The organism is Candidatus Ozemobacteraceae bacterium, from assembly GCA_035373905.1.
Lineage (GTDB): Bacteria > Muiribacteriota > Ozemobacteria > Ozemobacterales > Ozemobacteraceae > MWAR01.
The window spans coordinates 114,763-171,512 of the sequence record DAOSOK010000001.1; the positions used below are offsets into that span (position 1 = coordinate 114,763).

The 56,750-nt window shown below is 63.2% G+C and carries 52 protein-coding genes, 1 tRNA gene and 1 pseudogene (2 of these 54 only partly in view); 30 read left to right on the forward strand and 24 right to left on the reverse strand.

Annotation, left to right across the window (positions count from 1 at the left end; all coding sequences use genetic code 11):
- The 6 genes in view from lpxB (PLU72_00495) to PLU72_00520 are tightly spaced (each overlapping or abutting the next) and all read left to right on the forward strand, a layout consistent with a single transcriptional unit that may run on beyond the window.
- Nucleotides 1–750, forward strand: the 3' portion of a protein-coding gene (lpxB, locus tag PLU72_00495; GenBank protein ID HOT26633.1) for a lipid-A-disaccharide synthase. 399 nt of this gene lie to the left of the window's left edge; the window shows 750 of its 1,149 coding nt (coding positions 400–1,149); the start codon falls outside the window, past its left edge; it ends in the stop codon at nucleotides 748–750.
- Nucleotides 747–2,507 (forward strand): ABC transporter ATP-binding protein, encoded by a 1,761-nt coding sequence (locus PLU72_00500; GenBank protein HOT26634.1) that lies wholly within the window; start codon nucleotides 747–749, stop codon nucleotides 2,505–2,507. Before lpxB (PLU72_00495) ends, PLU72_00500 begins: the two co-directional genes overlap by 4 nt.
- Nucleotides 2,504–3,214: a lysophospholipid acyltransferase family protein gene (locus PLU72_00505; protein HOT26635.1), complete on the forward strand. Its 711-nt coding sequence runs from the start codon at nucleotides 2,504–2,506 to the stop codon at nucleotides 3,212–3,214. Before PLU72_00500 ends, PLU72_00505 begins: the two co-directional genes overlap by 4 nt.
- On the forward strand, nucleotides 3,211–4,416 hold the full coding sequence (lpxB, locus tag PLU72_00510) for a lipid-A-disaccharide synthase (GenBank protein ID HOT26636.1): 1,206 nt from the start codon (nucleotides 3,211–3,213) through the stop codon (nucleotides 4,414–4,416). The genes PLU72_00505 and lpxB (PLU72_00510) overlap by 4 nt, the downstream gene beginning before the upstream one ends.
- Nucleotides 4,394–5,425 carry a lysophospholipid acyltransferase family protein gene (locus tag PLU72_00515; GenBank protein HOT26637.1) on the forward strand — a complete coding sequence of 344 codons (1,032 nt, stop codon included), beginning with the start codon at nucleotides 4,394–4,396 and terminating at the stop codon, nucleotides 5,423–5,425. The genes lpxB (PLU72_00510) and PLU72_00515 overlap by 23 nt, the downstream gene beginning before the upstream one ends.
- Nucleotides 5,425–6,744, forward strand: coding sequence for a glycosyltransferase N-terminal domain-containing protein (locus PLU72_00520; protein ID HOT26638.1), 1,320 nt, complete (start codon nucleotides 5,425–5,427; stop codon nucleotides 6,742–6,744). The genes PLU72_00515 and PLU72_00520 overlap by 1 nt, the downstream gene beginning before the upstream one ends.
- A 41-nt stretch (nucleotides 6,745–6,785) precedes the next feature.
- On the opposite strand, the gene PLU72_00525 is transcribed toward PLU72_00520, so the two are convergent.
- Together PLU72_00525 and PLU72_00530 are read right to left on the reverse strand one after the other, a co-directional pair.
- Nucleotides 6,786–7,316, reverse strand: a complete 531-nt coding sequence (locus PLU72_00525) for a chromate transporter (GenBank protein ID HOT26639.1) — start codon at nucleotides 7,314–7,316, stop codon at nucleotides 6,786–6,788.
- Nucleotides 7,317–7,328: 12 nt separating this feature from the next.
- Complete coding sequence (locus PLU72_00530) at nucleotides 7,329–7,916, reverse strand: chromate transporter (GenBank protein ID HOT26640.1); 588 nt, start codon at nucleotides 7,914–7,916, stop codon at nucleotides 7,329–7,331.
- Between the two features lie 197 nt (nucleotides 7,917–8,113).
- Here PLU72_00530 and PLU72_00535 point away from each other — a divergent pair, with 197 nt between their 5' ends.
- The 12 genes and pseudogenes from PLU72_00535 to PLU72_00590 all read left to right on the forward strand — a co-directional run bounded on the left by PLU72_00535 (nucleotide 8,114) and on the right by PLU72_00590 (nucleotide 17,810).
- Nucleotides 8,114–9,214, forward strand: a complete 1,101-nt coding sequence (locus PLU72_00535; GenBank protein ID HOT26641.1) for a branched-chain amino acid aminotransferase — start codon at nucleotides 8,114–8,116, stop codon at nucleotides 9,212–9,214.
- A 19-nt stretch (nucleotides 9,215–9,233) separates the two neighbouring features.
- The gene (locus PLU72_00540; protein HOT26642.1) at nucleotides 9,234–10,058 is read left to right on the forward strand and encodes a 3'(2'),5'-bisphosphate nucleotidase CysQ; all 825 of its coding nucleotides are present in this window, start codon (nucleotides 9,234–9,236) and stop codon (nucleotides 10,056–10,058) included.
- Nucleotides 10,059–10,287: 229 nt separating this feature from the next.
- On the forward strand, nucleotides 10,288–10,500 hold the full coding sequence (locus PLU72_00545) for a hypothetical protein (protein HOT26643.1): 213 nt from the start codon (nucleotides 10,288–10,290) through the stop codon (nucleotides 10,498–10,500).
- Between the two features lie 194 nt (nucleotides 10,501–10,694).
- A complete protein-coding gene (locus PLU72_00550) occupies nucleotides 10,695–11,006 on the forward strand; it encodes a hypothetical protein (GenBank protein ID HOT26644.1) in 312 nt (103 codons plus the stop codon).
- 164 nt (nucleotides 11,007–11,170) lie between these two features.
- Complete coding sequence (locus PLU72_00555) at nucleotides 11,171–12,940, forward strand: hypothetical protein (GenBank protein HOT26645.1); 1,770 nt, start codon at nucleotides 11,171–11,173, stop codon at nucleotides 12,938–12,940.
- 37 nt (nucleotides 12,941–12,977) lie between these two features.
- Nucleotides 12,978–13,580, forward strand: a pseudogene (locus PLU72_00560) (transglycosylase SLT domain-containing protein).
- A gap of 141 nt (nucleotides 13,581–13,721) precedes the next feature.
- Nucleotides 13,722–14,045 (forward strand): tetratricopeptide repeat protein, encoded by a 324-nt coding sequence (locus PLU72_00565; protein ID HOT26646.1) that lies wholly within the window; start codon nucleotides 13,722–13,724, stop codon nucleotides 14,043–14,045.
- A 14-nt stretch (nucleotides 14,046–14,059) separates the two neighbouring features.
- Nucleotides 14,060–14,431, forward strand: coding sequence for a hypothetical protein (locus tag PLU72_00570; protein HOT26647.1), 372 nt, complete (start codon nucleotides 14,060–14,062; stop codon nucleotides 14,429–14,431).
- A 21-nt stretch (nucleotides 14,432–14,452) separates the two neighbouring features.
- On the forward strand, nucleotides 14,453–14,968 hold the full coding sequence (locus PLU72_00575) for a hypothetical protein (protein ID HOT26648.1): 516 nt from the start codon (nucleotides 14,453–14,455) through the stop codon (nucleotides 14,966–14,968).
- A gap of 10 nt (nucleotides 14,969–14,978) precedes the next feature.
- Nucleotides 14,979–16,745, forward strand: a complete 1,767-nt coding sequence (locus PLU72_00580; protein ID HOT26649.1) for a hypothetical protein — start codon at nucleotides 14,979–14,981, stop codon at nucleotides 16,743–16,745.
- A 103-nt stretch (nucleotides 16,746–16,848) separates the two neighbouring features.
- Nucleotides 16,849–17,553: a YggS family pyridoxal phosphate-dependent enzyme gene (locus PLU72_00585; GenBank protein ID HOT26650.1), complete on the forward strand. Its 705-nt coding sequence runs from the start codon at nucleotides 16,849–16,851 to the stop codon at nucleotides 17,551–17,553.
- 5 nt (nucleotides 17,554–17,558) lie between these two features.
- On the forward strand, nucleotides 17,559–17,810 hold the full coding sequence (locus PLU72_00590; GenBank protein ID HOT26651.1) for a YggT family protein: 252 nt from the start codon (nucleotides 17,559–17,561) through the stop codon (nucleotides 17,808–17,810).
- 1 nt (nucleotide 17,811) lies between these two features.
- On the opposite strand, the gene PLU72_00595 is transcribed toward PLU72_00590, so the two are convergent.
- From PLU72_00595 to PLU72_00605, 3 genes are all read right to left on the reverse strand, one after another.
- Complete coding sequence (locus PLU72_00595; protein ID HOT26652.1) at nucleotides 17,812–19,167, reverse strand: tetratricopeptide repeat protein; 1,356 nt, start codon at nucleotides 19,165–19,167, stop codon at nucleotides 17,812–17,814.
- A complete protein-coding gene (locus PLU72_00600) occupies nucleotides 19,164–19,496 on the reverse strand; it encodes a hypothetical protein (protein HOT26653.1) in 333 nt (110 codons plus the stop codon). Before PLU72_00600 ends, PLU72_00595 begins: the two co-directional genes overlap by 4 nt.
- Nucleotides 19,497–19,596: 100 nt before the next feature.
- The gene (locus PLU72_00605; GenBank protein ID HOT26654.1) at nucleotides 19,597–21,012 is read right to left on the reverse strand and encodes a phosphoglucomutase/phosphomannomutase family protein; all 1,416 of its coding nucleotides are present in this window, start codon (nucleotides 21,010–21,012) and stop codon (nucleotides 19,597–19,599) included.
- A 191-nt stretch (nucleotides 21,013–21,203) separates the two neighbouring features.
- Between PLU72_00605 and PLU72_00610 the strand changes: the two genes are divergently transcribed.
- The 3 genes from PLU72_00610 to PLU72_00620 are packed head-to-tail and all read left to right on the forward strand — an operon-like array spanning nucleotide 21,204 to nucleotide 24,049.
- Nucleotides 21,204–22,058: an ankyrin repeat domain-containing protein gene (locus tag PLU72_00610; protein HOT26655.1), complete on the forward strand. Its 855-nt coding sequence runs from the start codon at nucleotides 21,204–21,206 to the stop codon at nucleotides 22,056–22,058.
- Between the two features lie 9 nt (nucleotides 22,059–22,067).
- A complete protein-coding gene (locus tag PLU72_00615; GenBank protein HOT26656.1) occupies nucleotides 22,068–23,111 on the forward strand; it encodes an amidohydrolase family protein in 1,044 nt (347 codons plus the stop codon).
- 20 nt (nucleotides 23,112–23,131) lie between these two features.
- The gene (locus PLU72_00620; protein ID HOT26657.1) at nucleotides 23,132–24,049 is read left to right on the forward strand and encodes a YitT family protein; all 918 of its coding nucleotides are present in this window, start codon (nucleotides 23,132–23,134) and stop codon (nucleotides 24,047–24,049) included.
- Here the strand turns inward: PLU72_00620 and kdsA are convergent.
- Genes kdsA through PLU72_00650 form a run of 6 tightly spaced genes read right to left on the reverse strand, consistent with a single transcriptional unit; the run spans nucleotide 24,036 to nucleotide 30,308 of the window.
- Nucleotides 24,036–24,887, reverse strand: coding sequence for a 3-deoxy-8-phosphooctulonate synthase (gene kdsA, locus PLU72_00625; GenBank protein ID HOT26658.1), 852 nt, complete (start codon nucleotides 24,885–24,887; stop codon nucleotides 24,036–24,038). The two genes, PLU72_00620 and kdsA, sit on opposite strands and share 14 nt — an antisense overlap.
- A 5-nt stretch (nucleotides 24,888–24,892) precedes the next feature.
- Nucleotides 24,893–26,521, reverse strand: a complete 1,629-nt coding sequence (locus PLU72_00630; protein ID HOT26659.1) for a CTP synthase — start codon at nucleotides 26,519–26,521, stop codon at nucleotides 24,893–24,895.
- Nucleotides 26,521–27,264, reverse strand: a complete 744-nt coding sequence (gene kdsB / locus PLU72_00635) for a 3-deoxy-manno-octulosonate cytidylyltransferase (protein ID HOT26660.1) — start codon at nucleotides 27,262–27,264, stop codon at nucleotides 26,521–26,523. Before kdsB ends, PLU72_00630 begins: the two co-directional genes overlap by 1 nt.
- Entirely contained in the window at nucleotides 27,254–28,327 is a 1,074-nt protein-coding gene (rfaE2, locus tag PLU72_00640; protein ID HOT26661.1) for a D-glycero-beta-D-manno-heptose 1-phosphate adenylyltransferase, read from the reverse strand. Before rfaE2 ends, kdsB begins: the two co-directional genes overlap by 11 nt.
- Nucleotides 28,328–28,344: 17 nt before the next feature.
- Nucleotides 28,345–29,361 carry a D-glycero-beta-D-manno-heptose-7-phosphate kinase gene (gene rfaE1, locus PLU72_00645; protein HOT26662.1) on the reverse strand — a complete coding sequence of 339 codons (1,017 nt, stop codon included), beginning with the start codon at nucleotides 29,359–29,361 and terminating at the stop codon, nucleotides 28,345–28,347.
- Entirely contained in the window at nucleotides 29,358–30,308 is a 951-nt protein-coding gene (locus PLU72_00650) for a hypothetical protein (protein HOT26663.1), read from the reverse strand. Before PLU72_00650 ends, rfaE1 begins: the two co-directional genes overlap by 4 nt.
- A 174-nt stretch (nucleotides 30,309–30,482) precedes the next feature.
- On the opposite strand from PLU72_00650, the gene PLU72_00655 reads away from it, so the two are divergent.
- Together PLU72_00655 and PLU72_00660 are read left to right on the forward strand one after the other, a co-directional pair.
- A complete protein-coding gene (locus tag PLU72_00655) occupies nucleotides 30,483–31,592 on the forward strand; it encodes a hypothetical protein (protein HOT26664.1) in 1,110 nt (369 codons plus the stop codon).
- On the forward strand, nucleotides 31,589–32,029 hold the full coding sequence (locus tag PLU72_00660) for an FUN14 domain-containing protein (GenBank protein ID HOT26665.1): 441 nt from the start codon (nucleotides 31,589–31,591) through the stop codon (nucleotides 32,027–32,029). Before PLU72_00655 ends, PLU72_00660 begins: the two co-directional genes overlap by 4 nt.
- 66 nt (nucleotides 32,030–32,095) lie before the next feature.
- On the opposite strand, the gene PLU72_00665 is transcribed toward PLU72_00660, so the two are convergent.
- Nucleotides 32,096–32,815, reverse strand: coding sequence for a hypothetical protein (locus PLU72_00665; protein HOT26666.1), 720 nt, complete (start codon nucleotides 32,813–32,815; stop codon nucleotides 32,096–32,098).
- Between the two features lie 123 nt (nucleotides 32,816–32,938).
- Nucleotides 32,939–33,011: transfer RNA gene (locus tag PLU72_00670), tRNA-Pro, on the reverse strand.
- A gap of 180 nt (nucleotides 33,012–33,191) precedes the next feature.
- Here PLU72_00670 and PLU72_00675 point away from each other — a divergent pair.
- From PLU72_00675 to PLU72_00690, 4 genes are read left to right on the forward strand one after another with little or no spacing between them, the layout of a single operon-like run.
- Nucleotides 33,192–34,481, forward strand: a complete 1,290-nt coding sequence (locus PLU72_00675) for a hypothetical protein (GenBank protein ID HOT26667.1) — start codon at nucleotides 33,192–33,194, stop codon at nucleotides 34,479–34,481.
- Nucleotides 34,478–36,808, forward strand: a complete 2,331-nt coding sequence (locus PLU72_00680; GenBank protein HOT26668.1) for a GAF domain-containing protein — start codon at nucleotides 34,478–34,480, stop codon at nucleotides 36,806–36,808. The genes PLU72_00675 and PLU72_00680 overlap by 4 nt, the downstream gene beginning before the upstream one ends.
- Nucleotides 36,805–38,961, forward strand: a complete 2,157-nt coding sequence (gene recJ / locus PLU72_00685) for a single-stranded-DNA-specific exonuclease RecJ (GenBank protein ID HOT26669.1) — start codon at nucleotides 36,805–36,807, stop codon at nucleotides 38,959–38,961. Before PLU72_00680 ends, recJ begins: the two co-directional genes overlap by 4 nt.
- Complete coding sequence (locus tag PLU72_00690) at nucleotides 38,958–39,266, forward strand: late competence development ComFB family protein (GenBank protein ID HOT26670.1); 309 nt, start codon at nucleotides 38,958–38,960, stop codon at nucleotides 39,264–39,266. The genes recJ and PLU72_00690 overlap by 4 nt, the downstream gene beginning before the upstream one ends.
- A gap of 21 nt (nucleotides 39,267–39,287) precedes the next feature.
- Here PLU72_00690 and PLU72_00695 read toward each other — a convergent pair whose 3' ends face one another.
- The 11 genes from PLU72_00695 to PLU72_00745 all read right to left on the reverse strand — a co-directional run bounded on the left by PLU72_00695 (nucleotide 39,288) and on the right by PLU72_00745 (nucleotide 53,055).
- Nucleotides 39,288–41,003, reverse strand: a complete 1,716-nt coding sequence (locus PLU72_00695; GenBank protein ID HOT26671.1) for a tetratricopeptide repeat protein — start codon at nucleotides 41,001–41,003, stop codon at nucleotides 39,288–39,290.
- A 152-nt stretch (nucleotides 41,004–41,155) separates the two neighbouring features.
- Nucleotides 41,156–45,442, reverse strand: a complete 4,287-nt coding sequence (locus tag PLU72_00700; GenBank protein HOT26672.1) for a HEAT repeat domain-containing protein — start codon at nucleotides 45,440–45,442, stop codon at nucleotides 41,156–41,158.
- A gap of 131 nt (nucleotides 45,443–45,573) precedes the next feature.
- Entirely contained in the window at nucleotides 45,574–47,313 is a 1,740-nt protein-coding gene (gene ptsP, locus PLU72_00705) for a phosphoenolpyruvate--protein phosphotransferase (protein ID HOT26673.1), read from the reverse strand.
- Between the two features lie 8 nt (nucleotides 47,314–47,321).
- Nucleotides 47,322–47,594, reverse strand: a complete 273-nt coding sequence (locus PLU72_00710) for an HPr family phosphocarrier protein (GenBank protein HOT26674.1) — start codon at nucleotides 47,592–47,594, stop codon at nucleotides 47,322–47,324.
- Nucleotides 47,595–47,604: 10 nt separating this feature from the next.
- Nucleotides 47,605–48,441: a PTS system mannose/fructose/sorbose family transporter subunit IID gene (locus tag PLU72_00715; GenBank protein HOT26675.1), complete on the reverse strand. Its 837-nt coding sequence runs from the start codon at nucleotides 48,439–48,441 to the stop codon at nucleotides 47,605–47,607.
- Nucleotides 48,428–49,231, reverse strand: a complete 804-nt coding sequence (locus tag PLU72_00720; GenBank protein ID HOT26676.1) for a PTS sugar transporter subunit IIC — start codon at nucleotides 49,229–49,231, stop codon at nucleotides 48,428–48,430. Before PLU72_00720 ends, PLU72_00715 begins: the two co-directional genes overlap by 14 nt.
- A 4-nt stretch (nucleotides 49,232–49,235) precedes the next feature.
- A complete protein-coding gene (locus PLU72_00725; protein HOT26677.1) occupies nucleotides 49,236–50,573 on the reverse strand; it encodes an extracellular solute-binding protein in 1,338 nt (445 codons plus the stop codon).
- On the reverse strand, nucleotides 50,570–51,691 hold the full coding sequence (gene ugpC / locus PLU72_00730) for a sn-glycerol-3-phosphate ABC transporter ATP-binding protein UgpC (protein ID HOT26678.1): 1,122 nt from the start codon (nucleotides 51,689–51,691) through the stop codon (nucleotides 50,570–50,572). The genes PLU72_00725 and ugpC overlap by 4 nt, the downstream gene beginning before the upstream one ends.
- A gap of 13 nt (nucleotides 51,692–51,704) precedes the next feature.
- Entirely contained in the window at nucleotides 51,705–52,172 is a 468-nt protein-coding gene (locus tag PLU72_00735; protein HOT26679.1) for a PTS sugar transporter subunit IIB, read from the reverse strand.
- Nucleotides 52,169–52,594: a PTS galactitol transporter subunit IIBC gene (locus tag PLU72_00740; GenBank protein HOT26680.1), complete on the reverse strand. Its 426-nt coding sequence runs from the start codon at nucleotides 52,592–52,594 to the stop codon at nucleotides 52,169–52,171. Before PLU72_00740 ends, PLU72_00735 begins: the two co-directional genes overlap by 4 nt.
- 2 nt (nucleotides 52,595–52,596) lie before the next feature.
- Nucleotides 52,597–53,055: a HutP family protein gene (locus PLU72_00745; GenBank protein HOT26681.1), complete on the reverse strand. Its 459-nt coding sequence runs from the start codon at nucleotides 53,053–53,055 to the stop codon at nucleotides 52,597–52,599.
- A gap of 245 nt (nucleotides 53,056–53,300) precedes the next feature.
- On the opposite strand from PLU72_00745, the gene PLU72_00750 reads away from it, so the two are divergent.
- The 3 genes from PLU72_00750 to PLU72_00760 form a co-directional block, all read left to right on the forward strand.
- Nucleotides 53,301–54,344 carry a hypothetical protein gene (locus PLU72_00750; protein HOT26682.1) on the forward strand — a complete coding sequence of 348 codons (1,044 nt, stop codon included), beginning with the start codon at nucleotides 53,301–53,303 and terminating at the stop codon, nucleotides 54,342–54,344.
- Nucleotides 54,345–54,458: 114 nt separating this feature from the next.
- On the forward strand, nucleotides 54,459–55,145 hold the full coding sequence (locus tag PLU72_00755; GenBank protein ID HOT26683.1) for a hypothetical protein: 687 nt from the start codon (nucleotides 54,459–54,461) through the stop codon (nucleotides 55,143–55,145).
- Nucleotides 55,146–55,460: 315 nt separating this feature from the next.
- Nucleotides 55,461–56,750 carry the 5' portion of a hypothetical protein gene (locus tag PLU72_00760; protein ID HOT26684.1) on the forward strand. It continues 39 nt past the right edge of the window, so 1,290 of the gene's 1,329 nt are visible here — the first part of the coding sequence; it begins with the start codon at nucleotides 55,461–55,463; the stop codon falls past the right edge of the window.

A 56,750-nucleotide genomic window follows, 5' to 3' on the forward strand; every position in this document is an offset into this window, starting at 1 on the left:
GCGAGCGTTATTAACGAAGCCGTCGTCGTCTTTCCCTTCGAGGTCGACATCTGGAGACAGGCGGGCATCCCGGTCGAGTGGTTCGGCCATCCCCTCATCGGGACGGCCGCGAGCCGGATGCTTCCCGGCGAGTTCCGGGCGCAGCACGGTCTTGGCGAGGGGCAGCTCGTTTCTCTGTTGCCCGGCAGCCGGAACCAGGAGATCTACTATATCCTGCCGCCCCTGCTGAAGGCCGCCAAAACGATCGCCGCGAAGCGGCCCGACACCCGCTTCCTGCTTCCGGTCGCCGGTTCGATCGGCGACGCCGTCCTCCGGCCGCACCTGAACGACTGCAATCTGCCCATCACGGTGCTTCGCGGCCAGACCTACGAAGCCGTGGCCGCATCGGACCTTGCGATGGTCGCCTCGGGGACCGCGACCCTGGAGACGGCCATTCTCGGCACGCCGATGCTGATCGTCTACCAGACGAACTGGTTTACGTCGCTATTGTCCAAATATCTGATCCAGGTGCCGCATATCGGGCTTCCGAACGTCGTCGCCGGCCGCGAGGTCGTTTCCGAGTTCATCCGCGGGGATTTCCACCCCGAAACCATCGCGCGGGAGGCGGTGTCGATCCTCGAGTCGCCCGAACGTCAGGCCCGCATCAGGAACGATCTGCGCGAGGTCCGGAAGCGGCTCGGGGAACCCGGAGCCGCGGCCAGGGTTGCGGAACACCTCCTCCGGCGGCTCGGCGAGGTGGCGAAGCGATGAATACCCTCAGCCGCCTGCTCGGATACTTCCGGGGCTATCTGCCGCATCTGTTCGCGGGGATTTTCTTCAGCTTCGTGATGGCCTTGTGCACGATCTACCCGGCCTGGATCATGAAGAGCGTGGTCAACGACGTGCTGGTCAACCGGAACGTCGCCTTGCTCAACATCATTGCGATCTCCCTGATCGTCGTGATGGGGATCAAGGGCATCGCGAACTTCATTCAGAGCTATATCATGACCTGGGTGTCGCAGCGTATCCTGACGACGATCCGCTCCCAGTGCATGGACCACCTGCTCCGCCTGTCGCTCAACTACTACGAGCGACAGCGCACGGGCCAGTTGATGAGCCGCATCACGAGCGATGTTCTCGTGCTGCAGGGACTGCTGTCGGGCTCGACGGGGCTGCTCGGCGACATCATCGCCTTCGTCGGGTTCTGCGGCTACATCTTTTGGCTCCACTGGAAGCTCGCCGTTATATCGATCATTATTATTCCGATCATCGGCGCGATCATCAACAAGTTCTCGCGCAAGATGAAGAAGATCGGAACCCGCATGCAGACGCGGATCGGCGACATCGCGACGGTGTTGCAGGAATACATCACCGGCGTCAAGGTTGTGAAGTCGTTCACCCTCGAGGAGTTCGTCCGGGGCCGCTTCGAGACGGCGAACGAGGAGAACTTCAAGGAGACGATGAAGGGCAACCGCATCAACTCCGCCACATCGCCGGTCATCGAGTTCATCAACACGGTCGGTCTCTCGATCATCTTCTGGTATGGCGGCTACGAGGTCATCAGCGGCAGGCTCGACGCCGGCCAGCTCATCAGCTTCCTGACGGCTCTCGTCGGGCTGTTCACCCCGATCAAGAACATATCGAAGTTCAGCAACGTGCTCTCGCAGTCGATTGGCGCCGGCGACCGGGTCTTCGAGATCCTCGACGCCCCTGTCGACATCGAGGACCGCCCCGGTGCCCGCGCCCTTCCGAAGTGTCGCGGCCGCGTCGAGTTCAAGGATGTCACGTTCTCGTACGGCGAAAACGAGCCTGTGATCGAACATCTGAACCTCACCGTCGATCCCGGCGAAGTGGTGGCGCTCGTCGGTCCGTCGGGGGCCGGAAAGACCACTTTGGTCAACCTGATTCCGCGATTTTTCGAGCTGTCATCCGGAAGCATCGAAATCGACGGGATCGACATCCGCGACCTGACGGTCTCTTCCCTGCGCGGTAACATCGGCCTGGTGCCACAGGAAACACTGCTTTTCTCGGGAACAATAGAGGATAATATACGATTCGGCCGGCTCGATGCGACGAACGATGAGATCGTCGCGGCGGCGAAACTCGCCAACGCCCACGATTTCGTGCTGAGCCAGCCCGAAGGATACCGGACCCACCTCGGCGAGCGCGGCGTGAACCTTTCGGGCGGCCAGGGACAACGGCTGGCGCTTGCCCGGGCGTTTCTGAAAGACCCGAGAATCCTGATCCTCGATGAGGCGACCTCGGCGCTCGACTCCGAGACCGAGAACCTGATCAGGGAGTCGCTTGCCCGGTTGATGCGAAACCGCACGACGTTCATCATCGCTCATCGCCTTTCCACGATCATCAACGCCGACAAGATCGTCGTGATGCAGCGCGGAAAGATCGTCGAGACGGGCACTCACGGGGAACTCCTCGAACGGAAGGGCCTCTACGCGCATCTGTATCATTCCCAGTTCTCGGCGCAGTTTGCCGGGCAAATGCCGGAAAAGGAGGCGGCGTGTTCGTGAAACGACGATTCCCGCCCGCTCTCGAACCGGACGTCTCCGTGAAGGACGATCCGCGGTGGAGCGAACCGGCGTATCTCCCGAAGGTCCGCTTCAAGGGGCGTCTGGCTGCCTTGTTCGTGCGGTTCTGGTCGAGCACCGTGCGCCTCGAACGGATCGGCAGAGAGCACGAGAAGGCCGCCATCGCGAGCGGCAGACCGGTCCTGTACGTCGCCTGGCACGGCTCGCAGGTCGTCCCGCTGTTCGAGTTCAGCAACCGCGGGATCCTTATCATGACGTCGCTGTCGCGTGACGGCGATATTCAGACGATGAGCATGTCGTGCCTCGGATATCGCACGGTGCGGGGCTCGAGTTCGCGCGGCGGCGCCCGCGCGCTTCTCGGCATGGTCCGCGAGATGAACCGCGGCATCAGCGCGTCGCTGATGGTCGACGGGCCGCGCGGGCCGTATCACGAGGCGAAGCCCGGCGCGGTGCTTCTGGCGCAGAAGACACGGGCCGTGGTGTTGCCGGTCGGCGTCGGATACGCAAACGTCATCCGGCTGAACAACTGGGACCGGTTCGAGATCCCGCTTCCGTTCTCGCGGGTGGTCGTCGCGACCGGGATGCCTTTCGACATTGGTTCGGATCTCGATCTCGAGGCCGGAGCGCGGCTGATCGAAGCCCGGATCGCCGAGACCGTGGCCGAGGCGGAAAGGAGGATCGCGGCGTGACCGACGGGAAGCGGCGCATGAAAATCCTCATCAGCGCCGGTGAGACGTCCGGTGACATCTACGCGGCGGCGCTCATCGACGAGCTGCTCAAATGCGGCGACTTCGAAATTCACGCGGTCGGCGGCACCCAGACGGCCCGTCGGAAGGTGAACATCCTGTACGACAGCCAGAATTGGGCCGCCATCGGGTATATCGAGGCCATCAAGCAGGCGCCGAAACTGCTTCTCGTCCTGCGAAACCTGAAACAGTTTCTCGCCGACGAGCGGCCGGATCTGCTGATCCTGCTCGATTACCCGGGATTCAACATGCGTCTGGCCCGTGAGGCGACGCGCCTCGGCATCCCGTCCCTGTATGTGTTTCCGCCGAGCAAGTTCGCGACCAACCCGGCCGACGTGGCGGACGCGGCGCGGAACATCACGGCGGTCGCCGCGAACTTCTCCTTCACGTACGAAGTCTACAAGGCAGCCGGGGCCAACGTCGAGTTCGTCGGCCACCCGCTCATCGACCTCGCGCGGCCCACCATGAGCCGCGACGAGGCCGTCAGGACCTTCGGGCTCGATGCGAAAAAGCCGATCGTCGGCCTCTGCCCGGGAAGCCGGAAGAGCGAACTCGACCAGTTGATGCCTCTGATGCTCGATACGGCGAAACTGCTTCTGGAGCAAGAGCCCAACCTTCAGTTCGTCGTGCCCGTCATCGCGACCGAGGGGCCGAATGTCTACGGCATTCCCAAAGCGGAATTGCGGAAGCAGATTGAGTCGGCGAATCTCCCCGTCAAGATCGTCGAAGGGCGCATCTACGATGTCATGGCGATCTCCGAAGTCCTGCTGATCAGCTCCGGCACGGCCACGCTCGAGGCAACGCGCATCGGCACGCCGATGGTGATCGTATACCGCGTCTCTCTCTTCACCGAGATCATGGCGCGCCTGTTCAACAAACTGCCCGAGTTCATCGGCCTGCCGAACATCCTGCTCGGTCGCATGGCCATCCCCGAACTTATCCAGCGCGATTTCACCGCGGAACAGCTCGCCTCGACCGCCATCGATCTGCTCAGAAACCCCGAAAAGCGTGAGCGGCAGAAGCGCGACATGGCCGAGGCCATCGCGCATCTCGGCACTTCCGGCGCCTGCGGGCGCATTGCGAAGATGGCCCTGAATCTGCTCGAAACCGCGAAACATACGCATGCCGGCCGGAAGGGCGCCTGACACGAACGGGATGCAGACGGGGCGCACGGTTTTTCCCGGGTTGCTGAGCCGCCTGGTGGACGTCGTTTCGGGCGTGGCATGCTCGATTCCCGAGAGTGTCGGCCGGACGGCCGTCGTCGCCGCCGGGTGGATGGCATCCCGCGTCTGGCGCGGCGAGCGGGCCAGGATTCGCGAGACGATCGGGCGGGTGTACCACCGTCTCGGCAGACCCCTTCCCGGACCGATCGATCCGATCATCGATCGGATGTTCGCGCATTTCGCGCTGAATATATACGAGTTGCTACGCTATCCAGTCCTGAAGAGCGGAGAGCTGGTCGAGACGTTCGACCTGAAGGGCCTGGAGCACCTGGACGCGGCCCTGGCGCGGAAAAGGGGCGTCATCCTCGCCGTTCCGCATCTCGGCAACTGGGAACTGCTCGGCGCCTCGATCGCCCATCGCGGGTATCCCCTGCACTCTTTCTATCTCGCGCAGAAGGAAGACGAGGTCGGCGGGCTGCTCGACCGGTTCCGCGTTCACTCCCGCATCGTGCTGCACGACCGCGACCGGGGCGGCGTGAGCGCGCTCAAGGCCCTGAAGAAGGGGGAACTCCTGGGGATGATCGCGGACCAGGACGGAGGAAACCTCGGCGTGTACATGGATTTCCTGGGCCACTGGGTGAGCATGCCGGCCGGCATCGCCAACTGGAGCCTGAAAACCGGGGCCGCCGTCGTGCCGCTGTTCGGCCTGCGGAACGGTCTGTCGCGCAAGTATACGGGCTGGTTCATGCCGGCGCTCGCGGAGCCGGCCGGAGCCGATCACGCCGAAAAAGCCGTCGCGCGGACGGTCGAGATCGCGAGGTGGTTCGAATCGGTCATTCTCGAGCATCCCGAGCAGTATCTTTGGTTCTACGACCGGTTCAAGCCCCGCCACGAAGCCTATACCGCGCGCATGAAATGCGCCGGCGTCGCGATGCGGCGGGGCGGGACCGCCTATGCGGTGGGCGAGCCGGGCATCGGGGACAGAAGCTGATGAAACGCGTCCCGGACGCCCGGTTGACGGTTGCCCTTTTTCTATATCAATCTATATACGGTTTGTCCCTGATGGGCGCCGCCGCGGTCGCCCCCTTCCTCGCCGGCCGCGCCAGGCGGGTCAGGGAGGGACTGCATGAGTATTTCGGCGGCCTGCCGTGCCCGCCTTCCGGACCGCTCGTCTGGGTCCACGGGGTTTCGATGGGGGAATCGGCCGTCGCCGGGGCGCTGATGGACGGCCTGAAACGGCGCGCGCCGCAGCTGCGGCTGGGTTTCACGACGACCCATCCGGACGTGCTGGCGACGGAGCGGCGCCGGAAGCGGGCCGACGTGACCGCCTACTTTCCGCTCGACACGTGGCCGGGCATGGCGCGGGCGTTCGACCGGTGGAACCCCGTCATGGCGATCGTTTCTGAGACGGACTTCTGGCCGGTCTTTTCCCGGACGTGCCATGCGAGAGACATTCCGCTCGTCCTGGCGAACGGCAGGATCAGCGACAAGCTTCACAGGTTCTACACGGCGTTTCCCGCGTTCGGGAGGGCGGTCTTCGAGCCGTTCACGCTGCTGGCTGTCCAGAGCGAGACGGATGCCCAACGGCTCAGGGAGATGGGAGCGTGCCCCGGGCGCATCCGGGTCACCGGCAACGTGAAGGCGGACCTGGCCGCCGTGCCTTCGGCCGACGCCGCACGACGGACGCGGGAGTGGGCTGGTTCCGACAGGCTCGTCGTTTTCGGCTCGATCCACCCCGCCGAGTTCGAGCTGCTCCTGCCCATCTGGAAACGGTTGCTGGAAGAGCAAGACTGCTGCCGAATCCTGGTGGCCCCGCGAAACCCCGCGCTTGCGGCCGATTGGGAGCGGCGTCTCGCTTCGGCAGGCATCCCGAGCGTCCGGCGAAGCGTCTTTGCCGCGCCTTCGACATCCGGGGCAGATGCGCGTCTGATGCTCCTCGATACGATGGGCGAGTTGGCGGCTCTCTACGGTCTCGCCGCTGTCGCTTTCGTGGGTGGCACGCTCGATCCGGCCGTCGGCGGCCACAACCCCCTGGAGGTTCTCAACCACGGGGTGCCGCTCGTCATGGGGCCTCACGCGCGCAACTTCGCCGATCTCGTCGACGAGTTGGTCGCCGCCGGAGGCATGGAGCGCCAAGCCGATGCCGGGGATATTCAGCGTTGCATCGAAGGCATTCTCCAAGCCCCGCAACGGGCTGCCGAGCTCGGAACGGCGGCCGAGGCCGTTCTCGTGCGCCATCGGGGAGCCCTTGCGCGGACGCTGGAGCTGATCGTGCCGCTGCTTCCATCCGGGGTGCGTCGAACGGGCTGATCAGCAGATGGGCCGGGGCGTTGTCGCGCCGGCGGGCGGCATCAGACGCAGACGAGCCACAGAAATCCCATGGCCAGAACGACCGCCATCGGATGCAGCTTCCCTTCAAGAGCGACCAGCAACGCGAAGCTCCCCGCGGCGGCGGCCAGAGACCAGCCGTCCGTTATGACCGATCTGCCGTAGGACCAGGTGGCGAACAGGATCAGGCTCACCACGCCCAGCTGGATCCCCCACTGGATGGCCCGCGTCTGAGGCTGTTCCCGCACCCGGTCGATCAGCGGCGCCAGCCAGGCGAGGATGGTCAGCGAGGGTAGCACCACCGACGCCGTCGCCACGACGGAACCGACGATTCCCGCAACGCCGAAGCCGGCGTAGGTTGCCGCGTTGATGGCGATCGGTCCCGGCGTCATCTGGGCGATCGCCACGAGTCGAGCCATTTCCGCGAAGGTCAGCCAGTGGCGGCCATCGACCAGTTCGTGCTGAATGAGAGGAATGGTGACCATCCCCCCGCCGTATGCACCGAGGCCGATCAATGCGAAGCTGAGGGCGAGCTGGACAAGCGTTGTGAACATGGTCATCTCCGGTCACTCTGGCTGGTTGGCCGGCATGGGAGCGGCTTCGGGGCGGTAGAGGAGGAGCCCGAGGAGTCCCGTCGTCACGACAGCCCAGATCGGATGCAGGCGCAGGCCGGTGACGGCCGCCAAGCCGAGGGAACAGATGAGCAGGCTTCTGGTGTCGCGCAGAAGTTTCCTGCCGAAGGCATACCCGGCAAAGGCCAGCTGTCCGCCGACGCCGACGGCGCAGCCCTGGAAAAACGTCGCGACCTTCGGGTATGCAAAGTAGGGGGCGGCAACCCAGGCCACGAGCAGGATTATTCCAAATGAAGGAAGGATGGTTCCCAGGACTGCGGTCAAGGCGCCGAGCCTGCCGCGCAACCGGCGTCCCTGGAGAAAAGCGAGGTTGACGGCGATCGCGCCCGGAACGATCGTGGCGTTGGCCATCTCGGCCATGAACTCCTTGTCGTCATACCACCGCTTTCGCAGGACGAGTTCGTGACGCATCACCGTCGCCATCGCGAGTCCGCCGCCGAGCGTGAACAGGCCCACCCGGAAAAAGACCAGGAATATCTCCCTGAGCGGGATTTTTACGTTGCCTGTCGGAGATGGCATCATGCCGTTGGAGCCGTCGGAATGTCCGGCAGGTTGATGTCGATCATGGCGGTGTCTCCGGTGCGTGTGATCATGCATACCTCATCGGCAAAGGTGCATCTTTTCTTGCATGGCGTGGCGGAGCGGGAGTATAATCTCCCCGTTACTGTGTTCCACAATCACAGGCGAAAAAGCCGGAGGAACAAGGAAAGGGAAGTCGGATGAAGATCACGGTTCATCCCGTTAAGGACAGCGAGCGCAAACCTCACATCACCGATAACAAGCAACTCGGCTTCTGCAAGTATTTCACGGACCTGATGTTCGTGATGCAGTATTCCGAAGTCGACGGCTGGCACAATGCGGAAATCAAGAAGCTCCAGCCGTTCCAGCTCGAGCCATCGACCCTCGTTCTGCATTACGCGCAGGAGATTTTCGAGGGGCTGAAGGCGTATCGCACGAAAGACGATCACATTCAGCTGTTCCGACCCGATATGAACGCCAAGCGGTTCAACCGTTCGGCCGCCCGGCTCTGCATGCCGTCGGTTCCGGAAAACGACTTCATCGCGAGCATCGAAGCCCTGATCCGGCTCGAGCATGGGTGGGTGCCGCGCGGCCGCGGGGCCGCCCTGTACATCCGTCCGTTCATGTTCTCGACCGATACCACGCTGGGCGTACGCGCCTCGTCGAACTACATCTACAGCGTCATCCTGAGCCCCGTCGGCCCCTATTACCAGGAAGGCTTCAACCCGGTCAGTCTCTACGTCATCGACGACCTGGTGCGCGCCGCAAAGGGCGGCCTCGGCGAGGCGAAGACCGGCGCGAACTACGCCGCAAGCCTGCTTGCCGGCCGCGTCGCCCGCGAGAAGGGCTGCGCGCAGGTGCTCTGGCTCGATGCCGCCGAGCACCGCTTCATCGAGGAAGTCGGTGCGATGAACATCTTCTTCGTCCTCGACGGCAAGCTCGTGACGCCGAGACTCAACGGCAGCATTCTTCCCGGCGTCACCCGCGACAGCGTTCTGCAGCTCGCGGGGCAGTTGGGGCTCAAGACCGAGGAGCGGGCGATCTCGATCGACGAGGTCATCGGCGGCATCACGACCGGCTCGATTACCGAAATCTTCGGAAGCGGAACGGCGGCCAGCATTTCGCCGGTCGGCAGCCTGAAGTATCGCGACCGCGACTACGTTGTCGCGAATCGCAAGGTCGGCCCGATCAGCCAGAAACTCTATGACACCCTGATGGGCGTTCAGTACGGCGACATTTCCGATCCCTTCAACTGGGTCCACCCCGTCGAACTGCCTCAGGAGAAGGCCGCGGCCGTCTGAGCTTCCGCGCCGATACGGCATGATTCCTCTGCGCCATCCCGACGCCGCCTTCCTGCTGGAAACGGCGGAGTCGGCTGCGCGCGAGATCATGCGCATCTACGCCGGCGAGTTCGCGGTCGACATGAAGGCCGGCGTCGAGCCGGTGACGCAGGCCGACCGGAACGCCGACGCGCTCATCGTCGCAGCCTTGAAGGCGCGTTTCCCGGAAGATGCGGTGCTGAGCGAGGAAAACGGCCTCCAGGCTTCCGGTCGCGCCGGGCGCCGCGTCTGGTTCATCGATCCGGTTGACGGAACGAAGGAGTTCGTCAAACGGAACGGCGAATTCTCGGTCCAGATCGGCATGTCCGTCGATGGCGTGCTCGACCTTGGCATCGTGCTTCAGCCGGCGACGGGCGACACGTGGCTCGCCGCGCGGGGCGAAGGGTGTCATCACCGCGCCCCGGGCGGCGCCTGGTCGCGGGTCGTGCTTCCGCCGCGCGGAGACGGGCCGCTCGTGCTGGCGATCAGCCGATCCCACCCGAGCATGCTTGCGGTGAAGGCCAGCCGTGACCTCGGTTGCGAACGGCAGCTGGAACGCGGCGGCGTCGGCCTCAAGCTGATGGCCATCGCTTCGGGCGCGGCGCATTACTACCTGAACGATTCGAACTCCACAAAGGCCTGGGATATCGCCGCCCCGGAAATCCTGTTCACCGAAGCCGGCGGGATCGTCACGGATTTGCGCGGCGAACCGTTCAGATACGACGTGATCGACTACCGGCACCGGCACGGACTTCTGGCCTCCTGCGACCGCGACCTGCACGACCGCCTCCTCGCCTTCGTCCGCCGGGAGCGGTATCGGGGCTGAACCGCGGGTTCACCAAAACCGCTTCGCCACGGCGCCCCAGGAACACAGAGAACGTTTCGCCACGCGGACTCGAAGACACGACGCCCCCTCGCGAAATTCTCGTATCGATGTTCCGCATATCCGGGTTTTTGAAATTCGCGGGCATGGGTTGTCAAATCATGTGAAAATTCTGGCGTTTCGAGCCGATATACCCTCTGCCGTTCGTTCAACCACATCTCTGGGGGTACACATGATCGATCTCAAGGAATACCTGGCTCTTCGCCGGCAGATGTCCGACTCGGAAGAAGAGGTCACACCTCCCGGCAGAGTCGTTCCGAGCCGGAACCAGCTCCTCGCCCAGTCGCGCGGGAGCATCCGGCAGCACCTTCAGCAACAGCTGGTTGCGGCCCTGGAGAAGTTTTACAGCGAAACGACACCTTCCGATCCCGATCAGATCGTGTAATCAGTGAGTCCAGAAAAAAATATCACGGGGCACGAAAAAAAAGTGCGGTTTGGCCTGACGACAACGCCGGATGGATGTGATCGACCGCTACATCCGCATGAGTCCAGAAAAAAATACATGAGTCCGGATTTGCGGAGTCGGAGGCCCGGTCCTATAATAGCCGAACTTTCCACAGCCACCCCCCAAGAGAGGTCATGATGAGCCTTCCGTTGCCAGCCGCAGAACCCGTCGCAGTCGTCGCTCCGGTCGTCGCCCCCGTCGAAAAGATCGTCGAAAAGCCTCATCTCACGCTCGTTCCTCCGCCCGTGCAGGCAAAAGACAGCGGCGTCGCCGAGCCGGCGATTGACAAAGACTCTCTTCTCCGGGTCTATAAGTCACAGACGCGCGAATGCTGGCTCTGCGCAAAAATTGCAGGCGCTATTGAATCCGGAAAGGATGCGTCCGAAGACGACATGTGGCACTTTACGACCTGCGTTCTGAGCTGGGCGAACCTGCCGACCCCCTGATATAGCGACAAGAATACAGAAACACCGCGTCGGCGCATCGGTCCGTCGCGGTGTTTTCTTTGGCGCTCGTGTATACTGACCGAATGATTCCTTCAACCCCCGGCGCATCTGAGCGCGCCGTCGATACCCGCTTTTGCTTCCCGTGGCTTTTTCTGGCAGCCGGGATGGTACTCGGATTCGCCGCGTTCCTGCTGCAGCCGTTCTGCGTTTCGCTCGATGCTCCCCACCATCTGCGAATGGCCGGAGATTTCTTCCTCGCGTTCATGGATTCCCCCGGGTATCCCGACTGGGACGCGCTGGCATACGGCGGCCGGGGTTCGATGGCTTTCCGGTGCATCGCACCGCTCACCTATCTCGTATCGGGCGCATGGCAGTTGCTCGGAGCACGTGTCGAAGTCGCCGTGAAGCTGACCGTGGTGTCATTCGCCCTTCTCGGGGCTTGGGGCATCCGTCGCTGGATGTGCGCCCTCGGTCTCGAACGTGCGGCGGGGTGGGGAATCCTGGTCTGGCTGGCCGGTGCTCCGATCGCGCTGCATGCCGATTTCTTCTTTTTCTTTCAGAATCTCTGCGCGATGCTGGCCTTCCCGCTGATTCTCGCGGGGTGGTCCGAGTCGAGGGCCGTTTCAGGCGCGATCCCCCGGTATCCTTTCGCCCTGACGCTGGGCTTTGGCCTCATTTGCTGGACGCACCTGCAATCGGCCATGATGATCGCCTACGTCTGCGCATTTCTCGCCGTATACGAGGCCGTCGCAACCCGGTCTTCGCTCCCCTTCCGACGTCTGCTGGTGATGATCGTCGCGGGAGCATGCCTGGCGGCTCCCCATATTCTCCCGTTCGTCGCGACGATCGGCGACATTCATCTGAACCGGGTGATGGCGGGCATGAAGGTCGGGGTGGACACGCGGTTCGTCGACGACGCCTTCGCGACCCATGAGGGAAGGGCCGTTTCCGCGGCCTCGGCTGCATCCGACATCGCCGGTATTCTGGCCTGGAAGATACGCGCCGCATGCGGATGTACCGGTGCCCTCGAAAAACCCGGACAAATCAGGCCAAACGAGATGCTTCCCTGGGAAATACTTCAGCCGATCGTTCTGGCGACGTTCGGGACCGTCTCCCTGTCTGCGCTGGCGTCCTTTACGATGGGTGCCGGCGGTGCACCGTTTCCGTTTCTCGCGGCAGGGATCGTCCTGCTTCTCCTCACGCTCAGGGTTTCGTCCCCTCTCTGGGCTGTGTGTCCCGGGTGGTATTCTCTCCAATTCCCGTTCAGATGGCTTCTCCCCGCTCACGTCCTTATCGTCCCGGCCGTTGCGCGGCTTTTTTCGCAGGAGGTTTCCCCGGACAGCGACTCGTCCGGCGACAGACCCGCCCCGTTCGGAAGGCTTCGCCCGGTCGGAATCGCCGCGTTCGCCGGTATGGTCTGCACGACACTGGTGTTCCACCTGCTCACGGCGAGTTTCGACGACGACGGCTTCAGAATGCTTCGCGAAGGGTATGGCGTTTCGCAGGAGTTCGCTCCGGCAGTTTGCGAGCTTCCCGGCAGGCTCTCCGGAAAGGCCGGGGAGCCGCATCTCCCGCGTCTCGCAACGGGGGCCGGGACGATCGAAGCGTTCGAGGCCGGTTTTTCATGGGCCCGGTATACCGTTTCCGTCACGGCGTCTGAAGGGGCGCGTCTCGCCATCGGGACGCATTTCGACCGCGCGTGGCGACTCGAATCCTCCGCCGGCTCCGTTTCCCTCGAGCCGGAGCGGCCGTGCGGCACGATGAACGCCTGGCTTCCCGCCGGAACTCACGAATACAGGCTCGAAAGAGCCGCGCCGCCCTTCCGGAACCTCGGATGGCTGTTGGCGATTGGCGGATGTTTCTTTGCCTGGGCCGGAAGAAAAAACGCGTTCCGGCTAAAGGAACCATCGCCTGACGTCGATACAGGAAGATGACCCTGGCAGCCCTATATTCCCCCGAGGAGGAGCCCGCGTGGGACGCAAACCGGTCCTGATTGCCGCGCTTTTGAGCCTTTTCGCCGCCTCCGGCGCATCGGCAGCCATTTATTCCTATCGCGACGACAAGGGGCGGCTGTTCCTCACGGACAATCCGCCCAACAACAGCTACAAGATCGTCGTGACGACGCAGAAGGACCGTGCCGCGCCCGATCTGCCCGGGACCGTCGCTTCGGTCCAGGCAATGGCGGCGATGGCGCCCCAGAAGATCATGCTGCCGAACGACGAGTCGTTCAGCGAGATCATCAATGAAGCCGCCCGCCGATACGGGGTTGATCCGTATCTCGTCAAGGCGGTCATCAAGGTCGAATCGGATTTCGATCCCAGCGCGATGTCTTCGAAAGGGGCCGGCGGCCTGATGCAGCTGATTCCCTCGACGGCCCGCCTGGTCGGTTGCCGGGATGCGTACAACCCGCGCGACAACATCATGGGCGGCACGCGGTACCTGCGCATGATGCTCGACAGGTTCAACGGCGTTCTCGACTACGCGCTCGCCGGGTATAACGCAGGTCCGGGGCGCGTCGAGCAGTATAACGGGGTTCCGCCCTTCCGCGAGACGCGCAACTACGTGACGAAGGTGAATCACTACTATCGCCAGTTCCGCGCCGGTCTGCCCATCGCGGCCAAAAGCCAGACGCGGGTCGCCCGGGCGATTCCGGCGCCCCATTCCGCGCTCAATCAGAAGCTCAACGCCGCCTACGGCATCTTCCGCCAGGGCGATGTGAACGGCGCGATCCGGGCCTATCAGGATATTCTGAACGTCTACCCCCGCAACACGCAGGCCCTCTACAACCTCGCCTGTCTGCTCGACATGGAGCGCCGATATGACGAGGCCATCGACGCTTACCAGGCCGCCCTGCGCGACGATCCCTTCCTCGACAAGGCCATCTACAATCTTGCGATCATCTACGAGCGCCTGGGTCAGCATCAGGACGCCATCGCCTCCTGGCATAAGTTCATGCAGGCGACGAAGGACGAAGAGAAGATCGCCATGGCTGAACGGTACGTGAGGGAACTCGAAGAATTCGCCGCGCTGAATCAGTGACGGGAGGGCAGGGCATGGGCGGTCGGAGCACAATCGAGTGGCTGCTGATCATCGGTATCGCCACCAGCTTCCTCTGGCCGTTCATGCAGCTCTGGAGCGTTCAGGCCGTCCCGCTCATCGAGACCGAGACGCAGCAAAAAGCCGCCGCGGTGCTGGTGAACATGATGGAAGAGGCGGTGTCGAAGCCGCAGCGCGACTACTTCCCGACGACCTCTTTCGAGCCGGTGCCGGGAATGGAGTCGATCGGCCTCGAAGGCAAGACCGAGATCATGCCCCATCCGGATTTCGCGGAGATGACTCTCGTCCGCGTACAGGTGCGGTGGGGCGTCGTGCTGTTCAGGAAAACGCTGACGCTGGAAACGGCGCTGGCACGCGTGCGGCCGTAACGGAGCCGGGAGAAACGGGACATGAAGCGCACCGGATGGTATTCTCGGGAGCTCCTGTTATTCCTGATGTTTCTGGCGATTGCCGGCGGCGCGTCGGTCTTTTTCTTTTTTCTCTCGTCGCGGGACGTGAAAACGGCCCAGGACAGCTACGTCTGGTCGCTCGAGGTGAACTCGACGCTCGATCGGCTTTCAGAGGAACTTGCGTATGCAGCCCGCATCGAGCATCCCTTCGATGGCGAGTCGCAGGAGTGCTGGTTCAGACGGCCCTCTCCGGGAAATATGCTCGAGGCGTCGTTCGTCCAGCACGGGCTCGTTTTCAGCGAAGGCCAGTTGGAATACGTCAACCGAACGGCTTCCGAAACGACGAAACTGCGGGCGTTCCAGGGAATCGAGAATCCCCTTCTGAAGAACGTGAGAAAGGGAAGTTTCGAGCGGCGTTCGTCGAACCTGCTCGCGATCACGGTCACCCTGCAGCCGCCCGGACAGTCCGACGAGCAGCAGACGTTCGAGCGGCGCATCTTCCTGAGGGGACGGTGAGGTTGACGCAATGAGTCTGAAACGATCGGCCGAACGCCTTGCCACGTATCCCGTCCTGATCATGACGGGGTTCACGGGCCTCCTGTTCGTCATCCTGGCGGCCAGGGTGTATCTCGCCGACCGCGATCTGGCGATGGACCGGGTGAGGGAACAGCAGGCGCTGCTCGCGGCCGAGTCCGGCGTGAACTTCGCCCTTTCCCGCATGAGGCACGCCCTCGTCCAGCCGGATCCCCCCATCCATGCCGAAACTGCCGTGCCGCAGGCGTTCGAGGCCGCCATTCAGCTCGGGCGATGGCGCCGGATCGGCGGCCAGACGGAAGCGTGGTTCAGGGTCACAGAGATCCGCCGCATCCAGGTTCCCGACCGCAGGGAGACGCCGCTGCTCGACGAGGGAGCCCAGTTCCGCATCATTTCGGAGGGACGCTGCGGACGCCATCTCGCCCGTTCCACAGGAATCATCCTTCTGACGGACCTCGTGCGGCGGTTTGGGGTGGTCAATAGTTTGAATATGTATTACTATGGAACTCCCCTGCAGCCGTGGATTCGGAACGCCGGAGGTCTCGACCCCCTGATGGCGGCGAACCCCGAGCTGTTCCGGCGCGATCTCGTGTCGCCGCGCGGCCTGATCTTCGACGCTCGCCTGATCTCGCGGGTGTTCCAGCCTGCCGAAGCCGACTCGTTTGCCCTACCGACCGGCACGGCGGCCGTCGGCGGCTCCTACGGTCGGTTCTACTTCAGGGAGGGCGAGTCGCCCTGTCTTGGACCCCTCTACTGCCAGACTTCCGTCGTCGTCGATTCGCACCGGTTTTTCGGTCCCGTGCAGACGGCCGGCTGGTTCTTCCGGCGCGGCTCGGCGAAACCCGTGATCGACGACGGCCAGATGGTGGTGGCCCTGACGTCCAGCCGTCGAATCCAGCTTGCGACGGACAACCTGGAAGGAGAAATGCCGGCGGGCGTCTGCGTCGATCAGGATTCGCAGCCCAACTCCTCGTTCATCGCCCCCTGGCGGCCGGATTTTGCGGCGCTGCGCGCCGCCGCCAAGCGAATGGGTATCTATATCGATGCCGATGGAAAGGGATACAACCGGGGTGAGGCGACCGACGTCGATTACCATCCCGGGGAGCATCACGTGTTTTCCGAGACTTACATCGACGCCACGTCGGTCGGTCTCGAACAGGACGAAGCCAACGAAGGATACGTGGTCCTCTCGACGGCGATGCGATACGGAGAACGCAACAACCTCGACGCCGCGGCGCTCCGCGGGGCGCGCCTGGTGTTTTCGGAGCGTTCCGTCTTTCTTCGCGGGGAGATCGGGGACGACGTGATGATCGTCACCCCGAAGAACATCTACCTGACCGGGTCGACAAACGATGAGGGGCATTACAACCTGTTCCTCGTCGCCGGCCGCGGCATCGGCCTTTCGCTTGCCGATCTCGAATCATACGTGGCGGAAAAGCAGCCTTCGCAGAGTTTCGTCTCTGCCGCCCTCAAATGGCGAATCCGCGCGATCATGTACAAGCCCGGCGCCGGCTGGTATGGCTCCTGGTCGTTGAAACCCGCGGACGGCAGGGACGTCAGACCGGCCGGAATCCTCGGCGCAAGGAATATAACTATTGATATTGAAGGCGCCTGCATCGAGGGAAACCTCAGACGCTGGATCGACCACGCGGCGCCGCAGGGAGTGAAGGTTCACTGGAACCCCGGCCTGGCGGACCGGCTTCCCATGCAGCCGCTGACGGCGAACCTGCTGAAATTGAGAACGATCCATCTGAATTGACGAGACCTGCGCGAAAACGGGTCTTGGCATTCCGCGCATCTTGGGGTAACATGCGGCCTGTTCCCATTCGGAGCGCAACACGCGGCGAAGGACGATTCACACCATGGATCTGGCGACAAATCTCGAACGTATCCGTTCCCGGATCAAATCCGCGGCGGAAGCCTGCGGGCGGCGTCCGGAGGATATCAGGCTCATCGCCGTCACCAAAAGCGTCGGCGTCGATACCATCAGCCTGTTGCTCCAGGCCGGGCAGCGCCTGATGGCGGAAAGCCGGCCGCAGGCCCTGCGCGACCGGGCCAACCTCCTGGCCGGGAAGCAGATCGGATGGCATTTCATCGGCCCGCTCCAGACGAACAAGGTGAAATACGTCTACCCGATCGCCGAGATGGTTCACTCGATCGACCGTGAAGAGTTGATCGACGAGTTCGGGCGGTGGGCGCAGAAGACGGGGCGCAAGACCCCATTCCTGCTCGAAGTGCATATTTCGCCCGAGCCGACGAAGCAGGGGATCGACCCGAAACATCTGCTGAAGCTGATCGAACGCGTTCGCAACAGGCCCGACCTCGACATCCGCGGCCTGATGGGCATGGCGCCCTACGTCGACGATCCCGACGTCATCCGCGCCTCGTTCCGGCAACTCGCCGGCCTGCTCGCAGAAAGCCGGTCCCTCGAGGGCCCGGCCTACAAAGCCTGCGAACTGTCCATGGGCATGTCCGACGATTTCGCCATCGCCATCGAGGAAGGGGCGACCATGGTCCGCATTGGAACCGCGCTTTTCGACGACGCCGATGCCGGGGAAGGGGCCTGACGGCGATGATCATCCCGCTCGTTCTGTGGGTGCTGCGGCTGATGCAGCTCGCGATTTTTCTGCGCGTGATGCTGACCTGGGTCGCTCCCGATCCGTCGGCAATGCGGAGCCTGCGATGGTTTACCGATCCGATGGATCGCCTGCTGAAGCCGTTTTCCGTGGCGATCCCGATGGGACCGGCCTACCTCGACCTCGGGCCGATGCTGGCCCTGTTCCTCATCGAGGGCATTTCGCGAGTTCTCATCCAGCTCGCCTGACTCACTCGAGCGACTGGCGCACCATGTCCTCCAGGGCGGTCGGCGTGAGGCTGAAAGTCATGTTGAGCGCCTCGTCGAAGGGCCGTTTGCGACCGAGATGGCCGAGCAGCTCCCGGACGGCGGCGATTCCCCTGTCGTCGATCAGCTGCGCGACCGTGACAAGCGACTGAGCATACAGGCGCTCCGCCTGATTGCGTGATGTGTTGCGGGCGAAAGAGCCGTCCAGCCTCTTCAGTGGCATCAGAACGGCGGTCTCATCGGAACTGAGAATCTGACGGGCACGATTCGGGTCCAACCCTTCTAGAAGCTGGGCCAGTCCTTCGTTCAGCCAGGTCGGGCAGGCCCCGTCGGTCAGCAGGAAAATCAGATGGTGGCAGTATTCGTGGAAGACGGCGCCGGCGAGTTGATCGGGACTGTTCGTCCCCGGAGGGACCGGCAGGCGGATCTTCCCGTCATAGACGCCGCCCGCCCAGTCCGGAAGGTCGTTGACTCGCCTGAAATCGGCCGGTGAGTAGACGATGACCTGCGCGCGCTGGGCAGGAAAATGACCCAGAAAATCTCCCACCTTCTGGTATGCCGTCTCGAACAGATCGAGCAGATCGCGGGCCCATTCCCTCGGAAACACTCCCTCGAACGTGAGGTTGAAATGCACGCTGTTGTCCTGCTCGAACGTCGATTCGACCTTTTCCTCGCGCTCGATGCGGGCGAGCAGGTTTTTTGACTCGGCATGCCGCGGCTCCACCTCGAGGGCCCGGGTCAGGTAATACCGGGATTCGGGGAAATTGCCCTGGCGATACTGCAGGCGGCCGAGCTGGTAGAGCGCCCGGACGTTGTCGGGCGACGTCGACACAAGGTCTTCGAGCAGATGCTGGGCCGAGTCGTCGTCTTCCATCTTCTGGAAAGCCGTCGAGATGCGCAGGATCGTGTCGGCATCGCGTGGCCGGAGCGTCAGGATGCCCCGGGCTTCCGCCGCGGCCCCTTCCGTATCGCGCATCGTGATGCGTGCCGAGAGGAGGTTGAACCGGATTTGCAGGTCTTCGGGTTTCTGGGCTTTCGAGGCCTCGAAATGCTTTATTGCTTCGGCGTATTTGTGCTCCTTCACCAGCAGCACGCCGAGGTTGTTGTGCGCGCAGGCGAGGTTTGCGAGCGCGGTTTCATCGAAGGGATTCACCCGGCACGCCTCTTCGAACGAGGCCAGCGCAGCTTCGAGATTACCGCGCCGCGCCTGGCTGACGCCCTTGCGATTTTCGAGGCGCGCGTCATCCTCCGGTGCCGCCTGCGCGGCCGGAGACGTTGCGGCGAGCTGGGTCAGCAGGACGAGAGCGACTGCGCACGCGATGCGCCCGGCATGTTTCATATTTTGATGTCGATCTTCATGCCCCGGATTCCGTCCGGGATCTGCTCTGGCTGTTTTTCCGCCTCTTCGGCGGGCTTTTCGTCCTTGTGGCGGGGATCTGTGTCGGGCTGGCTCTTTTCGCGCTCGGCGCCCTCCTCCTCCTTGCGGATGGCACGATGGTCGGCAGCCTGGGTGTTCTGGACGGTTTCCAGCTTTTCCTGATCCTTTTCCTGGTGCTGCGCGACCTGCGTGGCCAGGCCGGATTCCTGGGCTTTCTGTCCCTCTCGGATCCGGCTGACGTCGTTGTTCGCCATCAGATTGGTTTTGATATCGATCGGTGTTATCGGCATACTATAAATATCTTTACTTGTACTATCGGCGTCAAATCGGCAAAAGCAAAGGGGCACGGCCCGTTCGGCCGTGCCCCGTGCGTGGTCGGAAAACGGTGTCTCAGCCGCGCAGCAGCTTTTCCCCGTAGCTGCAGAGCCTGTCGAGCGTCTCGGCGTCGCGGGCTTCCGCGTAGTATCTGACGACCGGCTCGGTGCCGGAGAACCGCATCAACACCCAGCTATCGTTTTCGAGCAGGAACTTGGTGCCGTCGATTTTCACGGTTTTCACGACCTTCAAGCCGGCGATCTCGGCCGGCGAAGTCTTCAGGTTTTCGACCGCGCGCTCTTTTTCGGCGGTCGTCAGCTTGACATTGATGCGTCGGGTCAGATACGTACCGACCTTGGTGTACAGCTCGTCGAGGATCTTGTGGATGGGCTTGCCGCGCACGGCGACCATCTCGGCCACGAGCAGGCAGGCGATGATGCCGTCCTTTTCGGGAACGTGGCCCCGGATCGTCAGGCCGGCCGACTCCTCGCCGCCCATGATGATCTTATCCTTGCTGATCAGGTCACCGATGAACTTGAACCCTACCGGCGTTTCGAACACCTCGAGCTTGTGATGCCGCGCCACGGCATCGACGAGGTGGGTCGTGGCGACCGAGCGGGCAACGCCGCCGGGCCACTTCCGCGTCGTCTTGAGGTGATCGAGCAACATGCCGAGAACCTGGTTCGGCTCGTAGAACCGCGCATCGGGGCCGAGAATGCCGAACCTGTCGGCATCTCCGTCGGTCGCGAGGCCGAGATCGAACTTCCCCGTTCGCATCATCGCGATCATGTCGGGAATATGGCTTTCCGACGGCTCGGGCGGCTGGCCGCCAAAATACGGGTCGAGCCGGTCGTTCATGACCGTTACCTCGCAGCCGGCTTCGCGCAGGAGTGCGTCGAGATACCCGCGGGCGGTTCCGTACAGGGGGTTCACCAGCACTTTCAACTTCGCTTTTTTGATGGCTGCCAGATCGACCTTCTTGCGGAGATCGGCGAGATAGGTTTCCATCGGGTCGATCTTCTCGATCAGCCCTTTCTGAAGCGCCGTCGCCAGGTCGAGGTCATGCACCGGGCCGCTTTTCATCAGGGCGTTGGCCCGCTTCTCGATGTCGCCGGTCGTCTCGGGCAGCGCCGGGCCGCCCCAGTCGGGGGAAAACTTGAGGCCCTGGTATTCAGGCGGATTGTGGCTGGCCGTGAAATTGACGCCGCCGGCGGCCTTGCGGCGCAGCAGTTCAAAGCTGATCACCGGCGTCGGCGTGTCGCGAACGCAGAGGAATGCCTTGATGCCGTTTGCCGCCAGCACCCGGGCTGCCGTTTCCATGAACTTCTGCGAAAGGAACCGTGTGTCGCTGCCGATCACGACGCCGCCGGTCTTGCCGTTGGCCTTGAGATGGTCGGCGATCGCCTGCGTGCAGACCCGGACGTTCTCGAACGTGAAGCCGTCGGCGATGACGTCGCGCCAGCCGGAAGTGCCGAATTTGATTTCCATGATTCCCTCCCTCGATGGTTCTTCGCCCGGCCCGACAGGGCCGACCGCTCATTCTGGGTAAAGTTTACTCCTGCCGCGCCCTCCCCGCAACCGGTAGCGATGCCCCCGGAAAACGGCGCGGATGGCGCGCCTGTTGCGGGTGTGATACAGTGTTCGCACGTTGAATCCAACCTGCCCGATAAGGATGAATCGAGATGCGCGCCAGCCTGCTGCGGAACCTTGCCGTCGTCTGTGGAGTTCTCGCCGGATCGGCCCTCGGGGCCGCCGAGATCCATGAGGCCGCCGCCACCGGGAACACGGCCTCCGTCGCCGCCCTGCTTGCGAGCGACAGCCGCCTGGTGAGGGCGAAAACTGCGACGCTCCTGACACCGCTGCATTACGCCGCCGTTCGCGGCCATGCGGAGGTGGCACGGCAGCTCATCGGTGCCGGCGCAGACCCCGATGCGCGGACGGAGGACGGGAGAACACCGCTTCAGTTCGCCTTCGAGAATCCCGAGATGAGCGAGCGTGACAGGACGGCCCTCGTCGATCTTCTCGCCTCTGGTCCGGATATAATTAACTCTATAGATGGAATCGGCCTTTCTCCCCTCCATTATGCCGCGCGGTTCGGAAACGCTTCGGCGGCGTCCCTCCTGATCGCGCGCGGAGCACTCGTAGCCGCACGGGATGCGAAGGGGAACACGCCGCTCCACCTCGCCGCCGAAGCCCCGGAAACCGGGGCCGCGGAGGTCGCGCTCGTCCTGATGAATGCCGGTGCTCCGGTGAATGCGGTGAATTTCGTGAATGTCACTCCGCTGCATGCGGCGGTTCTCGCGGATAAACAGCAGGAGGAACTCGTTCGACTGCTGGTGAAATACGGGGCGAGCCTGACGGCAAAGGACAGTCTCGGCCAGACGCCGTGGCGGGCGGCCGTTTCATCGGGGAACATGGCGATGGCATCGCTTCTGAACGAACTGGGCGCTTCCGGCGAACCACAGACGGCCACCCCGTCGCTGCCGGCGAGCCCGACTCAGCATCTCGAACCCCCGGTTCAGCCCGGCGGGAAGTGACACCCCCAGATGATCATCAACTGCCACTGCCACATCTTCTCACTCGACTGCATCCCGCTCGGATTCCGGCGGAAATTCCTTCTCGACATGCAAAACGAGCGGCAGAAGCTGCTGTTCAAGCTCGTTCGCGCCGTTCTGATGCCCGGCGTGCGGCTCGAAACCTGGCTCGGATTCGCGCATCTCGACATGACCGGAATCGCGCGGCGGCTCGTTTCCGAGATGGATGAAGCCGGTGTTGAGCTCGCGACCCCGCTCATGGTCGATATGGCGTTCGACTCCGCGTATCCGGAACGGGCGGTCAAGGAATGGGGCGACCAGATCGCGGATACGCTCGCCGCCGTCGATGCGGTGAACGCCGCTTCGGGACGGCGGAGACTGATGCCGTTCATCGGCGCCGACCCGCGCCGGCCGGGCGTGACGGATCTCGTCATCGGACATCTCGAATCGAAGCGGTTCTTCGGGGTGAAGGTGTATCCCGTCATGGGCTTTTACCCCGATGATGAGGGGCTTCGCGCGATCTTTGCGTATTGTGAGAAACACCGCATTCCGGTGACGACGCACTGCGAGAATGGCGGGCTGCCCGGTCACGCCGGATACTACGACCTGGCCGCGCCGGAACACTGGGAGCCGGTCCTGGAGCGGTTCCCTGAGCTCGTGCTGAATCTCGCCCATTTTGATCGGACCGGAACGGCCTGGCAGCAGCGCATCATGCGGATGATGCCGCGGTGGCCGAACCTGTATTCGGACATCTCGTTCGACGCCGAGATGTTCTGGCAGCCGGGACGCTACTTCGCGAACATGCTCCGCGTGATGCGGACCCCCCTGATCCAGGACCGCATGCTGTACGGCACCGACTGGTACATGGGCCGGTTCCTCTGGTCCGAGAAGAGTTATATCGAATGGTATACAAAAGGCGCCCGCCGCATTTTCTGGGCGCCCGTGAAGTTCCTGAAAACGGATATCCGGCGCCTCACGGAAGACAACCCCCGACGGTTTCTCGGACTCGGGGCTATGGGCGCCGACCGATGCGCCCCGTCACGTCGCAGCATCTGATCATACCCCACGGAGAGCCTATGAGCCGGAACGTAACGTTGAACAATATCGTGTCGATCGGCGCGGGAATCCTCCTGGCGACGGTGTCGCAGGCGTTTTTCCTCGTGCCGAACCATATCGTGCCCAGCGGACTCGTCGGCCTCGGAACGGTGCTGTATCATAGCATGGGGATTCCCATCGGCCTGTTCGTCATCGTCTGCAATATCCTGTTGATCGGCATTCAGGGACGGTATGTCGGCATCAAGGCGGGCGGCAAGACCATCGTCACGATCCTGCTCCAGGGTGCCCTGCTCGACATTCTCATCTCGTGGCTCCATGTCTCACGACTGGCCGAAGACCCGATGCTCGCGTGCGTCTACGGCGGCGTGCTGACGGGCATCGGCGGGGCGCTGATCTTCAAGGGTGGGGCGACGCTCGGCGGGACGGACATCCTGGCGCAGTTGCTGATGAAGTTCAAGGGCGTGCCGGTCGGCACGACGTTCCTCTGGAGCGACGCGGTGGTTCTCGCCGTCGCGGCGCTGGTGTACGGGCCGAACCTGGCGCTGTATGCCCTGATCAAATCCTTCATCGTCAGCCAGACGATCGACCGGGTGATGGAGGGTTCAGGCGACTACCGGCAGGTGCTGATCATGTCAAAACAGGCCGAGACGATTTGCTGGGGCATCATCGAGGAGTTGCATCGCGGCGTCACGTATCTGAACGGCCGCGGCGCCTACTCGAACAAGCCGGTCGACGTGCTGCTGACGGCAGTCAGGCGCAACCAGCTGCCGCAGCTCGAGGAGCTCGTCTACCAGCTCGATCCCGCGGCGTTCATCATCGTGACCGACGCGCGACGGGTCATCGGCAAGGGCTTCGCCTCGCTCGAAGAGGAACTTGCCGGCATCAAGGAAGTCACCGGCACGGAGATGCCGAAAGCGCCCGCTTCTACAGGGAAATGACGTCGTGGGCTTCGGCCAGGACGGTTTTGCGAATGGCCAGAAGCTGCTTCAACAGGGGCTCGAGCCGGTCGAGCGGCAGGATGTTGTCGGCGTCTGACGGCGACCGGGCCGGCTCGGGGTGAATTTCGAGGAAGACGCCGTCGATGTTGCCCGTGGCCATCGCCGCCCGTGATAGGCACGGGATATACTCGCGCTGGCCCCCGGTGCGATCGCCCGCGGCGCCCGGCAGCTGCAGGGAGTGCGTCGCATCGAACACGACCGCGTCGGCCCACTGTCTCATGATCGGGAAGCTGCGCATGTCGACGACGAGGTTGCCGTAGCCGAACGAGCTTCCGCGCTCGGTGAGCACGACCTCCGCGTCGGCGCGCACAGTTTTTATTTTGGCCACGATATGACGCGTGTCCCAGGGCGAGAGAAACTGCCCCTTCTTGACGTTGATGCAGTGCGCGGCCGCCGCCGCGGCCTGGAGGAGATCGGTCTGGCGGCACAGGAAGGCCGGGATCTGGAGGACGTCGCAGACTTCGGCGGCCGGCACCGCCTGCTCGGGCAGATGGATGTCGGTCAGGACCGGGAGGCCGGTTCGTGCCTTGATCTCGGCGAGCGCCGCGAGGCCCGCGTCGATGCCGGGGCCCCGATGGCCTTCGCCCGACGTGCGGTTCGCCTTGTCGAAACTTGCCTTGAAAATCGCCGGCAGTCCGAGGCTTGCGGCGACCTTTTTCAGGGTGCCGGCGATGAGGAGCGCCTCTTCGGTGCTCTGAAGCACGCAGGGGCCGGCGATGACGAAGAACGGGGCGTTCCCAGCATGTCCGCGGATGCTGAACGTGTTCGACGATGCCATGCGCGTCACTTCTCCTCGGCCCGCTTCGCGGCTGCCGCGTCGAAAAAGCCGGCGAACAGCGGGTGGGGCTTGCCGGGCCTCGACTTGAACTCGGGATGGAACTGGCATGCCACGAAAAAGGGATGGTCCGGCAGTTCGACCATCTCGACGAGCCGCTGGTCGGGGCTGGCGCCGCAGATGGTCAGCCCGCGTCCCGCAAGCCTCGCACGGTACTCGTTGTTCACCTCGAACCGGTGGCGGTGGCGCTCGTAGACGAGCGTCGTGCCATACATGCGTTCTGCCCGCGTTCCCTCGGCGAGCCGGCAGGGATACGTGCCGAGCCGCATCGTTCCGCCCTTGAGAACGCCGTCCTGGTCGGGCATGAGGCTGATGACGGGGTGGGGCGTTTCCGGCACGAGTTCGCTCGAATGCGCATCCTTGAGACCGGCGACGTTGCGCGCGAACTCGATGACGGCACATTGCATACCGAGACATATTCCAAAAAACGGGACCTTCCGTTCGCGGCAGTACTGGATCGCCTGGATCTTGCCTTCCGTTCCGCGGTCGCCGAACCCGCCTGGCACCAGGACCCCGTGAAGACCGGCGAGATGCCGCTCCGCGCCTTCCTGCTCGAGCTGTTCCGCCGAGACCCAGACGAGTTCGAGACCCGCCTCCTCGTGCGGAAGAGAGGCATGGATGAGCGACTCGACGACGCTCAGGTAGGCATCGGCGATTCTCGTGTATTTGCCGACGATGCCGATGCGGACCTTCGCCGGTTTCTTGCGCCGGAACGGGTCGACGATCGTCTGTTTCCATGCTTCGAGCGCCGGCGCCGGCGGCTGGGCCTTGTCTTCGAGGCGCATTTTCCGCAGGACGAGGTCGGCGAGTTTCTGCTCTTCCATCAGCAGGGGGATTTCGTAGAGGCAGTCAACGTCGCGCGCTTCGAGAACATGGTCGGGATCGATGTCGCAGAACAGGGAAATCTTGGCGCGGGCGTCGGCCGTGAGCTGTTTCTGCGTGCGACAGACGATGATATCGGGGGAAAGGCCGTCGGCGCGCATCTCGCGGACCGAATGCTGGGTCGGCTTCGTCTTCATCTCGCCGATCACCTTCGAATACGGGATGAACGTCACGTGGACGTAGCAGACCTTGTCGCGGCCGATGTCGTTTCGCATCTGGCGGATCGCTTCGAGATACGGCTGGCCCTCGATGTCGCCGACCGTTCCGCCGACCTCGACGATCGTGAAGTCGGCGTCGTTGATGTGGGCGACGCGGGTGATCATCTCTTTTATCGCATTCGTTATATGAGGGATGACCTGGACCGTCGCGCCAAGGTAGTCGCCGCGGCGCTCCTTCGCGATGACCTGCGAGTAGACCTGGCCGGTGGTGATGCTGTTATACCGGGTCAGGTTGACGTCGATGAACCGCTCGTAATGGCCGAGATCGAGGTCCGTCTCGGCGCCGTCCTCGGTCACGAACACCTCGCCGTGCTGGTAGGGGCTCATGGTTCCCGGGTCGACGTTCAGATACGGGTCGCACTTCATGATCGTGACCTTGAACCCGCGCGCCTTCAGCAGACAGCCGAGCGACGCGGCCGTAATGCCCTTGCCGAGCGACGACAGAACACCGCCTGTGACGAAAACGAAGCGTGACATCAGCGAAGCCTCCCTTCGAAGACGGCCCTGACGCGCTCGAGGTCGGCGCCGGTGTCGACGCCGAGGGTCTCACGCGAAGCGGCCACGAGACGGATGCGGACTCCATGATACAGTGCGCGGAGTTGTTCGAGACTCTCGATTCTCTCGAGATCGCACGGCGGCAGGGAAACGAGGCGGCGAAGCGTGTCGCGCCTGTAACCATAGACGCCGATATGTTTACGCGGCGCGAACCCCTCGCCGTTACGGGGGTAGGGGATCAGGCTGCGCGAGAAGAAGAGCGCGTTTTCGTGGGCGTCGGCGACGACTTTCACCGCGTTCGGGTTGTCGCGATCTGCGTCGGCCAGCGGATACCACAGGGTCGCCATGTCGACGTCGGGATCGGCAAACGACGCCGTGAGCCGCTTCAGCCCTTCGGCGTCGATGAGCGGTTCGTCGCCCTGGACGTTGACGTAGACGTCGTATTGTATATCATTAGATATGACGGCGGTGCGGGCGGTCCCGGACGGGAGGGCCGGATCGGTCATCCGTGCCTCGAAGCCGGCGGCCGTGACGGCCGCGACGATGCGCTCGCTGTCGGTCGCGACGATTACCCGGTCGAACGCGCCGCTTTCGGCGGCGGCGATGGCCGTGCGCACGATCAGGGGCTTGCCCGCGACGTCGGCGAGCATTTTCTCGGGGAGCCGCGTCGAGGCGAGACGAGCGGGAACGACGCCGAGGACGGAATACGTGCGTTCAGCGCCCATTGCCGTTCAGGATCCTCGTGGTGGAATGGCCCTCGACGAGCGGATACACGACCACGCGGCCGCCCGCCGCCTCGACGACGTCGGCGCCGACGATCGTGTCGCGCGTGTAATCGCCGCCCTTGACCAGGACCTTCGGAACGATGCGCCTGATCAACTCGAGCGGCGTGTCTTCGTCGAAGCCGATGACGTAATCGACGCAGGAGAGCGCCGCCAGGACGGAGGCGCGGTCTTCGAACGTGTGAAACGGCCGGGTCGGGCCTTTCAGGCGCCTGATCGAATCGTCGGTGTTCAGCCCGAGGACGAGGAAATCGCCCTCGGCACGCGCGGCCTGGAGGAGCGCCACGTGGCCGGGATGGAGGATGTCGAAGCAGCCGTTCGTGAACACCATGCGAAGCTTCGCCGCTGCGGCGGCCGTCGCGAGACGGTCGATCTCGCTTCCGCTCAGAATGCGGTTCGAAGGCATGGCGGGCTTGGCCTTTTCCGGGAACAACGTCGTCTCGACGGCGCGGCAGAGGCTATGAATGAGTGCGGCGTGGACTTCCTGGATGCGCGGCGTCTCGGGACTCGGCGCCCGGAGGGTGACATCGGCGATCGCCGAGATCGCCGAATCGGCGGGGCCGGTCAGGGCGACGACCTTCATGCCTTTCTCGTGGGCGGCTTCGATCGCCCTGACGACGTTCTTCGAGGTGCCGCTCGTGGAAATGCCGACGAGGACGTCGCCCCGGCGGCCGAGCGCGAGCACCTGGCGACGAAAGATTTCTTCGTAGCCGTAATCGTTGCCGATCGCCGTGATGGCGGCCGACCCGCAGGTCAGGGCGACGCCGGCCAGCGGCGGGCGGTCGTAGAGGAACCGGCCGGTGAGTTCGCCGATCATGTGCTCGACATCGGCGGCCGACCCGCCGTTCCCGCAGGCGAGGACCTGGCCGCCCCCGGAAAGAGACTCGCACAGGAGGGCGGCGGCGCGCGCGAACGACTCGCTCAGCGCGGGCGATGCGCTTCCGAGCGTGCGAACGAGAGCTGCGAGATCCGCTTCCCAGAAGGAGGCTTGAGACTGGGTGGTCATCGTCGTCGGGGGTCCTTTTACGCGTTCAGCCCGTTTTCGACGGGCTGCATATTGATGCGGTCGTAGTGGTCGAGAACGGCTTTGGGAGTGGCCGTGGCGGTGCCGACGATGCCGACGACGACGCCCGCCGCCAGGTTCGCGATCTCGGCGGCCTCGGCCATGGGGCTTCCGGCAGCGAGGGCGAGGCTGAAGGCCGCGATGACCGTGTCGCCGGCGCCCGTCACGTCGAACACCTCGAGCGCACGGGTTGGGATCGTCATCGGCTGCCTGCCCTTCTCGAACAGGCTCATGCCATGCTCGCCCCGCGTGATGAGCGCCGCGTCGAGCCTGAGTTGCTTGACCAGGTCGAGCCCGGCCTTGATGACGTCGGCCTCGTTCTCGAACTTGCGCCCGAGCAGTTCCTCGGCCTCGCGGGTGTTGGGCGTGATAATGGATGCACCTTTATATAACGGTCCGTTTTTCGGCCTCGGGTCGATCGTGACGGGTTTCCCGGCGCCCTTGAATCGTTCGATGACCTGGCTCAGGAGTTCGGCGACGACGACGCCTTTGGCGTAATCCGACACGATCACGCCGCTCAGATCGGGGGCTTTTTTCCAGAGCTCGCTCGCGAGGTTCTTCTGGCACTGGTAGTCGATCGGGTCGGTATACTCGCGGTCGATGCGGAGCATCTGCTGGTTCTGGCCGAGAACGCGCGTCTTCACGGTCGTCCGGCGGCCGGAGTCGGCGATGAGGCCGGACGTTCCGATTCGTTCGGCGTTCAGTGCCTCGGTGAGGCGCCTTCCCGCGCCGTCGTCGCCGATGATGCCGCAGATGTCGGCCTTCGCGCCGAGGGCGACCAGGTTGCTTGCGACGTTCGCCGCGCCGCCGGGGCGCCAGGTCTCGCGCTTGATCTGGACGATCGGAACGGGGGCTTCGGGGGAGATGCGCTCGACCTTTCCCCAGACGAACTCATCGAGCATGACGTCGCCGAGCACGGCGATATGAAGCCTGGAAAACTTCGCGAGGACGCTCTTGAGACGGGCGCGTGTGATCATCTGTTGGCGAGCCTTTCGAGGAGAGCCAGCGAGACGAGGGGAACCATGATCTCGTGATGGCCGGTGATGTGGAAGCCCTGGCCGACGCCGATGCTCGGCCGCTTCACGACGTTGGTCGTCGCGCGATACTGGATCAGCATGTCCATGTCGATCGTCGTCAGACCCTGGAGATGCCTGCCGAGGTTGTGTGCCCTGGAAACGGCCTTCAGAAACACTTCGGGCAGGACGACGGCGGAGCCGAGGTTCCAGTAGACGCCGCCCTCGAGGTCGCCGACCTGGTCGCAGACGATCTCGAAATCGCGGAAACTCGTCGCGCCGAGGCTGGCGCCGTCGACCGCGGGATGGAGGTGGATGAAATCGGTTCCGATGGCGACATGGACGGTGCAGGGAATTCCGTGTTTTCCGCACTGCCAGAGGAGACTTTCGTGGCGGTAGGGAAACCGCTCCTGCGAGGTGTTCATCGCCTCATACAGGCTGCGTCCAAGGCCGTGACCCGCCGCCGCTCCCTGATGGATAGCCTTTCCCATCCAGGCGCCGGTTTCCTCGACGAAGCCGAACCGGCCGCGCGCGAGTTCCTTGCCGACGTCTTCGGAGGTTTCGCCGAACGCGGCTAGTTCGAAATCATGGATCGATCCCGCGCCATTGAGGGCTATGCCGGTGACGATCTTCGCTTCGACCAGGCGTATCAGCAGCGGAGCGAGGCCGCACTTGACGACGTGGGCGCCCATTCCCAGCAGAACCGGCCTGCCATTTCTGCGGGCGGCGACGATCGCGTCGATGGCCTGGCGAACGGTTTTCCCGGCGTGGATCGAGGGAATGCAGTCCAGGAGACCCTGCACGGAGGCCGGCCGGTCCGGGGCCGCCCCGAAATCGGAGCGCTTTACGAGGTTGTGGCGCTCGGCCATCGGGTAAAAGGTCAACTGCGGCTTTTTGTGTTCTTTCGTCATGTCCTGATCGGTCCCTCCGCGAACCGACGAAGTCTAGCACCGGCAACCGGGGACGTCAAGCGGCTTCCCATGCCGATTTGCCCCTTGACCGGCGGGTGCGGCCTCTGGTATCGTTGAGCCCGTTCGCATTGCCTGACGGACCCGAGTCTGTCGGCCCGAGGAGGGACTGAACGAGTGAAATCGAAGATGACGCGTGCCGCGGGACTCTTCCTGGCAGTCATTGCGCTGATCTCCCTGACGCTTTGCACCGGCTGTGGGAACAAACAGCCCGCGGCGGGCCCCGCCGCTCCGAAGATCGACCGGTTCGGCGCGGCCGACGGGCTTCCGCATGACGTCATCACCGCCCTGGCCGTGTTCGGCAACCAGATCTGGGTCGGCACGAAAAGCGGCGTCGCCAGATACGACGGGGTGAACTGGCAGGTCCACGTCACGAAGAACACGAACTCGCTCGGTTCGAACGAGATCACCTCTCTCGCCGCCGCGGGCAGTTACATTCTGATCGGCACCGACAATGGGGTGACCCGGTACGACGGGAAAAACTGGGGCCAGGTCATGTCGGGCTCCCGCGCCCGGTCGGTCGCCGCGAAAGACGCGCAGATGGCCGTCGCGACGGCGCACGGCCTCGAATACTCGACGGGCGGACAGTTTCAGGCCTTCGGCAAGGAGAACGCCGGCCTGACCAGCGATGAGGCCACGACCGTCGGCTTCGACGGGAAGGGGAACGTCTGGGTCGGGCTGCAGCTCGGCATGGCCCAGCTCAACGGCCAGATGTTCATCAACCACAGCGGGCCGGCGAAGACGGTCATGGGAAACTCGCTCGTCGACGTGAAGGCGAACCCGCCCACCTGTCAGCTGATCGGCAACAACATCACGACCATCGTCCCATACAAGGGAATGATGGCGATCGGAACGACGTCCGGCGTGTCGATCACCGACATGGGCATGGCCTGGACGAACTACAACGCGGCGCACAAGGAGTGGGTCCAGCGGGGCAACAACATCGTCGAAGAGACGATGCCCGGAAACAGTCCCTTGCCGGGAAACCTCGTGACGTCGCTGGCGGTTCTGCCGGGCGATGCGGGGCTGGTGATCGGCACGAACCGCGGTGTTGCGGTTCTGCGCGACGCGACGTGGGTCGATCTCGAAGGTAAACTGAGCGATATAAAATCAAACCAGATAACCGCCCTCGCGATCCAGGGAGCCCATTTGTGGGTCGGCACGCAGAACGGCCTGTACCGGGTACGCGACTTCCTGTCCTTGATCGGAGCCGAGGGAACGAAATGACACGAGGCGCGGCTGGACGGATCGGCGCTGCCGTCGCTTTGGTGGTGCTCGTCGCCGCCGATGCGTGGGCGGCCGGAACGGGGGGCGCGGTCGCATCGGGACCCGCCGATGGTTCGGGCTTTTTCTCGCAGTTGCCGCCGGAAGTGAACTTCGCGATCACCACCCTCGGGTTCGGCGGAATTGCCGGCTGGTGCGTCGGATTCACGCTGAAAAAGTTCGCGAAGATGGCCGCGCTGGTCGTCGGAACCGTCTTCATCGCCATCCAATACCTGGCCTACAATCAGTATGTGACCGTCGACTGGGACAAAATCCGGCAGACCGTGCCGGACAGCGGTTTGCAACAGATCTGGATGGGACTGATGTCGGTGTTCACCTACAATTTCCCGTTTGCCGGGGCATTCGCCGCCGGCTTCCTCCTGGGATTCCGAAAAGGCTGATCCGAAACGAACCGCCGCCCGGCTCCATGGAAGAGACCGGGCGGCGGCTGTTTTTCGAATACGATATTACTTGGGATAGATCTTGATGACGTTCTTGATCTCCATCGTTCCCGATGCCGCGCTGACGCGGTGGGTCGTGCCGTAGACGACGACCTGCTGGTTCTGGAGGGGAGTCAGCTTCTCGCACCAGACCGGGTCGAGAACGTCGAGACCGAGATCGCGGGGTCTCAGATGGTCTTCCTTGAGATACACGCGATTCTTCTTGAGAACGACCTTTGCCCGGACGGATTCTTCCTGCGTCCAGATCTGAGGCTGTTCCTTCTCCCGCTTCTTTTTGTCCTTCCTGTCCTTTTTCCCCTTTTTGCCGCCTTCCTCTTCGGGAAGATACTGCTTGGGGTTCTTGACGCGTTCGGCATACAGGGCGTTCCAGATCATGACCTGCGAATCGGTCGCAACGGCGGTCTCGTCGGCATACTCTGTGGCGACGTTGCCGGCGAGATCGACGAGAATGACGTTGCCATACTGGATCGGCCGCTTCGGACGGCTCTGCTGCTTGGCGCTCGGCAGGTTGAAGCTGACATAGTTGCCGACAGCCAGTTGGGCCGGGGCCGATGCGGCGTTCGGCACCTCAAGGATGCGTATCGAAGCCCGGTCACGATACAGCGATTCGACTTTCCCGATGACCCTGATCGGCATTGCCCAGGAGGCCAGGGCGATGGTTGCGAAAAGAAGCGCGACTGCGCAGATGCACATCCGATGCGCATTTTGATGGGAGCGTAGAGTCATGTCCGTCTCCTTGGGTTTCCAGAGTGTCGCTGGATGGTACCACAATCATGCTGGTACGGCAAAGGCATCATGCCGAACGACGAAAAAATCCGCCCGGCTGGAAAGCCGGGCGGATTTGTCCGGTCGGGGCGACTGGACTCGAACCAGCGACTTCATGGTCCCGAACCATGCGCGCTACCAACTGCGCTACGCCCCGTGGAACGTGCCGGTATCCTAGCACACTTCCATCCGGACTTCAAGTGGGGAAATGCGAAAAGCGGGAATTTCATCGCGGCGGACCTTCCGCATCGGCGAGAAAATGGCGAATGGCGAAGGTCTGAAAAAGCGGGCTTGCAATCGATGCAAATTGTCACGGGTAGTGATACCATGGAACATCATGAGTCCAGAGCCTCGGGCCGCCTCCGCCGCACCGGCATCACCGGCGGATAAGATCACGGCAACACTCACGCTCGGTATCGGCAGCAATTTCTCGACGATGGCCGGCGTGCTGGCCGCATGGATTTTCCTGACCCGCACCGGGTGGGTCGATGGCTTCTGGCGACAGCTGTTCCATGCATTCCTGCTCGCCCCGGTCTTCCTGGGAGATGCGATGAATGCCTACGTTCTCGGCCGGATCGACCTCGATACGAGGCGCGGCTGGGACGACGTCCAGATCACCGAAGAAGGCCGGCGCGCGCTTTCCCGGTTACGATTACCCTGGCGAGCGCTGTCGATTGCGACAGCGACGAGCCTGGCGGCGATCTTCCTCGTCGCTCGCGCTCCTGAGCCGGCCGCGTACGCGTGGGTCCGGTATGTCTTTCCGGCGCTTCTGTTCATTCATGCCGCGCGATGCCTCTATACCATCAGAACCTACATCGCTCCGCGGTTGCCGTCGTACGGTGGCGCTGCCCTGTTCAAACGCGCCGTGTGGGCGTATCTTGCCGGCGCTCTCTGGCTTGGCTGGCTGCTGACGCGCCCCCACGCCCCCTTCGCGTGGTGGAGCGTGCCGTTGCACGGGTGCGCGTTTTTCCTCATCTCGGGGTGGCTTCAGCCGCTTCCGTCGAAGTTTTCGGTTTTCCATCCCGCCGGTTCCGGCCGCAAACTGCCGAAACTGGTCGTCGAGCCGCTTCGCGCAGGAGTCGTCCAGCCGGCAATCAGCGGTGACGTCAGGGGTGAAGAGGCGCGATGGCAGTCGGAACACGGCTTCGTCACGATATCCGACGTCCGGATGCCTCTTCTCGAAATGCCGCTGTTCGAGGCGGCGGGAACGGCGCTTGCAGCGCCTGACAATACGGCGCTCCTGCTCATACTCCAATCGGAAGTCCGCCCCAGGCCCCACTGCACGCTCATCTCCTGGGTCGACGGGAAAGCGTTCGTGACGACGAACTTCGGTTCGACGACGTCCCGGTTTCCCGCCGGAATCACCTATCTGTCGAGAAATCCCGGCGAGGCGCCGGCTTCGTTCCTTGCCGCCCATCGGGCCGCATGTCCGGGCGGCGCCGGGACGGCCATTCCCCAGCCGCCCTGGCAGGCGCTCCAGGCGATGGTCGAGGCGATGGTCGTGTTCCTGCACCGGGAAATCCAGGTGCCGGCCGCCGGCGCGTCTGCGGGGACCCCGGACCGGGGAAGTGGCGCAGGCGACGGCACCCCAGCGCAGACAACGAATGCCGAGGTGATTGATTCATGAGCGCTGGTACCAGTTCCGTCGGTCTCGATCTGAAATACCGGATCTTCATCTTCAATATCGCTCTCGTGTTCGCCGTGCTGGCCATCGCCACCTGGTTCGAACTCAACCGGCTCAACGACGCCGCCGGGGACCACGTGTCCAGGGAGAGCCAGCGGCTCAGCAAAACGCTGGAGGGCATCCTCCCGCGCATGATCATGACGCATGACACGGGCGGGTTGAACGATCTTGCCAAGAAAATCACCTCTCCGGAACTGCCGGGGAACGAGATCGTCTCGGTCGCGATCCTGGACAAACAATTGCAGGAGATCGCGTTCGCCGATCAGGGCTGGCGCGAGCGCCACGATGGCTCTCTCAAGCTGCCTCCGACGTTCATCGTGCAGAAGCCGATCAAGACACCCGGCCAGCAGGAGGCCGTGGGGTATCTGCGTTTCACGTTCTCGATGGCCGATCTGGAGCGCTCCCGCTCGGCCGTCGTGTTCGACAATCTTGTGCTGGCGCTGCTGATGGCTCTGGTCGCCTTTTTCTGGGCATGGTATCTGTCCTCGCTGATCGTCCGGCCCGTCAAGGTTCTGCTCGATGCGGCCGAGCGTATTTCCGCCGGCGATCTGACGGGAGCCCGCATCGACGTGGGCGGCGATTCCGAGCTGGTCGCGCTGGTGACCGCGTTCAACCGCATGTCCGAAACGATCGGTCTGCATCTCGAAGATCTGCGGCAGAAGAACGGCGCGCTCGACCGGCGAGTGTTCGAACTCTCGACCCTGCACCAGGCCGCCCGGGCGATCAATTCCGTCCTGAACCTTGACCAGCTGTACGAGCGCATCGTCGATACGGCGATATCGATCCTCGGCGGCGTCAAACGCTGCTCGCTGATGCTCATCGACAGGCGAACGAACGAGTTCATGGTGCGGGTCGCGAAGGGGCTCGACGTCGGCCTGCTTCCCCCCACGCGGCGAGTTCCGATCGGCGACGGCGTTGCGGCGCGGGTGTGCATCTCCGGCGAACCGGTGATCATCAACGACGTGCCGGAGGGCGATTCCAGAAAACTCGAGGTGGCCCGAATTCCGCGGAGTTCGCTCTGCGTGCCCCTCAAGATCGGCGACGAGGTCGTCGGCGTGCTGTCAGCCAGCAACAAAATTTCGGGGGAGCCCTTCACGAGCGACGATCAGGCGCTTCTCGAAACGCTGGCGACGCAGAGCGGCATCGCGATCAAGAACGGCCGGTTCTATCAGGACCTGAACCGCAAGATCCTCGAGTTGAACACCCTGCACGATATCGGCAGGAACCTTAGCGTTGTGCTTGATATACAACGACTACTCGAGATGGTCGTCGACCAGACGTCGCGCGTGCTCGGCGGCGTCCGTTCCATATCGCTCATCCTGTACGACGAGATGACGGGAAAGCTGCACGTGAGGGTTCACCGCGGCCTGAGCCCCGAGTATGCCGTCCGACCGATCGAAATCGGAGACGGGATCGCCGGGAAGGTGTTCGCGAAGTGCGAACCGCTGATGATCAACGACCTGCCGTCCGACACCCCGCAGGACTCCTCCGCGCCGAGCGGCCGCAGTTCGCTCTGCGTCCCCCTCATCGTAAAGGAACACGCGATCGGCGTGCTGTCGGTTTCCGAAAAACTCTCGGGCGAGATTTTCGACGACAACGATCTGAGTCTGCTCGTGACGCTTGCGTCGCAGATCTCGATCGCCCTTCACAACGCCAAGCTGTACGAAGACCTCGAGGCTAGCTACCTGTCGGCCGTGCGCGCCCTCGCGAACTCCCTCGACGCGAAAGATGCATACACGCGCGGCCACAGCGAACGCGTCGCGGCGTTTTCCGTCGAGATCGGCCGGCGCATGGGGCTGAAGCCCGAAGCGATCAAGAACCTCCAGATCGGGGCTCTTCTCCACGACATCGGAAAGATCGGCATCTCGGAAAACATCATCAACAAGCCCGCTCGGCTGACCCCCGACGAATATGAGCTCATCAAGACCCACCCGGTCCGGGGCGCGAACATCATCGAACCGGCCAGTTTCCTCAAGGAGAAGGTGCCCCTGATCAAGCACCATCACGAACGCTTCGACGGAAAGGGCTATCCCGACGGCCTGAGCGGTGACGCCATCCCTCTTCTCGCGCGCATCGTCTGTGTCGCCGACTCGTGGGATGCGATGACCAGCAAGCGTGCGTACAGAAACGTCGTCCCGAAGGAACAAGCCGTGCAGGAACTGCTGAAATGCGCCGGAACGCAGTTCGATCCCAAGATCGTCGCCGCCTTCATTGAAGTGCTGCAGGATGAGAAGACCGTCGAATCCATTCTCGGGCTGGGGTATTCATGATACGTCACTGGAAATTGATCGAGGCGGACGAGGCCGGCATCGAGGCGCTGGCTCGCCGGACGGGGTTCCCGTCGTTATTGCTGCGCATTCTCTGGAATCGCGGCATGAAGGACGAGGCTTCGATCGAGAGGTATTTCGAACCCCGCAGCCGGACGCTTGCGACCCCCTTTCTGCTCGACGGCATCTGCCGCGCCGTCGATCGTATTGTTTTTGCTATAGAACGTGACGAAAGCATCCGGGTCTACGGAGACCGCGATGTGGACGGGATCACATCCACCGTCCTTCTGCTCGAGACTCTGAAACGGTACACCGAACGCGCCGACTGCACGATTCCGGTCATCGAGGACGGATACGGGCTGAACCGCGATTATCTCGACACCGCGAAACGCGACGGGGTCGGGCTCATCATCACCGTCGACTGCGGCATCGGAAACGTCGATGAGGTCGAGTATGCGAGGCAGTTGGGCATCGACGTGATCGTGACCGATCACCACGAGCCGCCGGCCGTTCTCCCCAGGGCCGTTGCGCTGATCGACCCGAAACTCCCCGGAACGGTGTATCCCCAGAAGGACATGGCCGGCGTCGGGGTTTCCTTGAAGCTCGCCCTGGCCCTCGAACTCGCGCTCGGCAAGGGCATGGGGCGGCCCCTCATCGCGTTCGACCTGGACGGCCCCGAGATCGACGTTCTCCGCTTTCATCCGCGCGAAGGGTTCGTTCGCTTGAAGCACGTCAACCTGGGGGCGATGCAGGGCGCCACGATCCTTTTTTTCAGCCCGGAGGAGCGGCGGCAGATCGTCGAGTTGCTTCCCGAACTCAAAAAACTGCCGATGAGCGACGGGCGGTCGGGGCAGCTCTGCCTGACCACGCTCGCCGAGATGGTGCTGCCGGACATCCCGTCTCCCGACAAGCAGCGGCTGACGTCGGCGTTTTCTCTTCCGACCGACGTCGGCGGGGCACGGCGCCTCGTGGTGATGTATCTGAAACTCATGGAGGCGCAGGATACGGGCGTCCGGTCCCTCTGGCAGAGAGCCCTGGACATCCTGACCATCGGAACGGTGGCTGACATGGTTCCGATGCGGGGTGAGAACCGGACCATGGCCCAGATGGGGCTCAAATTCGTCTCGAACACGAAACGCCTCGGTCTGCTGGAATTGTATACCCTGCTCGGCTGGCGGCAGCGGCAGGTGAGCGAGCGCGACATCAGCTTCAACATCGCGCCAATCCTGAACTCGTCCGGGCGTCTTCGCACCGCCCAGATCGCCGTCGATCTGCTGACAACGGATTCTCCCGACCGGGCGAGAGAACTGGCGCGGGAACTGTTCGAGCTGAACATCGAGCGGAAGAAACTCGCCGAGGAAGGATACCGGAATGTCCGTGAGCACCTGCTTCGCCAGAACGACGTGCGGCAGGACAAGCTGCTCCTCGTCGCGGCGCCGTTCCCCAACCAGGGCGTTACCGGCATCGTGGCGACGAGGCTCATGCTCGAGTTTTGCAGACCCGTGATCGTCCTGCTCGAGGACCACGGCCGATGGCTCGGCTCGGCGCGCAGTTTCAAGAACGTGAACATGATGAACGCCCTCCATGCGGGGGCCCCGCATCTCGAGAAATACGGCGGTCATGTGGGAGCGGCGGGGCTTACCGTCGCGCTGAACAACATCGAACTCCTGAGACGTGCGCTTCGTGCCTACGCGGCGGAAGGGATATCCGAGGCCGATCTCCAGGCGGAATGGCTGATCGACGCCGAGGTGTCCATCGACATTGTCAATGAGTCGCTCCTGGCCGATCTCCTGAAGTTCGCGCCGTTCGGAATCGACAACCCCGCGCCTCTCTTCGTCGCTCGGCGCATCCCGTTCTACGAAATACGAAAAGTCGGCGAGACCAGGAGTCATTTGCGATTCAAGTTCCGGAAAAGCTCCGGCGCTGCCGTCTTCGGAATCGGCTTCGGGCTCGGCAAGCTTCTCGACGTCGATCAGGTGACGGACGGGGTGTGCGACCTCGTCTTCAGCGTCGATGCCAACGATTACAACGGCGTGCGTTCGGCGCAGGTCGTGGTGTACGATGTATCATTCCCCGGGCAACGCGTCCTTGAGCCTGCCGAGATGCCGGCCTTGGTCGACAACGTCGCCGTGGAGCCGGAAGGGATGCCGATATGATCAATTATGAACACCCTCCCCTGAACCGATACGACTTTTCCCGCCTCGAAAACATGTGGCTGCCGCTGATTCTCGACGTGATCAAGGGCATGATCGAGCGCTGGGAGATGTGCGAGTGTCACGACTGCGTGCTCGACACCGTCGCTCTCGCTCTCAACAGCCTGCCGCCCAAATACTGGGTCGGGGGCAAATACGACGCGTTCATGCCGCCCGACGTGTTTCTGGCCGATGCGAACAACCGGCTCCTTGCCGAGCAGGCTGTCATCAAAGCTCTGTCGCTGGTGTCGAAGAATCCCCACCATTGAACGACCGGCGAAACCGGGCCCTCAGTCGCCTCCGCCTCGAGATATACCTGAAACGATAGAATTTCGGAGATTCCTCAGCCGCATATCTCCCGGCTTGATCCGGAGAGCGGCGTCCAGGTCGGCGATGGCCTTCCCGACTTCGCCGGTCCTCAGGTAGAGGGCGGCGCGGTTGTTCAGGCTGGCGACGTATCCCGGGTCGAGGCGCAGGGCTTCGGAATAATGGGCGACGGCCTCGGCCGTCCGGGAGGCGCCCGCGGCGATCAGGCCGAGATAGTCGTGAATCATCGGTTCGCCCGGCCATTCCGCCACGGCTTTTTCGAGGATCGCCCGGGCATCGTTGGGCCGTCCGAGGGAGAGTTCGGCGGCGGCGAGATGAACCCAGCCCCTGGCGTAGCGCGGCTGAAGCCTCGTGACGATGCGGAAATCCGAGCGGGCGTTTTCGGCATCGCCAGCCAGGAACTGCGCCATCCCGCGGTTGTTGAAGGCGATGTAATGGGGCGTCTGCCTGACGACTTCGTTCCAGAACGTGATCGCGTCTTGATAAAAAGCGCATCTGAGGGCGGTTTCGTGCGCCATCCACGAGCCTGCGCAGAGCGCAGCGGCCAGCAACACCGTTTCCCAGATCAGCATCTTGCGTTCGCGGAGAAAGGCGCTGGCGGACTGAAGCGCATCGGCAACGCACAAAAACAGGCCGAATGCCGGAAGATACGCATGCCAGGAGGCCGTGAAAAACTGACCAAGGCCGTGAAAAAAAATGCCTGCGCTCACGGGCAGAAGGGCGACCGGGAAAAAGAGCAGGCCGCAGTATCGGAGAGGTGCTTTGCGGGAAGCGACGAGAAGGGCGCAGAAGAGCGCTGAGGCGATGCCCCAGGAAAGCGCTTGGGGAGGCCACTGCCCGGGAGGAACATAGGGAATGAACAGGGGAATGTCGATCGGAACCGCCACGCAGCGGAAAAGGGCGCCGGTGGCGATGAAAACGCGTCCGATCCGGTCGGCGACGCCGCTGTCGGCCGCGTCGTGATACTGATTCCGTTGCGGTTCCGCCGCGGCTCCCGACACGGCGATGATTCCGACGATGCCGATGATGATAAAAAGAAATCGGCATTGCTTCATGGTTTCGAGGACGGTACCGGTGTTCTTGAAATGGTTCAAAACCGCCAGGACAAAAGGAAACGAGATCGCCGTCGGTTTCGACAGGAGGCTGAGGAGAACGCAGAGGGTGACCGACAGCCGGAGGCGCGGCGCCTTCGTGTCCGGGCCGGCAAGCTGCAGATGCAGTCCGAGGAGGTAGAAAAAGGCGAACAGGACGTCTTTTCGCTCCGTGATCCAGGCCACGGACTCGACGCGGCCCGGATGAACGGCGAAGAGCGCGGCGGCGGCGCACGCCCAGGTGAGGCGCAAGCCGAGTCTGCGCGACAGTTCGAGGGCCAGCAGCACGTTCGCGATGTGGAGCAGGAGGTTGCCCAGATGGAAGAAGAACGGGTCCATGCCCGCGACGCGGAATTGAACGGCGAGCGAGAGGACGGTCAGGGGTTGATACACCGTCATGTACGGTTGTGAGAACAACTTCAGGAGTGATGTCGGCGAAAGATCGTGAAAATAGGGATTATCGAGAACCATGGCCGGGTCGTCCCAGGTGATGAACCCCGCCTCGAGAGCCGGAAAAAACGCGACGGTCGTCAGCAGGACGAGTCCCAGACGCACGAACCAGATGATGGTATTGTTATAACTATTCATGAGCGGGTTCGCCGGCCGCATTGAAGAGTAACATCAGATATTCTATAGGCGCTGCGTGAGACGGCCGAGACTTGTCGGACAGGGACGAGCGGAAAGCGCACGCCGGAGCGGAACGGTTCTCCGTTCCGGCTCCGGCGCAGAGGGTGCGTGGATCATGTGAGCTTGTTGGCCTTGAAGATTTCCTGGATGGCCGTCGAGGCGGCCTGCCGGACTTCGCGGGTCTGGTCACGCTCGGCCTTCTTGAGGGCGACGATCGCGCGAATGTCGCGAAGGGTACCCAGCGCCTCGGCCGCGGTGCGCCGCACCGAACCGTTGCGGTCGGCGAGCAGCTGGACGAGGGTGTCGACGACCTTCTCGCCGCCGATGCGGCCGAGGATGCGGGCGATGTTCTCGCGCAGGTTGTTGTTGCGGTCGCTCGCGAGCTTGAGCAGGCGCTGAACCAGCGTATCCTCGCCGATGCGGATCAGCAGGTCGCAGGCGTGGCGACGCATCCGTTCCTCGGGGTGCTTGAGGGCCTCGACGAGGACGAGATAGGCCCTGGACTTGAAGCTGACGATCGCCTCGCTGCACGCGAGCGGCACGAGCGGGGACGGATCGTCGAGCCTGGCCAGCAGGGGCAGGATCGCCTGGGTGTCGCCGATCAGAGCGAGCGCGGCGGCGGCCTTTTCCCGCACCGACTCGGCGGAATCCTCGAGCGACTTGATCAGATGAGGCAGGGCGATCCGTTCCTTGCGCTGACCGAGGGTCTCGACGGCGGTGCCGCGGACGACGGCCGACTTGTCGCTCAGCGACTTGATGATGATGTCGGGCACGCGCGCATCGGCCATCTGCGAGAGGGCCTTGACCGACAGCTGGCGCACGAGTTCCGACGTGTCGCTGGTCGTCTTCTCGAGAAACTCGACCGCGGCCGTGTCCTTGAGCTCGCCGAGCACCTGGGCAGCCTTGGCCCGGACGGCCTCGACGGCATCCTTGAGGGCTTCGATGGCGGGCGGAACGGCGGCCGTGGTGCCGATCTTGCCGATAGCCTCGATGGCGGCGCCGCGAACCTTGTCGGCCGGGTCTTTCACCAGCTGCGACAGCGTCCGGATCGCGCGCGGATCGCGGGTCTCGCCGAGAACCGAGGCGATGGCGTACCGCACCGGTTCGGCCGGGTGGGAGGCCGCCAGAAGCAGTTTCTCGACCAGTTTCCGGCTCTTGCTCGCGATCAGTTGCTTGCTGAGAAGGTCGAGTGGGATCTGGTATTCGGGCTTCTTGAGAATGTCGATCAGGGCGTCGAGCGCGCCTTCTGTCTGGATGCCGCCGAGCGCCTCGACGCACCACTGGCGCTGGGCGTTGTCGCCCTGGGCGAAGAAATCGCGGATGACCGGGATCGCCTTGTCGTTCCCGACCTTCGCGAACAGTTGCGCCACGTTGAGTTTGATCAGGTGCAGGATCTGCATGCTGCACTCGACGATCCGCTTGTCAGGGATGCCGGCGAGCTTCTTGAAATCCTTATCGGTCAGCGTGTCGCGCGCGATCTTGATCAGCAGGTCGAACGCGCGCTCGTCATCCATGCCGGCGAGCGCTTCCGCGATCGAGAACTGCGCCCAGGAATATCCTTCCTTCAAAATGACCGAGATCGGGTTCTCTTCGGTGAGGTGCTTGTCGATCGCGAGCAGGCTGTCCGCCACGGTTCGCTTGAGGTGCGCGCCGGCGGTCTCGAGAACCTTGATGAGAGGAAAAATGGCTCGGATGTTGCCGATGCGGCCGAGAACGCGGACCAGCGAGGGAACCACCGCCGCCGACTCGGTCGAGAGCGCCTTCGTCAGGGGCTCCACCGCCATCTCCTGAAGTTCGCACAGGGCCCACTCGGCCTTGGTGACGATCTGTTCGTCCTGCTCGCCAAGGGAGCGTACGAGCGCCGGAATCGCCTTCGCTCCGCGAATCATGCCGAGGGCTTCGATCGCATGCAGGCGGACGTCGCGTTCGGAGTCGGAAAGACGGTTCACGAGCGGGTCGATTGCGACCGGGTTCCCGATCTTGCCGAGGGCCTGGGCGGCGGCGATCTTCAGTTCGGGCTCGGGAGCGTCGAGGAACGGCACGAGATTGCCGGCCGTCGCCTTTTCGCCGATTTCGCCGAGTGCGTCGATCGCCTTGATGCGAACCGTCTTGTCGGCGCGGTCGAGGATGCCGAGGATGAACCGGCAGGCTTTCGGGGATTTGATCTTGGAGAACGCCTCGATGGCCAGCTGGATCTGTTTCGCGTTGAACGTCTGGGAGAGGTTGAGCAGCGGGTCGACGGCGCGGTCGCTCGCGATCTCGCCGAGCGACCAGATGATCTTTTCTTTGATCTGCGGCGTACTGACCTGGAAGATATCGATCATCGCGTCGACCGCGTTCGGGTTCTTGATCTGGCCGAGCGCCTGGATCGTCGCGAGCCGGAGCCGCTCGTTGTCCTCGCCGAGCATGACCAGGAGCTGGTCGCAGGCGGCGGTGGAGCCAATCTTGCCGAGGGCCTCGATGGCTTTGAGCCTGACTTCGAAGTCGGGGTCCTTGAGGATCGGCAGGACGATGTTGACGGACTGCGGCTCGCGGATGTTGCCGATCGCTTCGCAGGCAATGAAGCGCAGATCGTGGTTGCGGCTCTTGAGGAACGCCGAGACGGCTTTGAGCGCCGATGTGACGCCGATTTTGCCGAGGGCCTCGAGCGCGACGTAGCGAAGATCGTCGTTGTCCTCTTCGAGAAGCTTGATCAGGGGAATGACGGCCTCGTCGGAGCGGATGTTGCCGAGCGAACGGGCCGCGATGAACTTGAGCGAAGCGTCGCCCGCGGAAAGACACTGGATCAACGGCCGGACGGCCTCCTTGACGGCGGCGTCGCCGAGATACTCTGCCGCGACTTCCCGGATGTCCTTCAACTCGTCGCCGAGGAGTTTCACGAAGTCGGGATACCCGTCCGGCTGGTTGAGTTCCTTCATCTCGAGAACGATGGAATACCGAGCGTCGGGATCCTTCGTCTCGGCGAGTCGGCGGCGGCACTCGTCGAGTTCCTGCTTTGGCGTCAGCGGCGGCATCTCTTCGAGGACCGGCGTGGGGGCCTTTTCCTCGGCGGCGAGAAATTCCGCGGCAGGGAGGGAGGCTCCCGTTGGCATTGCTGGAGCGACGGGAACGGCGCCCTGCTCCTTTGAATCTATAGTTGTTTCTACAGAAATAGAGTCGAACTCGACATGCAGTTCTTCCGGCTCGGGGGCTGGCGCCGGAGCGGCTGGGCGGCGCGACTGGACGGGGGCGGGGGGGGGCGCCGCCGGGGGGGCTTTGCCTTCGATTCCCATGAACAGGCCGGCGAGGTCCTCGTCGACATCGGCGGCCGGGGATGCGGTTTCCGCGGTTTCGGCCGCGATGCCGAACTCCTCGGTCGAAGCCGGCGTTTCATCGTTGAGCGTGAAGTCCGGGGAGGGCTCGGGGGCGGGCCGCGCCTGCGGAAGAGGCGAAGCAGGCTGTTGTTTCGGCTGGGAGGTCGCGGGTGTCTGGAGAATGAACTGGTCGAGGAAGGCCGAATCCGACTCTTCGGCGGCGGAATGTCCAGCGGCCGCTCCGGAAGAGTCGGTAGCGGCGGGAGCCGCCGTGGCGGCGTCGAGGTCGCCGAACTCGAACGTGGCCGATTCGCCTGCGCCGCCCCCCATGTCGAGCGAGAATTCCTCGACGGTCTCCGTCGTCGGCAGCCGCTCTGTGGAAGGCGTCAGAACGATGGGGGCTTCCGGCTGGGGGCCGGGTTCGGCGGCCGGCATCGTCTCGGAGGCGGCCAGATCGACCGGCATGGATGGGGTATCGAGATTGAGATCCAGTCCGACGTCGGAAGGAGCCGAGCCCGGAGTCTCGGCCGGCTGTGCCGCCTGGGCCGGACTTTTCATTTCGAATTCGCTGAGATCGAGTTCCGTGGAGCCTCCGGCGGGTCCGGAGCCGAGATCCAGAGACAGGTTCCCGGGGTCGCTTCCGAGATCGAGGGCGAGGCCACCGGGGGTGCCGCCGAAATTCAGGTCGGGGATGGCGGGCGAGGGGGTGTCCAGTTCGAGGCCGGCGGGCGTCGCCTTGGAGTCGAAGGAGATGTCGAAGCCGCCCCCGGCGCCTGCGGACGTGTCGAGATTGAGGTCGAGAGGCGATTCCGTCGCTCCGCCGGCCGGAATGCCCAAATCGAGCGACAGGCCGCCCGTTGGGACGCCGGCGGCCGGAGGCGTCAGGTCGAAGCCGCCCAGGTCGAGGGTTCCGGCCGGGGTCTTGCCTTCGCCGGCCGCGGCGGCCGTGCCGGTCGCGTCGGAAAGATCGAGCGACAGATCGAGATCGAGCGGGGCACGTTCAAGCGGAGTTGCGGTGCCGCCGCCGCTTGTCGGCAGGGACATTCCGCACATATTGCAGAATTTGTTGTCGTTTTCGTTTTCAAAACCGCAGCCGGGACACTGCATATGGACCTCCGTCTTTTCTTGACCCCGCACCGGGATCTTGCGAGTATTCTACCAATCTGTTCAGACCATGAAAAGCATTTTCTCGCGATGCCCTCCCGCCGGCAAAGCAGGATCAAATCGCGAGCCGGGATTCATCCTCCCGGGTTGGCCGTCAGTTCGCCCAGGGCCGGGAACATACGCGCGTATTCGGCGGCCAAATCCACCTGTCGTCCCTCGGCGAGCATCTCTTGGACGAACATGACTACATCTCTCAATATTATATGTGGAATGATGCGGCGCATCGTCGTGACAGCGGCCGGCCGCATGCTCATCTCCTCGATGCCGATGCCGGCGAGGGTCAGAAAGCCTGCCGGGTCGGCGGCCATCTCGCCGCAGATGCCGACCCTGATCCCTTCGCCGCGAGCGGCGGCGACGCAGTAGAACAGGAACCTGAGGAAGGGGTTGCAGAGCGGGGACGCCAGCCGGGTGAGCCGCTCGTTCGTCCGGTCGATCCCGTAAAAGAACTGCAGCAGGTCGTTCGTGCCGAGGCTGATGTAGCGCGTATGCCGGGCGATATATTCCATCATGAACATCACCGACGGCACTTCGACCATGATGCCCCATTCCGGGGGGGCCGACGGGGAGACATGGTCCAGCACTCGCTTCCAGACCGTCGCAATCGACTCGAGTTCTTCGGGCGCCGAGACCATCGGGAAGATGATGCGGCAGTTGCGGCCGTCGCCGGCTCGGACCATCGCGCGGAGCTGCGGCTCGAGCACGTCGGGCCTCGAAAGCAGGAACCGGATCGAGCGGAACCCCATCGCGGGATTCACTTCATGGGAAAAGGGAAGATATTTGACGGGCTTGTCGGAGCCGATGTCCATCGTGCGCAAGACGGTCATGTCCGGCGCAGCGTCGAGCACCTGGCGGTAGATGGACTCCTGGAAACCTTCGGAAGGGAGGTCCATGCTTTCCATGAACAGAAACTCGCTCCGGAACAGGCCGATCCTGCTGATGCCGCGGCTCTTCATCGCCGCGAGTTCCTCGATACGGGCGATGTTTGCACCCAGCGCCAGTCGAACGCCGTCGCGAGTCGTCTCGCCGCTCTCCTCGGATGGTTTCTCCGCCGCCCCTTCGGGCTCCGCCGGCGCAATCGAAGCGATCATTGAGGGGTCGGGGTGGAGCGTCACGCGGCCCTCCCGGCGTGTATCGACAAGGATATAATCGCCGGTGCGCGCGACGCGCGCCAGGTCGACGAGGCCGAACACCGAGGGAATGCCCAGGGCGCCGGCGAGAATCGCCGCGTGCGAAGTGGCGCCGCCGGACTCGAGGCAGACGCCGCGCAGTTTTCCCTTGGCGAACTCGAGCAGTTCGGAGGGCGTCACCTCGTTGGAGATCAGCACGAACGGCTCGTCGCCGATTTCCCTCGCCGGGCCTTCGAGGCCCATCAGGTGGCGCAAAAGCCGGTCGCCGACATCCTTGATGTCGATGGCACGCTCGCGAAGATACGTGTCTTCGATGGCGGAGAACGCCGCCTGGAGGGCGTCGACGGTTTCCCGGACGATGCTTTCGACGTTCACCTTTTCGGCCTTGAGTCGCCGCACCATCTGCGGCTTGAACTGGGGATCGGTCAGCATCAGGAGATGGGACTCGAAAATGGCGGCGTATTTCTCGCCGTGCTTCTCCAGGGCTTCCTTCTGGGCGGCAAGAATGTCGCGACGGGTCAAAGCCGCAGCGGCCTCGAGGCGCTCGAGTTCGCTCTCGAGACGCTCCGGCGGGACGAGCGTCTTCACGACCTCGATCCGCCGGCGGTACACATAGGCGCGGGCGTAACAGACGCCGACGGAGCCCGTGATACCGGACAACTGGACTGGCGACCTGGGTTCGCTCATGGACCTGGTCAGGCCTCCTCTTCGCCGAACCGGCTGTCGATGAGGGCCTTGATTGCTTCGACGGCGGCCTCCTCGTCGGCGCCGTCGGCGATGATCGTGACGGTATGTCCCGGTCCGGCGGCCAGCATCATAACGCCGAGAATGCTCTTGGCATTGACCTCGGTGTCATCCTTCACGAGCTGGACATCAGACTCGAACGTCGTCGCCAGCTTTACCAGCATCGACGCCGGCCGTGCATGCAGTCCGAACTTGTTCTTTATCTCGACTTCCTTGCGCTTCATCCCGGACCCTTCAAATGAGAATTCCCCAGTGGTAGAGCACCAGGGCCATGACCATGAGCAGAAAAGAGATCATCAGCACGTCGACCTTCGCGCGATATCCGGCTGCCGCCAGGCCGACCAGCAACGCGGCGCCGATTCCCTGCACGAGTTTTTCCCCGATGTAGAAATACTCGAGCGGCAGGTTGGACAGCAGGAACGGCGTGTGCAGGTTGACATGGTTCGGAACGAGGTAGCAGAGCAGGGCGATGGTGGCATACCGCAACGCCAGCCGCGCGCGCTGGATGTTGAACGTCTTGAGAAGCTTGATGACGTCTGTGCCGAGTTGGTACCCCCAGAATATCCCGCGGAATCGGAAATACAAGTGGGGCATATTATACACGACCAGGAAGAGAATTGGGGTAAGCAAAAAATTCCCGAACGCCAGCGTCAGGGCCGCCGCGGCGACGAAGGGGCGCCACGAGTCCCAGAAGAAGCCGTCGCCGACGGCGGCGCAAGCCGTCATCAGGCCTTCCTTCGTGTCGTGAATGATCTCGGCGTCGATCTCGCCGCGGGCGAGCCGCTCCTCGAGCGACAGGACGACTCCCATCACGAGGGAGGAAAAATAGGGGTTCGTATTGAAATACTCGAGATGCCGCTCATACGCCGCCTTGCGCGCGGGGCCGGCCGGATACAACTCGTCGAGGGCGGGTTGCAGAGCATACAGAAATCCCATGTTCATCATGCCGCGGTAGTTCCAGGAGGCTTGCAGGAAGAAGCTCCGGAAAGCGATCTTGAGCAGCATGAACCTGCCGAACGTCGTTCCGTTCTTCCGTTCCGCGGGCATCGTCGTGGTTTCAGGCTGAGCCATGCGCTGTCCGGTATGTTCTGGCGGCGATCAGCGCCGCGGCGAGCCAGCCCGCCCAAATATTGGCCGGAAGGATCGTGAACAGGGCGATTCCGGCGACGAACCATCTCAGTTCCTGTCTGTCCTTGATGCACATGCCGGCGAGAACGGCGAAGCCGACGGAGGGGAGGAGGCCCTGGATGACGATGAATCCGGTATTCTGGCCGAAGCTGAGTGAGCGGGTGAACGCACGGAGCGGTTCGACGCCGAGCCAGGTGACGATGAAACAGAAGAGAAAGGCTTTTCCGAAGGTATACAGGCCCCCGACCGTATGGCCGACCGAAAGGGCCCAGGTGGTGTCGCTCGCATGGAGGCGGGCTGTTACCCAGCTCTCCATGCGCGTGTTGAGTCGGCGGATGCCTCGGTCGAGGGCGCGGCCGAGCAAACCGAGCGCGACGGCGACCAGAAGCGCGACCGTATTACAGACTTCGCGTTCGACGTAGGTGTCGAAGTCGCGGCCGGCGAGGAAGCCCAGGGCGACGGAGAGCACCGACGCGAGCGCGGCGTCGGGGGGCACGTTCATGCCGAGCGGGAGTTGTTCGATCCAGAGGAGCTGGAGGATCGTTCCGATCATGAGGCCGAGCTTCAGGCCGGCGGCTTCCTGGCCGACGAGGGCTCCCAGGAAAAGGCCGGTCAGCGGGGCCGCGACGATGGGCTGGGAGATCATGAACTGCCAGGTCGCCGTCGAGTCGAGGTCGACGACGCCGCCGATGAGCCCGATCAGCAGCGAGGATATCAGGTGGTCGTTCGGCATGGGTTCAGTGGCGCCTCTTCAGCACCGCCTCCATGTCGCGGACCGCATCTTCGGGCGCGACATCGCCGTTGATCACGAGCGACAGATGGTCGCCGATCGGGCCATACATGCTCCCGTTGCGGGGCTGATATTCCGTGTTTTTCAGCATCTGCAGCTGCATGATGAAGGGCGAGAGGAACGGGTCGTTCTTGACCTCGGGGTCGGTGAAAAGCGCACGGCGGGCGGGCAGGCCATAGGTGCGCTTGACGAAAATCGCCAGCCCCTCGGGGGAACAGCAGAAACGCACGAACGCCTGGGCTTCCGGCCGATGCTTGCTGCCCTTGCCGACGACGAGACTCTGGCAGCCGACCGGGCTGTGCCGGGCGAAAGGGCCGCGCGGAAGCGGGGCGACCCCGAGATTCTCGGTTTTTTCCTTGAACTCCTGGCCGGCCAGCATGTCGCGGATGGCCCAGGGGCCGTTCAGGATCATGCTGATCTGGCCGGATTTGAAACCCTGCATCATGATCGAATACGCGTCATTGCGGACGTTCACCGGGGGAACGGCTTTGTCGACCTCTTTCAGGTCGATCAGGTAGTGGAGCGCTTTCAGGGTCTGGTCCGAGTTGATGGTCAGGTTGCCCGCCTCGTCGACGTAGCGCCCGCCGAAGCCGAAGAGAAACGGCTCGAACCACCAGCCTTCCGGGTGGAGAAAGAAGCCGTAGCGCCCCTTCCCGGGATCGGTGAGCTTTCGCGCGGTCTCGCGGAACGCGTCGAAGTCTTCGGGCGGACGTTCTATACCTGCATCTTTAAAATGAGTCTTGTTGTAGAAGAGGGCGAGACAGTCCAGCGTGTGCGGGATTCCCCACGTCCGGCCGTCGATGGTGACGACGTCGCGGGCGAGGGGAAGCAGGTCTTCGAGTTCCTCCTGCATGCCGGTCGTATTGAACTCCTCGACGAGGCGTTGTTTCGCGAAGTCCTTGAGCCAGAAACGGTCGGAACGGAAGACGTCCGGGGCGGTGCCCGACTTGACGGCCTGCTCGTATTTCGCGCGGGCCTGGCTGAACGGAACGTTTTCGACGTCGACGGCGATATCGGGATATTTGAGCTTGAACTCGGTCAGGACGCCGGCGAACGCTTCGCACTCGGCCTGGTTCATCGTGTTCCAGAACTTCAGGCGCGCCTTTCCGAGACCTGGAACGATTGGGGTGCCGGAGGAGCCCTGCTTTCCGGTGCCTCCGCAGCCTGCGGCGAAAAGGGCCGCGAAGAGGAGGGTCAGACACAACAGCGCCGCCGCCAGGCCTCGACGGCCGGCGGCGGCTACGAGGCCGGATCCGGTCGACCGGCCCGAGGAAAGGAGCATCATGCCTCGCTCTGGCGCGGGATCCGATTGGTGCTCTTTTCGTCGAACAGGTGGAAGCGCGCCTGCGGAATATGGGCCGTGACAGTCTGGCCGACTTCCGCGTGCGTCGATGGGTCGACGCGGGCGATCAGGTTGTGGCCGTGCGCCTGCAGATACAAATACGTTTCGGCGCCCATCGGCTCGATCAGGTCGACGCGGGCGGGCACCTGGAGCGTCGGGATTCCGGCGGCCTTGTCGCCGATCAGGATGTGTTCGGGTCGGATGCCGAGCAGCAGGTCGTTTGCGTCGCCGATTCCCTTGAAGCTGGAGGCGAGGTTCATTTCCCAGGCGGCCGTGCCGGTGCCTTCCTTCGCCTGCAGATCCATGCCCTTGGCGGTGCGAGTGACCTTGAGGATGTTCATCGGCGGCGAGCCGATGAAGGTGGCGACGAACGTGTTGGCCGGCCGGCTGTAGATCACGTCGGGAATGTCATACTGCTGGATCACGCCGTTGTGGAGCAGAACGATGCGGTCGGCCATCGTCATGGCCTCGACCTGGTCGTGCGTCACGTAGACGAACGTGGTCATCAGCCGCTGGTGGAGCTTCTTGATCTCGGCGCGCATTTGCACGCGGAGCTTCGCGTCGAGGTTCGAGAGCGGCTCGTCCATGAGGAACACCTTGGGCTCGCGTACGATTGCGCGGCCGAGAGCGACGCGCTGACGCTGGCCGCCGGAAAGTTGCTTCGGAAGGCGTTCGAGGTAGCTCTCGAGGCCGAGAATGGTAGCGGCGTCCTTGACGCGTTTCTGGATCTCGGCTTCCGGCAGGTTGCGCAGGCGAAGGCCGAACGCCATGTTGTCCGCCACGTTCATATGGGGGTACAGGGCGTAGTTTTGGAACACCATCGCGATGTCGCGGTCCTTGGGCGGCAGGTTGTTGACCACGACGTCGCCGATGCGGAGTTCGCCGTCGGTGATGTCTTCGAGGCCGGCGATCATGCGCAGGCTGGTCGATTTGCCGCAGCCCGATGGGCCGACGAGAACGACGAACTCTCGATCGTTGATGTGGAGGTCGATGCCCTTGACGGTCGGCGACGATGCCCCTTCGTAGGTCTTGACGATCTTCGTGAATGTGACGGAAGCCATGAATGTCCTCGCTTTAGAGAATCTCGCCCAGCGGCAGGGGGTCGTTCTGGGGAGTGGGCTGGAAAACCGGCATGGGGCCGGATTTCATGATCAGGTCGAAGTGGGTACGGTCGTCGTCGTCGACGTGAAGCGCCTCCCGCAGTTCGGTCTTGCCGGGACGAGCGTGGAGCCCGCCGACGTTGATGACGGAAGGGGCGAGACCCGCCTGGAGGCAGAGCCATGCATCGCGTGGCGACGCGACCAATACAAGCGTTTCCATGACCGCTGCGCCGAGCGCGTTCGCATCGCGGGTCGAACAGAACTGAAGAGTCACGGACTGGGGGACACTCAGCCCCATCATCTCCTGACGCACGCCGTCCGCCGCGATACGGTCGTTCACGATCAGGATATGGGTCGAGCCGAGCGCGGGAAGCCAACCGACGATCACCTGGCCGTGAATCAGCCGGTCGTCGATTCTGAGAAAATGAACCGGTCTGCTCATGCGGACGGGGCTTTCTTTTTTGCCATGCGCTCTTCGTAGAACGCCTTGAGATCGATGACGCCGCGCATCGCCCCCTCGCGGGCACGCTGGGCGAGAGCGGTCACGTCGGTCGTGTTGCGGTGGTTCGCGGCCTCCATGACCATCGGGAGGTTCACGCCGGTGATGACGCGGATGTTGTCGGTTTTCAGCAGTTCGACGCAGATGTTGGTGGCGCTTCCGCCGAGCACGTCCGTCATGATGAGGCAGCCGGTTTCGCGGTAGGGGGCGATCGCGTCGAACGCTTTCTGACGCAGGGTTTCAACCGATTCACGAGCCGAGAAGGTGATCGCCGTGAGATCGGTCTGGGGACCCATGATCATGCTCACAGTCTCGACGAGCACTTGGGAGAGCGTTCCGTGGGTTATGAGCACGAGTCCGATCAAGGTCAGGCCTCCAGATAGTGATTGAGTGTGCGCGAAACGGATACTTCGTAATCGACGTCCATGCCCGGAATGCCGAGGTTGCCGTGCATGCCGAGTGCGAGATCCTTGCCGTGCGTGACCAGGCCGATCTTCATTCCGCCGCCTGCGACGTCGAGCAGCGGGCTGTCGATCGATCGCATGACGTCCTCGACCAGCCGGGTGATCGCATACCGGTTGCGCGGGGAAACGGCCAGCAGGCCGCTGTTTTCCGCGGCGCCGAACGCGTTCCGCAACAGTTTGCTTTTCAGGTTGTCGCCGCTTCCGCCGGCCCGGGTGATCACGGCGCGGATGTCGCGCTTGGCCAGCCACGCGACGAGCGCCTCGTCGAGATCGTTGGAAACCATGCAGCACAAAAGCGCCGCTTTCCCGAGCGACAGGCGGCCTTCCGCGTAGAGCAGCGCCTCGAAGGCGAACTGTTCCATCACCTCTCCGATTCAGCGGGGATGCAGATCACCGGGCCATTATATGGGGGGAGGGGGGGCTTGTCAAGAAACCCCGACGGCGGAGCGGGAAAACTTCGGCAAGCGGCATCGTTAAACATCAGGCCGAACCTGCCGATGGTAGGTGAGACTCTTTCGTTCTCTCAAATGACAAAGCGGAGTATCGCGTGATCCCGCCACCGCACGGTGCGCGGGCAGCGCCGATAAAAATGCCCATGAAACGCCTTATGAGACGTGCCTGCCTCGGAATCTCGGCGCTCCTGCTCTGGAGCGCCGGCAGCGGCTTCGGTCTGGACCTGTCAGCGTTCCGGAACTTCATGAAATCTGCCACGGGCGTCCCGGAACAGGGACGAACGTCCGTTTCGCAGAACGCTCGCGTTCAACCGGTTCGCACCCTCGGGGGCGATGCCGATGCATCCTACTCGCAGGAAAGCCGGCTCGTGACCCTCGGGAATTCGAACCAGGGGCCTCGCGATTCCCTTTCCCTGCCGCCGGAAACCCGGATCCCGGAAGGGTTGCGTCCTCTGATGACCGATCGGAAGACTCCCCGCCAGGGAGTTGGCATCTGCGGCATGAGCGGCGCCCAGTTGATTCCGTCGCCCGGCGTGCTCGAGCCGAATAAAAGCGCGGTTTCGGTGCATATCCTCCCGTTCGATTTGAAGGGGATCAACGACGAGACATACAGCGACGGCAACTACATGGATACCAATGTCGCCGTGACATACGGCGTCATGGACGGCTTCGAGTTCGGCATCGACAAAGGCTTCGGAAACCAGGACAAGTTCGACGTCAACGAGCCGGTCTACGTCAATGCAAAATATCAGGTGCCCGGGAATCTCACGCTGGGCGGCAGTTTCTGCGCGGATTCTCAGGCAGGATACCACTCGGTCTGGGTGAACGCCGGCGTGCCCGTTGCCTGGGTCGGGGTCGGCGCGAACTTCGGCGCGAACGATTATAAATTCTACTATAGCGGCTGGGACAAGCTGAAACGCGCGAAATACGGCGGATATAATTATGACTATAATAAAGGGAAAGGCTATGCCGACCCCGTCTTCTTCATGGTCGGCGGCGCCGTGCCCATGAGCGACAGCGCCCATTTCGTCTACGATTTCAACGGGGACAAGTTCAGCCTTGGCTTCCGATTCAACTACCAGAAGATCGTCTACTTCGACGCGGCCTACATTTCCGACGGCGACTACGAGCGGCTTCCCGGCGCCATCAGCCACAAACGCATGAGGAACGTCACGTTCGGCGGGTCGGTGGTTTTCTAGGCGTCTTCTTCGACCCCGAAACCGGGCCGGCATCCGCTATGGAGCCGGCCCGGTTTCGGTGATGCGCGCCGACTTGCCGAACGGAGGGAAATCGGGTAGGGTCGGGGCATGCGCATGCTATGGCGACATCTCCTGATCGTTGTTTCCGTTCTTGTCGTTTCGACCTCGGCGAATGGATTGACCTTGTACCGATACGTCGATCTCGACGGCCGCGTCGTCATCGTCGGCAGTCTCGATAAGGTTCCCGAGGAGTGCAGGAAAACGCTCAGAATCGAAACCATCGGCGAACGACGTAAACCGGAAACTGCTGAGGATTCCCAGCCTGCCGCCCGACTCGAAGCTGTTTCCCAGGGTTCGACGGAGACGGTCTCAGAGCCCCCGGAGGCGTCGAATGCGGCGGCGACGGCTTCGGAAACCGAGACGCCGGACTACGAGTATGCGTCAGCCACCCTCTGGCTCACCGAGATGCAGGAGATGCTCCGCCGGAACGACGAGATCTGGCATGTCGCGAACGCGTTCACGCCGTATCACAGGCGGATACTCGTCCTGCAGGAGGAAAACCTCCGGGCGGTCGACCGGCTCAGAAGCCTCGAATCGATGATCTGGAAAGACCATGAGGAGTGGCTCGAGAAAGCCCGCGGGGCGAACGACCAGCTCAGGCAGCTTGCGTTCACGATCACCCTGTGGCTTCGTCAGAATCCGGGCCAGATCAACCGGGAGCTTGCTCCGTTCAACAACCGGATCAGGATGGTCCTGGACCTCCTGGCGCAGGCTCTGCCGCCTGCCCGCAAGGGGCGATGAAAGATGCGTCGAATTTTGCATGACGCACCGGGGACGGGGACCCTGCCTCCGCTTTTTTGTGCGGATTGCCGATATCTGGAATATGAAACCATCGCAAACGGACATGAATCATCAGGAGCCCGGCATGAATTGCAAAAATTGCCCCGACAAGGCCGTATGCACATCTCCAATCACGAGTTGGAGCTTCGCGAACCAGAAAGAATCCGCCGGAACCCTGCTTCGCATTCTCCGGTGCAAAAGCGGGTATTCGCGGACGTAACCGCGGGATCTCGCCGGTATTTTTCCCTCGAGAGCCGCTCTTCGCCCTGGCACGCCATGGCGATTTTTTTATGCCTGCTCCTCATTGCCGGTTCGACGGGATTCGCCCAGGATGCGGCGACCGTTCCCGGAGTGTTTGCCGGCACGTCGGTGAAAATCGTCGAGCGGATGGGCGACCCCGTTCTTCGACCCGGCGAAATCGCCGAGTGCATCCTGAACGCCGACGGCCGTTTCCGGTTCGCCGCCTTGAGACCCGGCGGAAACTCGATCTGGACGCGCGGGTCATGGACGATGGAACGGTGCGATGCCGCGGGAGCGGATGTCTCGTTCAGATGCGATGATATTTCTGGAACCCTGACCGGCAGAAGGGAAGGGGATGAACTGTATTTGAAATTTTCTCCACACCCGCTGGAAACCCTTGCGTTTCGTATGAAACTGCGGGCCCCCGTGGCTGCGCCCGGCGACGGCTGGTCAGAACATGCCGGAAAACCGGCGACGTTGGCATCTGTTCCCGGCGTGTATGGCGGGGCATTCCTGGCGTCGAAGCGCACCGACAAGAGGGGAACCGACGAGATCGGAACCGTCCTGCTCATCCTCGGTCCTTCTGGAACCGTTGCGGGAGCGATACTTGCCCCGGCGCCTGGCGGTTCTGATTCGACGGCGATTCTGTGTCCGGTCGGTGGCGCATGGCGTCTCTCCGGTGACAGGTTGGTCATCCGACCTGCCTGGGGGCGTCCTGGCCCGCCGGCGGCATGGCGGAATATGAGCGTACAGATTTCCGTAGCCGGAAAGGGGCCTGTGCTCGAAGGCCTGACATCCCTGGGGGGAGTGCCGACCGACGGCTGTCGCCTGGAAAAAATCGCTCACTGGCCTGCAAACGCATTGGACGTCCAGGTGCCGCTCGTCCTTTCCAGGATCGGTGCGCTGACCCAGGCTGGCGATGGAAAAGGAGATAGCGCCATACGATTTCCCGTGCGGGTTTCGGCCGATCGGCGCCTGCTTTACGTGCGGGCAATTGACGATTCGCAGACGTGGCTCCCGTTTCCCATGATGGTCGGCAAGGACGGAGCGATCAGGGTGAATGAGGACGGTCGGTGCGGATATCTCGTGCGCGGTGACGACGGCGGAGTTGATGCCTTTCTCGTGACGACGCTGCGACCGTCTGTTCGCGGCTCTGCGGCATCTTTCATGTTCCCGGACGAAACGGGGAATGACGAACCCGTCGAACTTCCTGCAACATGCATCGGGCCGCTCTGGGTGTTCACTCTCGATATTCATCGGCGACCTCTCGACCGCAGGTCGGGCGGGGCTGGATTCCGGCGGTTGACGGCCGCCGCCCTTGCCGGA

Excerpts from the sequence above, each read along its gene's own strand:
- PLU72_00500 (HOT26634.1), top strand. The coding sequence starts at position 747 with ATGAATACCCTCAGCCGCCTGCTCGGATACTTCCGGGGCTATCTGCCG.
- PLU72_00515 (HOT26637.1), top strand. The coding sequence starts at position 4,394 with ATGCCGGCCGGAAGGGCGCCTGACACGAACGGGATGCAGACGGGGCGC.
- PLU72_00520 (HOT26638.1), top strand. The coding sequence starts at position 5,425 with ATGAAACGCGTCCCGGACGCCCGGTTGACGGTTGCCCTTTTTCTATAT.
- PLU72_00525 (HOT26639.1), bottom strand. The coding sequence starts at position 7,316 with ATGTTCACAACGCTTGTCCAGCTCGCCCTCAGCTTCGCATTGATCGGC.
- PLU72_00530 (HOT26640.1), bottom strand. The coding sequence starts at position 7,916 with ATGATGCCATCTCCGACAGGCAACGTAAAAATCCCGCTCAGGGAGATA.
- PLU72_00535 (HOT26641.1), top strand. The coding sequence starts at position 8,114 with ATGAAGATCACGGTTCATCCCGTTAAGGACAGCGAGCGCAAACCTCAC.
- PLU72_00540 (HOT26642.1), top strand. The coding sequence starts at position 9,234 with ATGATTCCTCTGCGCCATCCCGACGCCGCCTTCCTGCTGGAAACGGCG.
- PLU72_00545 (HOT26643.1), top strand. The coding sequence starts at position 10,288 with ATGATCGATCTCAAGGAATACCTGGCTCTTCGCCGGCAGATGTCCGAC.
- PLU72_00550 (HOT26644.1), top strand. The coding sequence starts at position 10,695 with ATGATGAGCCTTCCGTTGCCAGCCGCAGAACCCGTCGCAGTCGTCGCT.
- PLU72_00555 (HOT26645.1), top strand. The coding sequence starts at position 11,171 with ATGGTACTCGGATTCGCCGCGTTCCTGCTGCAGCCGTTCTGCGTTTCG.
- PLU72_00570 (HOT26647.1), top strand. The coding sequence starts at position 14,060 with ATGGGCGGTCGGAGCACAATCGAGTGGCTGCTGATCATCGGTATCGCC.
- PLU72_00575 (HOT26648.1), top strand. The coding sequence starts at position 14,453 with ATGAAGCGCACCGGATGGTATTCTCGGGAGCTCCTGTTATTCCTGATG.
- PLU72_00580 (HOT26649.1), top strand. The coding sequence starts at position 14,979 with ATGAGTCTGAAACGATCGGCCGAACGCCTTGCCACGTATCCCGTCCTG.
- PLU72_00585 (HOT26650.1), top strand. The coding sequence starts at position 16,849 with ATGGATCTGGCGACAAATCTCGAACGTATCCGTTCCCGGATCAAATCC.
- PLU72_00590 (HOT26651.1), top strand. The coding sequence starts at position 17,559 with ATGATCATCCCGCTCGTTCTGTGGGTGCTGCGGCTGATGCAGCTCGCG.
- PLU72_00595 (HOT26652.1), bottom strand. The coding sequence starts at position 19,167 with ATGAAACATGCCGGGCGCATCGCGTGCGCAGTCGCTCTCGTCCTGCTG.
- PLU72_00600 (HOT26653.1), bottom strand. The coding sequence starts at position 19,496 with ATGCCGATAACACCGATCGATATCAAAACCAATCTGATGGCGAACAAC.
- PLU72_00610 (HOT26655.1), top strand. The coding sequence starts at position 21,204 with ATGCGCGCCAGCCTGCTGCGGAACCTTGCCGTCGTCTGTGGAGTTCTC.
- PLU72_00615 (HOT26656.1), top strand. The coding sequence starts at position 22,068 with ATGATCATCAACTGCCACTGCCACATCTTCTCACTCGACTGCATCCCG.
- PLU72_00620 (HOT26657.1), top strand. The coding sequence starts at position 23,132 with ATGAGCCGGAACGTAACGTTGAACAATATCGTGTCGATCGGCGCGGGA.
- kdsA (HOT26658.1), bottom strand. The coding sequence starts at position 24,887 with ATGGCATCGTCGAACACGTTCAGCATCCGCGGACATGCTGGGAACGCC.
- PLU72_00630 (HOT26659.1), bottom strand. The coding sequence starts at position 26,521 with ATGTCACGCTTCGTTTTCGTCACAGGCGGTGTTCTGTCGTCGCTCGGC.
- kdsB (HOT26660.1), bottom strand. The coding sequence starts at position 27,264 with ATGGGCGCTGAACGCACGTATTCCGTCCTCGGCGTCGTTCCCGCTCGT.
- rfaE2 (HOT26661.1), bottom strand. The coding sequence starts at position 28,327 with ATGACCACCCAGTCTCAAGCCTCCTTCTGGGAAGCGGATCTCGCAGCT.
- rfaE1 (HOT26662.1), bottom strand. The coding sequence starts at position 29,361 with ATGATCACACGCGCCCGTCTCAAGAGCGTCCTCGCGAAGTTTTCCAGG.
- PLU72_00650 (HOT26663.1), bottom strand. The coding sequence starts at position 30,308 with ATGACGAAAGAACACAAAAAGCCGCAGTTGACCTTTTACCCGATGGCC.
- PLU72_00660 (HOT26665.1), top strand. The coding sequence starts at position 31,589 with ATGACACGAGGCGCGGCTGGACGGATCGGCGCTGCCGTCGCTTTGGTG.
- PLU72_00665 (HOT26666.1), bottom strand. The coding sequence starts at position 32,815 with ATGACTCTACGCTCCCATCAAAATGCGCATCGGATGTGCATCTGCGCA.
- PLU72_00675 (HOT26667.1), top strand. The coding sequence starts at position 33,192 with ATGAGTCCAGAGCCTCGGGCCGCCTCCGCCGCACCGGCATCACCGGCG.
- PLU72_00680 (HOT26668.1), top strand. The coding sequence starts at position 34,478 with ATGAGCGCTGGTACCAGTTCCGTCGGTCTCGATCTGAAATACCGGATC.
- recJ (HOT26669.1), top strand. The coding sequence starts at position 36,805 with ATGATACGTCACTGGAAATTGATCGAGGCGGACGAGGCCGGCATCGAG.
- PLU72_00690 (HOT26670.1), top strand. The coding sequence starts at position 38,958 with ATGATCAATTATGAACACCCTCCCCTGAACCGATACGACTTTTCCCGC.
- PLU72_00695 (HOT26671.1), bottom strand. The coding sequence starts at position 41,003 with ATGAATAGTTATAACAATACCATCATCTGGTTCGTGCGTCTGGGACTC.
- PLU72_00700 (HOT26672.1), bottom strand. The coding sequence starts at position 45,442 with ATGCAGTGTCCCGGCTGCGGTTTTGAAAACGAAAACGACAACAAATTC.
- ptsP (HOT26673.1), bottom strand. The coding sequence starts at position 47,313 with ATGAGCGAACCCAGGTCGCCAGTCCAGTTGTCCGGTATCACGGGCTCC.
- PLU72_00710 (HOT26674.1), bottom strand. The coding sequence starts at position 47,594 with ATGAAGCGCAAGGAAGTCGAGATAAAGAACAAGTTCGGACTGCATGCA.
- PLU72_00715 (HOT26675.1), bottom strand. The coding sequence starts at position 48,441 with ATGGCTCAGCCTGAAACCACGACGATGCCCGCGGAACGGAAGAACGGA.
- PLU72_00720 (HOT26676.1), bottom strand. The coding sequence starts at position 49,231 with ATGCCGAACGACCACCTGATATCCTCGCTGCTGATCGGGCTCATCGGC.
- PLU72_00725 (HOT26677.1), bottom strand. The coding sequence starts at position 50,573 with ATGATGCTCCTTTCCTCGGGCCGGTCGACCGGATCCGGCCTCGTAGCC.
- ugpC (HOT26678.1), bottom strand. The coding sequence starts at position 51,691 with ATGGCTTCCGTCACATTCACGAAGATCGTCAAGACCTACGAAGGGGCA.
- PLU72_00735 (HOT26679.1), bottom strand. The coding sequence starts at position 52,172 with ATGAGCAGACCGGTTCATTTTCTCAGAATCGACGACCGGCTGATTCAC.
- PLU72_00745 (HOT26681.1), bottom strand. The coding sequence starts at position 53,055 with ATGGAACAGTTCGCCTTCGAGGCGCTGCTCTACGCGGAAGGCCGCCTG.
- PLU72_00750 (HOT26682.1), top strand. The coding sequence starts at position 53,301 with ATGAGACGTGCCTGCCTCGGAATCTCGGCGCTCCTGCTCTGGAGCGCC.
- PLU72_00755 (HOT26683.1), top strand. The coding sequence starts at position 54,459 with ATGCTATGGCGACATCTCCTGATCGTTGTTTCCGTTCTTGTCGTTTCG.